General features: G+C 56.0%; 55 protein-coding genes and 5 tRNA genes (1 of these 60 cut by a window edge). 44 read left to right on the top strand and 16 right to left on the bottom strand.

What is annotated here, in order from left to right; all coding sequences use genetic code 11:
* The 8 genes from lptM to corA all read left to right on the top strand — a co-directional run.
* On the top strand, position 1 holds a 1-nt sliver of the coding sequence (gene lptM / locus ACOTZP_RS16640) for an LPS translocon maturation chaperone LptM (protein ID WP_006812373.1). It extends 203 nt beyond the left edge of the window; only 1 of the gene's 204 nt is visible here; the start codon falls outside the window, past its left edge; only part of the stop codon is in view: it crosses the left edge, with 1 base visible at position 1.
* A gap of 35 nt (positions 2 to 36) precedes the next feature.
* The gene (dapF, locus tag ACOTZP_RS16635) at positions 37 to 861 is read left to right on the top strand and encodes a diaminopimelate epimerase (protein WP_023299045.1); all 825 of its coding nucleotides are present in this window, start codon (positions 37 to 39) and stop codon (positions 859 to 861) included.
* Positions 858 to 1,565, top strand: coding sequence for a DUF484 domain-containing protein (locus tag ACOTZP_RS16630; RefSeq protein ID WP_023295731.1), 708 nt, complete (start codon positions 858 to 860; stop codon positions 1,563 to 1,565). The genes dapF and ACOTZP_RS16630 overlap by 4 nt, the downstream gene beginning before the upstream one ends.
* Positions 1,562 to 2,464, top strand: a complete 903-nt coding sequence (gene xerC, locus ACOTZP_RS16625) for a tyrosine recombinase XerC (protein ID WP_022646663.1) — start codon at positions 1,562 to 1,564, stop codon at positions 2,462 to 2,464. The genes ACOTZP_RS16630 and xerC overlap by 4 nt, the downstream gene beginning before the upstream one ends.
* Positions 2,464 to 3,180, top strand: a complete 717-nt coding sequence (yigB, locus tag ACOTZP_RS16620) for a 5-amino-6-(5-phospho-D-ribitylamino)uracil phosphatase YigB (RefSeq protein ID WP_022646664.1) — start codon at positions 2,464 to 2,466, stop codon at positions 3,178 to 3,180. The genes xerC and yigB overlap by 1 nt, the downstream gene beginning before the upstream one ends.
* Positions 3,181 to 3,259: 79 nt before the next feature.
* Positions 3,260 to 5,422, top strand: a complete 2,163-nt coding sequence (uvrD, locus tag ACOTZP_RS16615) for a DNA helicase II (RefSeq protein ID WP_017383586.1) — start codon at positions 3,260 to 3,262, stop codon at positions 5,420 to 5,422.
* 149 nt (positions 5,423 to 5,571) lie between these two features.
* Positions 5,572 to 5,628: a YsgD/CorL family protein gene (gene ysgD, locus ACOTZP_RS16610; RefSeq protein ID WP_212743980.1), complete on the top strand. Its 57-nt coding sequence runs from the start codon at positions 5,572 to 5,574 to the stop codon at positions 5,626 to 5,628.
* A 150-nt stretch (positions 5,629 to 5,778) separates the two neighbouring features.
* Positions 5,779 to 6,729, top strand: a complete 951-nt coding sequence (gene corA, locus ACOTZP_RS16605; RefSeq protein ID WP_003860807.1) for a magnesium/cobalt transporter CorA — start codon at positions 5,779 to 5,781, stop codon at positions 6,727 to 6,729.
* A gap of 43 nt (positions 6,730 to 6,772) precedes the next feature.
* Here corA and rarD read toward each other — a convergent pair whose 3' ends face one another.
* Positions 6,773 to 7,669: an EamA family transporter RarD gene (gene rarD / locus ACOTZP_RS16600; protein WP_023299047.1), complete on the bottom strand. Its 897-nt coding sequence runs from the start codon at positions 7,667 to 7,669 to the stop codon at positions 6,773 to 6,775.
* 51 nt (positions 7,670 to 7,720) lie between these two features.
* On the bottom strand, positions 7,721 to 8,188 hold the full coding sequence (gene yigI, locus ACOTZP_RS16595; RefSeq protein ID WP_006812366.1) for an acyl-CoA thioesterase YigI: 468 nt from the start codon (positions 8,186 to 8,188) through the stop codon (positions 7,721 to 7,723).
* Between the two features lie 160 nt (positions 8,189 to 8,348).
* Between yigI and pldA the strand changes: the two genes are divergently transcribed.
* From pldA to rhtC, 3 genes are all read left to right on the top strand, one after another.
* Positions 8,349 to 9,218: a phospholipase A gene (gene pldA / locus ACOTZP_RS16590; RefSeq protein WP_022646666.1), complete on the top strand. Its 870-nt coding sequence runs from the start codon at positions 8,349 to 8,351 to the stop codon at positions 9,216 to 9,218.
* Between the two features lie 90 nt (positions 9,219 to 9,308).
* Positions 9,309 to 11,138 carry an ATP-dependent DNA helicase RecQ gene (recQ, locus tag ACOTZP_RS16585; RefSeq protein WP_032626543.1) on the top strand — a complete coding sequence of 610 codons (1,830 nt, stop codon included), beginning with the start codon at positions 9,309 to 9,311 and terminating at the stop codon, positions 11,136 to 11,138.
* 61 nt (positions 11,139 to 11,199) lie between these two features.
* Entirely contained in the window at positions 11,200 to 11,820 is a 621-nt protein-coding gene (gene rhtC / locus ACOTZP_RS16580) for a threonine export protein RhtC (RefSeq protein ID WP_006179256.1), read from the top strand.
* Here rhtC and rhtB read toward each other — a convergent pair.
* Complete coding sequence (rhtB, locus tag ACOTZP_RS16575; RefSeq protein ID WP_006812363.1) at positions 11,817 to 12,437, bottom strand: homoserine/homoserine lactone efflux protein; 621 nt, start codon at positions 12,435 to 12,437, stop codon at positions 11,817 to 11,819. The two genes, rhtC and rhtB, sit on opposite strands and share 4 nt — an antisense overlap.
* 111 nt (positions 12,438 to 12,548) lie before the next feature.
* Between rhtB and pldB the strand changes: the two genes are divergently transcribed.
* From pldB to ACOTZP_RS16560, 3 genes are all read left to right on the top strand, one after another.
* Positions 12,549 to 13,541, top strand: coding sequence for a lysophospholipase L2 (gene pldB, locus ACOTZP_RS16570; protein WP_022646668.1), 993 nt, complete (start codon positions 12,549 to 12,551; stop codon positions 13,539 to 13,541).
* Between the two features lie 31 nt (positions 13,542 to 13,572).
* A complete protein-coding gene (gene yigL / locus ACOTZP_RS16565; RefSeq protein WP_023299050.1) occupies positions 13,573 to 14,373 on the top strand; it encodes a sugar/pyridoxal phosphate phosphatase YigL in 801 nt (266 codons plus the stop codon).
* 82 nt (positions 14,374 to 14,455) lie between these two features.
* Positions 14,456 to 15,355, top strand: coding sequence for a carboxylate/amino acid/amine transporter (locus ACOTZP_RS16560; protein ID WP_045309031.1), 900 nt, complete (start codon positions 14,456 to 14,458; stop codon positions 15,353 to 15,355).
* Here ACOTZP_RS16560 and metR read toward each other — a convergent pair.
* Complete coding sequence (gene metR, locus ACOTZP_RS16555; RefSeq protein ID WP_015570000.1) at positions 15,243 to 16,196, bottom strand: HTH-type transcriptional regulator MetR; 954 nt, start codon at positions 16,194 to 16,196, stop codon at positions 15,243 to 15,245. The genes ACOTZP_RS16560 and metR overlap by 113 nt on opposite strands.
* A 115-nt stretch (positions 16,197 to 16,311) precedes the next feature.
* Between metR and metE the strand changes: the two genes are divergently transcribed.
* A complete protein-coding gene (gene metE, locus ACOTZP_RS16550) occupies positions 16,312 to 18,573 on the top strand; it encodes a 5-methyltetrahydropteroyltriglutamate--homocysteine S-methyltransferase (protein WP_271075119.1) in 2,262 nt (753 codons plus the stop codon).
* Positions 18,574 to 18,620: 47 nt separating this feature from the next.
* On the opposite strand, the gene ACOTZP_RS16545 is transcribed toward metE, so the two are convergent.
* Entirely contained in the window at positions 18,621 to 19,427 is an 807-nt protein-coding gene (locus tag ACOTZP_RS16545; protein WP_045621342.1) for a dienelactone hydrolase family protein, read from the bottom strand.
* 259 nt (positions 19,428 to 19,686) lie between these two features.
* On the opposite strand from ACOTZP_RS16545, the gene udp reads away from it, so the two are divergent.
* From udp to tatD, 9 genes are all read left to right on the top strand, one after another.
* A complete protein-coding gene (udp, locus tag ACOTZP_RS16540) occupies positions 19,687 to 20,448 on the top strand; it encodes a uridine phosphorylase (RefSeq protein WP_003860792.1) in 762 nt (253 codons plus the stop codon).
* A 139-nt stretch (positions 20,449 to 20,587) separates the two neighbouring features.
* Positions 20,588 to 22,045 carry a DNA recombination protein RmuC gene (gene rmuC / locus ACOTZP_RS16535; protein ID WP_046621691.1) on the top strand — a complete coding sequence of 486 codons (1,458 nt, stop codon included), beginning with the start codon at positions 20,588 to 20,590 and terminating at the stop codon, positions 22,043 to 22,045.
* A 66-nt stretch (positions 22,046 to 22,111) separates the two neighbouring features.
* The gene (gene ubiE / locus ACOTZP_RS16530; protein WP_022646673.1) at positions 22,112 to 22,867 is read left to right on the top strand and encodes a bifunctional demethylmenaquinone methyltransferase/2-methoxy-6-polyprenyl-1,4-benzoquinol methylase UbiE; all 756 of its coding nucleotides are present in this window, start codon (positions 22,112 to 22,114) and stop codon (positions 22,865 to 22,867) included.
* A 13-nt stretch (positions 22,868 to 22,880) separates the two neighbouring features.
* Positions 22,881 to 23,486 (top strand): ubiquinone biosynthesis protein UbiJ, encoded by a 606-nt coding sequence (ubiJ, locus tag ACOTZP_RS16525; RefSeq protein ID WP_022646674.1) that lies wholly within the window; start codon positions 22,881 to 22,883, stop codon positions 23,484 to 23,486.
* Positions 23,483 to 25,123, top strand: coding sequence for a ubiquinone biosynthesis regulatory protein kinase UbiB (gene ubiB / locus ACOTZP_RS16520; RefSeq protein WP_022646675.1), 1,641 nt, complete (start codon positions 23,483 to 23,485; stop codon positions 25,121 to 25,123). Before ubiJ ends, ubiB begins: the two co-directional genes overlap by 4 nt.
* A gap of 76 nt (positions 25,124 to 25,199) precedes the next feature.
* On the top strand, positions 25,200 to 25,454 hold the full coding sequence (gene tatA, locus ACOTZP_RS16515; protein WP_022646676.1) for a Sec-independent protein translocase subunit TatA: 255 nt from the start codon (positions 25,200 to 25,202) through the stop codon (positions 25,452 to 25,454).
* Positions 25,455 to 25,457: 3 nt separating this feature from the next.
* Positions 25,458 to 26,000: a Sec-independent protein translocase protein TatB gene (gene tatB, locus ACOTZP_RS16510; protein ID WP_022646677.1), complete on the top strand. Its 543-nt coding sequence runs from the start codon at positions 25,458 to 25,460 to the stop codon at positions 25,998 to 26,000.
* Positions 26,001 to 26,002: 2 nt separating this feature from the next.
* Positions 26,003 to 26,773 (top strand): Sec-independent protein translocase subunit TatC, encoded by a 771-nt coding sequence (tatC, locus tag ACOTZP_RS16505; protein WP_022646678.1) that lies wholly within the window; start codon positions 26,003 to 26,005, stop codon positions 26,771 to 26,773.
* 41 nt (positions 26,774 to 26,814) lie between these two features.
* On the top strand, positions 26,815 to 27,597 hold the full coding sequence (tatD, locus tag ACOTZP_RS16500; RefSeq protein ID WP_199126570.1) for a 3'-5' ssDNA/RNA exonuclease TatD: 783 nt from the start codon (positions 26,815 to 26,817) through the stop codon (positions 27,595 to 27,597).
* Here the strand turns inward: tatD and rfaH are convergent.
* Positions 27,594 to 28,085, bottom strand: a complete 492-nt coding sequence (gene rfaH / locus ACOTZP_RS16495) for a transcription/translation regulatory transformer protein RfaH (protein WP_032626529.1) — start codon at positions 28,083 to 28,085, stop codon at positions 27,594 to 27,596. The two genes, tatD and rfaH, sit on opposite strands and share 4 nt — an antisense overlap.
* Before the next feature lie 172 nt (positions 28,086 to 28,257).
* On the opposite strand from rfaH, the gene ubiD reads away from it, so the two are divergent.
* The 3 genes from ubiD (at position 28,258) to ACOTZP_RS16480 (ending at position 32,328) form a co-directional block, all read left to right on the top strand.
* Positions 28,258 to 29,751: a 4-hydroxy-3-polyprenylbenzoate decarboxylase gene (gene ubiD, locus ACOTZP_RS16490; protein WP_088581798.1), complete on the top strand. Its 1,494-nt coding sequence runs from the start codon at positions 28,258 to 28,260 to the stop codon at positions 29,749 to 29,751.
* Positions 29,752 to 29,790: 39 nt separating this feature from the next.
* On the top strand, positions 29,791 to 30,492 hold the full coding sequence (fre, locus tag ACOTZP_RS16485) for an NAD(P)H-flavin reductase (RefSeq protein ID WP_003860778.1): 702 nt from the start codon (positions 29,791 to 29,793) through the stop codon (positions 30,490 to 30,492).
* Positions 30,493 to 30,708: 216 nt separating this feature from the next.
* Positions 30,709 to 32,328: an ABC-F family ATP-binding cassette domain-containing protein gene (locus tag ACOTZP_RS16480; protein ID WP_063150574.1), complete on the top strand. Its 1,620-nt coding sequence runs from the start codon at positions 30,709 to 30,711 to the stop codon at positions 32,326 to 32,328.
* 38 nt (positions 32,329 to 32,366) lie between these two features.
* Here ACOTZP_RS16480 and ACOTZP_RS16475 read toward each other — a convergent pair whose 3' ends face one another.
* Positions 32,367 to 32,654: an HTH-type transcriptional regulator gene (locus tag ACOTZP_RS16475; RefSeq protein WP_003860776.1), complete on the bottom strand. Its 288-nt coding sequence runs from the start codon at positions 32,652 to 32,654 to the stop codon at positions 32,367 to 32,369.
* Between the two features lie 330 nt (positions 32,655 to 32,984).
* Between ACOTZP_RS16475 and ACOTZP_RS16470 the strand changes: the two genes are divergently transcribed.
* Complete coding sequence (locus tag ACOTZP_RS16470; protein ID WP_023299059.1) at positions 32,985 to 33,695, top strand: DUF3053 domain-containing protein; 711 nt, start codon at positions 32,985 to 32,987, stop codon at positions 33,693 to 33,695.
* A 243-nt stretch (positions 33,696 to 33,938) separates the two neighbouring features.
* Positions 33,939 to 34,151, top strand: coding sequence for a transcription antiterminator/RNA stability regulator CspE (gene cspE / locus ACOTZP_RS16465; protein ID WP_003860775.1), 213 nt, complete (start codon positions 33,939 to 33,941; stop codon positions 34,149 to 34,151).
* Between the two features lie 58 nt (positions 34,152 to 34,209).
* Here the strand turns inward: cspE and ghrB are convergent, their stop codons facing one another.
* From ghrB to ACOTZP_RS16435, 6 genes are all read right to left on the bottom strand, one after another.
* A complete protein-coding gene (gene ghrB / locus ACOTZP_RS16460) occupies positions 34,210 to 35,184 on the bottom strand; it encodes a glyoxylate/hydroxypyruvate reductase GhrB (RefSeq protein ID WP_022646684.1) in 975 nt (324 codons plus the stop codon).
* 26 nt (positions 35,185 to 35,210) lie between these two features.
* A complete protein-coding gene (locus ACOTZP_RS16455; protein WP_001089079.1) occupies positions 35,211 to 36,491 on the bottom strand; it encodes an MFS transporter in 1,281 nt (426 codons plus the stop codon).
* Between the two features lie 117 nt (positions 36,492 to 36,608).
* A complete protein-coding gene (locus ACOTZP_RS16450) occupies positions 36,609 to 37,547 on the bottom strand; it encodes a sugar kinase (RefSeq protein WP_023305239.1) in 939 nt (312 codons plus the stop codon).
* A 3-nt stretch (positions 37,548 to 37,550) separates the two neighbouring features.
* On the bottom strand, positions 37,551 to 38,300 hold the full coding sequence (locus ACOTZP_RS16445; RefSeq protein ID WP_023305240.1) for a sugar phosphate isomerase/epimerase family protein: 750 nt from the start codon (positions 38,298 to 38,300) through the stop codon (positions 37,551 to 37,553).
* 102 nt (positions 38,301 to 38,402) lie between these two features.
* The gene (locus ACOTZP_RS16440) at positions 38,403 to 39,419 is read right to left on the bottom strand and encodes a LacI family DNA-binding transcriptional regulator (RefSeq protein WP_157506477.1); all 1,017 of its coding nucleotides are present in this window, start codon (positions 39,417 to 39,419) and stop codon (positions 38,403 to 38,405) included.
* Positions 39,420 to 39,576: 157 nt separating this feature from the next.
* Entirely contained in the window at positions 39,577 to 40,239 is a 663-nt protein-coding gene (locus ACOTZP_RS16435; RefSeq protein ID WP_022646688.1) for an OmpA family lipoprotein, read from the bottom strand.
* Positions 40,240 to 40,361: 122 nt separating this feature from the next.
* On the opposite strand from ACOTZP_RS16435, the gene ACOTZP_RS16430 reads away from it, so the two are divergent.
* A complete protein-coding gene (locus tag ACOTZP_RS16430; RefSeq protein WP_271075120.1) occupies positions 40,362 to 42,731 on the top strand; it encodes a molybdopterin guanine dinucleotide-containing S/N-oxide reductase in 2,370 nt (789 codons plus the stop codon).
* Here the strand turns inward: ACOTZP_RS16430 and ACOTZP_RS16425 are convergent.
* Positions 42,700 to 43,140, bottom strand: coding sequence for an N-acetyltransferase (locus ACOTZP_RS16425; protein ID WP_022646690.1), 441 nt, complete (start codon positions 43,138 to 43,140; stop codon positions 42,700 to 42,702). The genes ACOTZP_RS16430 and ACOTZP_RS16425 overlap by 32 nt on opposite strands.
* On the bottom strand, positions 43,118 to 43,699 hold the full coding sequence (tag, locus tag ACOTZP_RS16420; protein WP_022646691.1) for a DNA-3-methyladenine glycosylase I: 582 nt from the start codon (positions 43,697 to 43,699) through the stop codon (positions 43,118 to 43,120). The genes ACOTZP_RS16425 and tag overlap by 23 nt, the downstream gene beginning before the upstream one ends.
* A 160-nt stretch (positions 43,700 to 43,859) precedes the next feature.
* Between tag and ACOTZP_RS16415 the strand changes: the two genes are divergently transcribed.
* The 9 genes from ACOTZP_RS16415 (at position 43,860) to dppF (ending at position 54,254) form a co-directional block, all read left to right on the top strand.
* A complete protein-coding gene (locus tag ACOTZP_RS16415) occupies positions 43,860 to 44,402 on the top strand; it encodes a lipase (RefSeq protein WP_038415055.1) in 543 nt (180 codons plus the stop codon).
* Positions 44,403 to 44,638: 236 nt separating this feature from the next.
* Positions 44,639 to 45,841: an L-lactate MFS transporter gene (locus ACOTZP_RS16410; protein WP_023299065.1), complete on the top strand. Its 1,203-nt coding sequence runs from the start codon at positions 44,639 to 44,641 to the stop codon at positions 45,839 to 45,841.
* Between the two features lie 239 nt (positions 45,842 to 46,080).
* Entirely contained in the window at positions 46,081 to 47,775 is a 1,695-nt protein-coding gene (gene eptB, locus ACOTZP_RS16405) for a kdo(2)-lipid A phosphoethanolamine 7''-transferase (RefSeq protein WP_022646694.1), read from the top strand.
* A gap of 91 nt (positions 47,776 to 47,866) precedes the next feature.
* A tRNA-Pro gene (locus tag ACOTZP_RS16400) sits at positions 47,867 to 47,943 on the top strand.
* A gap of 621 nt (positions 47,944 to 48,564) precedes the next feature.
* Positions 48,565 to 50,172 (top strand): dipeptide ABC transporter periplasmic-binding protein DppA, encoded by a 1,608-nt coding sequence (gene dppA, locus ACOTZP_RS16395; RefSeq protein ID WP_271075121.1) that lies wholly within the window; start codon positions 48,565 to 48,567, stop codon positions 50,170 to 50,172.
* 161 nt (positions 50,173 to 50,333) lie between these two features.
* On the top strand, positions 50,334 to 51,353 hold the full coding sequence (gene dppB, locus ACOTZP_RS16390) for a dipeptide ABC transporter permease DppB (protein ID WP_022646696.1): 1,020 nt from the start codon (positions 50,334 to 50,336) through the stop codon (positions 51,351 to 51,353).
* Between the two features lie 9 nt (positions 51,354 to 51,362).
* On the top strand, positions 51,363 to 52,265 hold the full coding sequence (dppC, locus tag ACOTZP_RS16385; protein WP_022646697.1) for a dipeptide ABC transporter permease DppC: 903 nt from the start codon (positions 51,363 to 51,365) through the stop codon (positions 52,263 to 52,265).
* A gap of 10 nt (positions 52,266 to 52,275) precedes the next feature.
* Entirely contained in the window at positions 52,276 to 53,259 is a 984-nt protein-coding gene (gene dppD, locus ACOTZP_RS16380) for a dipeptide ABC transporter ATP-binding protein (protein WP_010426220.1), read from the top strand.
* Entirely contained in the window at positions 53,256 to 54,254 is a 999-nt protein-coding gene (gene dppF, locus ACOTZP_RS16375) for a dipeptide ABC transporter ATP-binding subunit DppF (RefSeq protein WP_022646698.1), read from the top strand. The genes dppD and dppF overlap by 4 nt, the downstream gene beginning before the upstream one ends.
* Positions 54,255 to 54,296: 42 nt before the next feature.
* Here dppF and coaA read toward each other — a convergent pair whose 3' ends face one another.
* Complete coding sequence (coaA, locus tag ACOTZP_RS16370; RefSeq protein ID WP_032622068.1) at positions 54,297 to 55,247, bottom strand: type I pantothenate kinase; 951 nt, start codon at positions 55,245 to 55,247, stop codon at positions 54,297 to 54,299.
* Between the two features lie 317 nt (positions 55,248 to 55,564).
* On the opposite strand from coaA, the gene ACOTZP_RS16365 reads away from it, so the two are divergent.
* The 5 genes from ACOTZP_RS16365 to ACOTZP_RS16345 all read left to right on the top strand — a co-directional run.
* Positions 55,565 to 55,640, top strand: a tRNA-Thr gene (locus ACOTZP_RS16365).
* Between the two features lie 8 nt (positions 55,641 to 55,648).
* A tRNA-Tyr gene (locus ACOTZP_RS16360) sits at positions 55,649 to 55,733 on the top strand.
* A 116-nt stretch (positions 55,734 to 55,849) separates the two neighbouring features.
* Positions 55,850 to 55,924, top strand: a tRNA-Gly gene (locus ACOTZP_RS16355).
* Positions 55,925 to 55,930: 6 nt separating this feature from the next.
* Positions 55,931 to 56,006 (top strand) — tRNA-Thr (locus tag ACOTZP_RS16350).
* A gap of 118 nt (positions 56,007 to 56,124) precedes the next feature.
* Positions 56,125 to 56,815: GTP-binding protein (locus ACOTZP_RS16345; RefSeq protein ID WP_232926123.1), on the top strand; the 691-nt coding region annotated here is incomplete at its 3' end.

The following is a 56,815-nucleotide window of genomic DNA, read 5'->3' as shown; positions in this document are numbered from 1 at the left end:
ACGATTACGTTCTGTACCCGCGCAATGGAGCAAATGATGCAGTTCTCTAAAATGCATGGCCTTGGCAACGACTTTATGGTCGTCGACGCGGTAACGCAGAATGTCTTTTTCTCCCCGGAACTGATCCGTCGTCTGGCGGATCGGCACGTGGGCGTGGGGTTTGACCAGCTGCTGGTGGTGGAACCGCCTTACGATCCTGACCTGGACTTTCACTATCGCATTTTTAACGCCGACGGCAGCGAAGTTTCCCAGTGCGGCAACGGCGCGCGCTGTTTTGCCCGCTTTGTTCGGCTGAAAGGGCTGACCAACAAGCGCGATATCCGCGTCAGCACCGCCAATGGCCGGATGGTGCTCAGCGTCACCGACGACGAACTGGTGCGCGTGAACATGGGCGAGCCGAACTTCGAACCCGCTGCCGTGCCGTTTCGCGCCAACAAAGCGGAAAAGACCTATATTATGCGTGCCGCCGAGCAGACAGTATTGTGCGGCGTCGTCTCGATGGGTAACCCGCACTGCGTGATTCAGGTAGATGATGTGCAAACCGCGGCGGTTGAAACGCTCGGCCCGGTGCTGGAAAGCCACGAGCGCTTCCCGGAGCGGGCGAACATCGGTTTCATGCAGGTGGTGAAGCGTGAACACATTCGCCTGCGGGTTTACGAGCGCGGCGCGGGCGAAACCCAGGCCTGCGGAAGCGGTGCCTGTGCGGCGGTGGCCGTCGGAATCTCGCAGGGGTTACTGGCGGAAGAGGTTCGCGTGGAATTACCGGGCGGGCGTCTTGATATCGCCTGGAAAGGAGCGGGTCATCCACTGTACATGACTGGCCCGGCGACACATGTTTATGACGGGTTTATCCATCTATGAAGCAACCAGGGGAAGAACTGCGGGAACCTGTAACGGAGCTGGATGACAGCGCTGTTGTGGATTACCTGCTGCACAATCCTGAGTTTTTTATCCGCAATGCACGCGTCGTCGAAAGGATGCGCGTGCCGCATCCGGTTCGCGAGACCGTGTCGCTGGTTGAATGGCACATGGCGCGCTCGCGCAACCACATCAATCAGCTCGAAGAGAACATGACGCTGCTGATGGAGCAGGCCAGCAATAACGAAAGCCTGTTCTATCGTCTTCTGCACCTTCAGGCGCGTCTGGCTTCCGCGCACAGTCTCGAAGAGTTCCTCAACCGCTTCCACCGCTGGGCGCGCGAGCTGGGGCTGGCAGGCGCGACGATCCGTCTCTTTCCCGACCGCTGGCGCATTGGCGCGCCGTCCGGGTTTACCCATCTGGCGCTGAGCCGTCAGGCGTTTGAACCGCTGCGCATTCAGCGTCTGGGCCATGAGCACCACTATCTGGGGCCGCTTAACGGGCCAGAACTGCTGGTGGTGCTGCCGGAAGCCAAAGCTATCGGCTCGGTGGCGATGTCGCTGATGGGGCGCGATGGTGACCTGGGCGTGATGTTATTTACCAGCCGCGACGCGCATCACTATGAACAGGGGCAGGGCACGCAACTGTTGCAGGAGATCGCCCTGATGCTGCCTGAGCTGCTGGAGCGCTGGATTGAGCGCGTATGACGGACGGACTGCTCGCCACTGACGTCACCCGTTTTCTGCGCTATCTGGGCGTTGAGCGCCAGCTTAGCCCTATTACGCTGCTCAACTATCAGCGTCAGCTTGATGCCATCATGCAGATTGCCGATGAAATCGGCCTGAAAAGCTGGCAACAATGTGACGCCGCCACGGTTCGCGGCTTCGTTGTGCGTAGCCGTAAAAAAAACTTAAGCCCGGCGAGCCTGGCGCTCCGGCTCTCTGCCCTGCGCAGTTTCTTCGACTGGCTGGTCAGCCAGGGCGGTCTGAAAGCCAACCCGGCAAAAGGGATCGCCACGCCAAAGGCCCCGCGTCATCTGCCGAAAAATATCGACGTCGACGACGTAAACCGCCTGCTGGATATCGATCTCAACGATCCGCTGGCCGTGCGCGACCGCGCGATGCTGGAGGTGATGTACGGCGCGGGCCTGCGTCTCTCTGAGCTGGTGAACCTCGACTTAAAGCACCTCGATCTGGAATCTGGCGAAGTGTGGGTGATGGGCAAAGGCAGCAAAGAGCGCCGCCTGCCGATCGGCCGCAATGCGGTTTCCTGGATTGAGCACTGGCTGGATCTGCGCGGTCTGTTTGGCGCGGAAGAGGATGCGCTGTTCCTGTCGAAGCTCGGCAAGCGGATCTCGGCGCGTAACGTGCAGAAGCGCTTTGCGGAGTGGGGCATTAAGCAGGGGCTGAACAGCCACGTTCACCCGCATAAGCTGCGCCACTCTTTTGCGACGCACATGCTGGAATCAAGCGGCGACCTGCGCGGCGTACAGGAGCTGCTTGGTCACGCGAATCTGTCGACCACCCAAATCTATACCCACTTAGACTTCCAACACCTTGCCTCGGTGTATGACGCGGCGCATCCACGCGCCAAACGGGGGAAATAATGCGTTTTTACCGCCCACTCGGTCAGATCTCAGCCCTGACGTTTGATCTTGATGACACCCTTTACGACAACCGCCCAGTGATCCTGCGTACCGAGCAGGAGTCGCTGGCGTTTGTGCAAAACTACCATCCTGCGCTGAAAGCGATCCAGAACAAAGAGTTCCAGAAGCTGCGTCAGTCCCTGCGGGAAACCGAGCCGGAAATTTACCATGACGTGACCGAATGGCGCCGCCGTGCGGTTGAGCAGGCGATGCTCAATGCCGGCCTGAGCGCGCAGGACGCGGCCATGGGTGCCGAAGCGGCCATGGAAAATTTCGCCAAATGGCGCAGCCGCATCGATGTGCCGCAGGAGACCCACGACACGCTGGCGAAGCTCGCTGAAAAGTGGCCGCTGGTGGCCATCACCAACGGCAACGCTCAGCCTGAACTGTTTGGTCTGGGGAACTATTTTCAGTTCGTGCTGCGCGCGGGCCCGCACGGACGCTCGAAGCCGTTCAACGATATGTATCATCTGGCAGCGGAAAAACTGGATTTGCCGCTCGGTGAGATCCTGCACGTGGGCGACGACCTGACCACGGACGTCGCCGGGGCGATCCGCTGCGGCATGCAGGCCTGCTGGATCAAGCCGGAAAATGCCGATCTGATGACTACCCCGGATAGCCGTCTTCTGCCGCACGTGGAAATTTCACGGTTGGCATCCCTCACGACGCTGATATAATCATCAATTGTTCTGTATAAATTAACAGGGTTTTGGCGAATGGAAACATTTGCCCGCCCGACATGACGTGACGGTGCCAATGGACGTTTCTTACCTGCTCGACAGCCTTAATGACAAACAGCGTGACGCGGTTGCCGCCTCGCGTACAAACCTGCTGGTACTGGCTGGAGCGGGCAGTGGTAAGACGCGCGTGCTGGTTCACCGTATCGCCTGGCTACAGAGCGTGGAGAACTGCTCGCCGTACTCGATTATGGCCGTGACGTTCACCAACAAGGCGGCGGCGGAGATGCGCCACCGTATCGCACAGCTAATGGGTACCAGCCAGGGCGGCATGTGGGTTGGCACCTTCCACGGCCTGGCGCACCGTCTGCTGCGCGCGCACCATATGGACGCTAACCTGCCGCAGGATTTCCAGATCCTCGACAGCGAAGATCAGCTGCGCTTGCTGAAACGTCTGATCAAGGCGATGAACCTCGACGAGAAGCAGTGGCCGCCGCGTCAGGCGATGTGGTACATCAACGGTCAGAAAGACGAAGGGCTGCGTCCGCACCACATTCAAAGCTTCGGTAACCCGGTTGAGCAGACCTGGCAGAACGTCTACAAGGCCTATCAGGAAGCGTGCGATCGCGCCGGTCTGGTGGATTTCGCCGAACTGCTGCTGCGCGCCCACGAGCTGTGGCTCAACAAACCACATATCCTGCAACACTACCGTGAACGCTTCACCAACATTTTGGTGGACGAATTCCAGGATACCAACAACATTCAGTACGCGTGGATCCGCCTGCTGGCCGGGGATACCGGCAAGGTGATGATCGTGGGCGATGACGACCAATCTATCTACGGCTGGCGCGGCGCGCAGGTGGAGAACATCCAGCGCTTTCTCAACGATTTCCCCGGCGCGCAAACCATCCGTCTGGAGCAGAACTACCGTTCTACCAGCAACATACTGAGCGCGGCCAACGCCCTGATTGAGAACAACAACGGGCGACTGGGTAAAAAGCTGTGGACCGATGGCGTCGACGGCGAACCGATTTCGATTTACTGCGCCTTCAACGAGCTCGACGAAGCCCGCTTCGTGGTGAACCGCATTAAAACCTGGCAGGAGAACGGCGGTGCGCTGGAGCAGTGTGCCATTCTCTATCGCAGCAACGCCCAGTCGCGCGTGCTGGAAGAGGCGCTGTTGCAGGTGAGCATGCCGTACCGAATTTATGGCGGTATGCGCTTCTTCGAACGTCAGGAGATCAAAGATGCGCTCTCGTATTTGCGTCTGATTGCCAACCGTAACGACGATGCGGCGTTTGAGCGCGTGGTGAACACGCCGACGCGCGGCATCGGCGATCGTACGCTGGACGTGGTGCGTCAGGCCTCGCGCGATCGTCAGCTCACGCTATGGCAGGCATGCCGCGAGCTGTTACAGGAAAAAGCCCTCGCCGGGCGCGCCGCCAGCGCATTGCAGCGCTTCCTGGAGTTAATCGACGCGCTGGCGCAGGAAACGGCCGACATGCCGCTGCACGTCCAGACTGACCGGGTAATCAAAGATTCCGGCCTGCGCACCATGTACGAGCAGGAAAAAGGCGAGAAGGGCCAGACCCGTATTGAGAACTTAGAGGAGCTGGTGACGGCAACGCGCCAGTTCAGCTACAACGAAGAAGACGAAGACCTGATGCCGTTGCAGGCATTCCTCTCTCACGCCGCGCTGGAGGCGGGTGAAGGGCAGGCCGATACCTGGCAGGATGCGGTTCAGCTGATGACCCTGCACTCCGCGAAAGGTCTGGAGTTCCCGCAGGTGTTCATCGTCGGGATGGAAGAGGGGATGTTCCCGAGCCAGATGTCGCTGGATGAAGGCGGGCGTCTGGAAGAGGAGCGTCGTCTGGCCTACGTGGGTGTGACCCGTGCGATGCAGAAACTGACCCTGACCTACGCGGAAACCCGCCGCCTGTACGGGAAAGAGGTGTATCACCGTCCGTCGCGCTTTATCGGCGAACTGCCGGAAGAGTGTGTGGAAGAGGTGCGCCTGCGCGCCAGCATCAGCCGTCCGGTCAGTCATCAGCGTATGGGCTCGCCAATCTCGGAAACCGATACCGGTTACAAGCTGGGCCAGCGCGTGCGCCACTCGAAGTTTGGCGAAGGCACCATCGTCAATCTGGAAGGCAGCGGCGAGCACAGCCGTTTGCAGGTAGCGTTCCAGGGGCAGGGGATCAAATGGCTGGTGGCAGCCTATGCCAAGCTGGAAAGTGTGTAACTTTCAGAAAAATATCACTATTTTGTAATAATCTGCTAGCCTTATACGTTGAAGGTCAATTAATGCCCTTCAGCGTTCCGTTGCGTGTTGACGCCACAGTTATTGCTGGCGTAACATGCGCGCACGATTACGCTAAGAGGACATTCGCCTTGGACACACCCAGTAGATACTGGCTCAATTCCCTGTCATCCAGGAACAACTCCTAAGGCTATCTCCTCTTGCTGATGGCCTTAGTGGTTGTCAGCGACTGCATCATTCCCGTCGCGCTGAGTCAGGCTGTTTAATGGTCTGAAACCCAATTTGTTTCTGTGTGCCCACCGAACTGTCCGATATTTTTTGCATTGGGAGTCCCGGTCATGTTGAGCGCATTTCAACTCGAAAATAACCGACTGACTCGGCTTGAAGCCGAAGAGTCACAGCCCCTCATTGATGCCGTATGGGTGGATCTGGTCGAGCCGGACGACGATGAGCGCCTTCGCGTACAATCTGAACTGGGGCAAAGCCTGGCGACACGCCCGGAACTGGAAGACATCGAAGCATCCGCCCGTTTTTTTGAAGACGAAGACGGCCTGCACATTCACTCCTTCTTCTTCTTCGAAGATGCCGAAGACCACGCGGGGAACTCCACCGTGGCGTTTACCATCCGCGATGGCCGCCTGTTCACCCTGCGCGAGCGCGAACTGCCTGCGTTTCGTCTCTACCGCATGCGCGCCCGCAGCCAGGCGATGATGGACGGTAACGCCTATGAGCTGCTGCTGGATCTGTTCGAAACCAAAATCGAACAGCTGGCGGATGAAATCGAAAACATCTACAGCGACCTGGAAAAGCTGAGCCGCGTGATCATGGAAGGCCATCAGGGCGATGAGTACGACGAAGCGTTGTCCACGCTTGCAGAGCTGGAAGATATCGGCTGGAAGGTGCGTTTGTGTCTGATGGATACCCAGCGCGCGCTGAACTTCCTGGTTCGCAAGGCGCGTCTGCCGGGCGGTCAGCTGGAGCAGGCGCGTGAGATCTTACGCGATATCGAATCCCTGCTACCGCACAACGAATCCCTGTTCCAGAAGGTCAACTTCCTGATGCAGGCGGCAATGGGCTTTATCAACATCGAGCAGAACCGCATCATCAAGATCTTCTCGGTGGTTTCCGTGGTGTTCCTGCCGCCGACGCTGGTGGCATCCAGCTACGGGATGAACTTTGAGTTTATGCCGGAGCTGAAGTGGAGCTTTGGCTACCCGGGGGCGATTATCTTTATGATCCTCGCCGGGCTGGCGCCGTACCTGTACTTCAAGCGGAAGAACTGGTTGTAAAAATCAGGCGGGTGGCGCTGCGCTTACCCGCCCTACAAAGCACCTAAATGCCTCTGCGAGTCCTGCGCTGGGTATAAATTGCATCCGCAACGAAAATCGCCAGCGCCACCCAGATAAAGGCAAACGTCACCATCTTATCCGCACCCGGCACCTCGCCGTAAAACACCACCGCCAGCAGGAACATCAGCGTCGGGCCGATGTACTGGAAGAAGCCAAGCGTCGAGAGACGCAGACGCGTTGCCGCGCCGGTGAAGCACAGCAGGGGAATCGTCGTGACCACGCCTGCCGCCATCAGCATCAGGTTCAGCGACCATGGGTTGCTGCCCATGTGGCTGGTGGCGCTGTCGGCAATACCGAACAGGTAGATCGCGGCGACAGGCAGCAGCCACAGGGTTTCAAACAGCATTCCCGTCTGCGCTTCCACGGCGATTTTTTTACGCACCAGGCCGTAGAAGGCAAAGCTGAACGCCAGCCCCAGGGCGATAACCGGCAGTGAACCGAAGGTCCACAGCTGCACCAGCACGCCGCAGAGGGCCAGAATCACCGCCACCCACTGCATCCGGCGGAAACGTTCGCCGAGGAAAATCATCCCCAGCACGATGTTCACCAGCGGGTTAATGAAGTAGCCCAGGCTGGCTTCGAGCATGTGATGGTTATTCACCGCCCAGATAAACAGCAGCCAGTTTCCGCCAATCAGCACCGCAGAGAGGGCAAGCAGGAAGACCTTCTTCGGGGTTTTTAGCAGCGTTTTGACGCCTGACCACTGACGGCTGATGCTCATCAGCGCGATCATAAAGAAAAACGACCAGATGACGCGGTGAGTGAGGATCTCGTCCGCCGGGACATAGGCGATAAGCTTGAAGTACGCCGGTGCGATACCCCAAATAAAATAAGCGGCAAGGGCGAGTAAAACGCCCTGCCGCGTCTGTTTAGCATCCATCGGGAAAATCCGTTACAAAAAAGTGAAGTAATTTTACCCGAATTTGCCGTCTCAACCCACCATATAAGTGGCGGTTGCGCTGGCGATATAAACCTGCTCCTCGTTATGCAGCTCAACGCGGGCGACGGCAACTTTATTCCCGGCGCGCAGCAGGCTGCTGGTGCAGGTGAAGCGGTTTCCGCGTCCCGGTCGCAGATAGTCGACGCGTAAATCGATGGTGCCCATGCGCGACAGGCGCTGGCGTAATTCATCTTCGTTGATGGTGTCATGGCGCGTCAGCGTGCTGCCCACGCACACCAGACCGGCCGCCACGTCCAGCGCAGAGGCAATCACCCCGCCGTGCAAAATGCTTTGCGCCCAGTTACCGACCATCATTGGCTGATTATTGAAACTCAGCTGAGCGAAGTCTTTTTCGTATCGCTCCAGCTCAAGACCCAGTGCACGGTTGAATGGCATGTGGTACACAAAAATCTCGCCCACGAGCTTTAAGGTTTCTTCGGCGGTGAGTGTGGCTGACATCTGACGTGGCATCCTTGTTGTTAACAAAATGTTGATTTTATGCTTCAGGATAAAGGAATGCCACTTTAAGAAACGAGGAAGCGGAAGTTATCGCAGAAGTCTGTAGAATGCCCGGACAAAACTATTCATTAAATGTCACAATTTCAGGAGAACACCACCGATGCGGACGTATCTGGGTTGGTTACTGGCGGCGGTTGCGCTGCCCCTCACAGCATATGCGCAGGAAGCGACGATCAAAGAAGTGCATGATAAACCTGCCGTTCAGGGCAGCATCATCGCCAATATGCTTCAGGAGCATGACAATCCGTTCACGCTCTACCCCTATGACACAAACTACGTGATCTATACCCAGACCAGCGATCTCAACAAAGAGGCGATAAGCTCCTATAACTGGTCTGACAATGCGCGTAAAGATGAGGTGAAGTTCCAGCTCAGCCTGGCCTTCCCGTTATGGCGCGGCATCCTGGGGCCGAACTCGGTGCTTGGTGCATCTTACACGCAGAAGTCATGGTGGCAGCTCTCCAACAGCGGGGAATCTTCACCGTTCCGCGAAACCAACTATGAACCGCAGCTGTTCCTCGGTTTCGCCACTGATTATGAGTTTGCAGGCTGGACGCTGCGAGACGTGGAGGTGGGCTATAACCACGATTCCAACGGTCGTTCCGACCCAACCTCACGCAGCTGGAATCGCGTTTATACGCGTCTGATGGCGCAGAACGGCAATTTCATGGTGGAAGTGAAGCCGTGGTACGTGGTGGGCAGCACCGATGACAACCCTGATATCACCAAATACATGGGCTATTATCAGCTTAAAGTGGGCTATCAGCTGGGTGACGCGGTGCTGAGCGCCAAAGGGCAGTATAACTGGAATACCGGCTACGGCGGCGCAGAGCTGGGCCTGAGCTATCCGGTGACGAAGCACGTTCGTCTCTATACCCAGGTGTATAGCGGTTATGGCGAATCGCTGATCGACTATAACTTCAACCAGACCCGCGTTGGTGTGGGCGTCATGCTGAACGATATTTTCTAAGCTGCTCGAATGTTTTTGCGTTAAACGTTGAAGTTTCTCTCTCAGGCGCTGAAAATAGCGCCTGTTTCATTTCTGGCATATGGGGTTAACGTGGCGCAGGCGGAAGTATTGAATCAGGAATCGCTGGCTAAACAGGTTTTGCATGAAACCTTTGGCTACCAGCAGTTCCGTCCTGGCCAGGAAACCATCATTGAAACCGTGCTGGAAGGCCGCGATTGCCTGGTGGTCATGCCGACCGGCGGCGGAAAATCGCTCTGCTATCAGGTGCCCGCGCTGGTACTTAATGGCCTGACGGTTGTGGTCTCCCCCCTTATTTCCCTGATGAAAGACCAGGTCGACCAGCTGCTTGCCAACGGCGTGGCGGCGGCCTGTCTTAACTCGACGCAAACCCGCGAGCAGCAGCAAGAGGTGATGGCCGGGTGCCGCACCGGGCAGATCCGCCTGCTGTATATCGCGCCAGAGCGCCTGATGCTGGACAACTTCCTCGACCACCTGGCGCACTGGAACCCGGTGCTGCTGGCGGTGGATGAAGCGCACTGTATCTCCCAGTGGGGGCACGATTTCCGCCCGGAATATGCCGCCCTCGGCCAGCTGCGTCAGCGCTTCCCTGAGCTGCCGTTTATGGCGCTTACCGCCACGGCGGATGACACCACGCGTCAGGATATCGTTCGCCTGCTGGGGCTGAAAGACCCCTATATTCAGGTCAGCAGCTTCGACCGGCCGAACATCCGCTATATGCTGATGGAAAAATTCAAGCCGCTGGATCAGCTCCTGCGCTACGTGCAGGAGCAGCGCGGCAAGTCCGGCATCATCTACTGCAACAGCCGCGCGAAGGTGGAAGACACCGCTGCGCGTCTGCAAAATCGCGGCTTTAGCGCGGCGGCATACCATGCCGGGTTAGAAAACCACATCCGCGCCGACGTTCAGGAAAAATTCCAGCGCGACGACCTGCAAATCGTGGTCGCAACGGTGGCGTTCGGGATGGGGATCAACAAGCCTAACGTGCGCTTTGTGGTGCACTTTGATATCCCGCGCAATATCGAATCCTACTATCAGGAAACCGGCCGCGCCGGGCGTGATGGCCTGCCTGCGGAAGCGATGCTGTTTTACGATCCGGCGGATATGGCGTGGCTGCGCCGCTGTCTCGAGGAGAAACCGCAGGGGCAGTTGCAGGATATCGAACGCCACAAGCTTAACGCGATGGGTGCCTTCGCCGAAGCGCAAACCTGCCGCCGTCTGGTGCTGCTCAACTACTTTGGTGAAGGGCGTCAGGCGCCGTGCGGCAACTGCGATATCTGCCTCGACCCGCCGAAGCAGTACGACGGTCTGATGGACGCGCGCAAAGCGCTCTCGACTATCGGACGCGTGAACCAGCGCTTTGGGATGGGCTACGTCGTCGAAGTGCTGCGCGGGGCTAACAACCAGCGTATCCGCGACATGGGGCACGACAAGCTCCCGGTTTACGGCATCGGGAAAGACCAGAGCCACGAGCACTGGGTAAGCATCATCCGCCAGCTGATCCATCTCGGCTTTGCCACGCAAAATATTGCTCAGCACTCTGCGCTTCAGCTTACCGAAGCGGCGCGACCGGTCCTGCGTGGTGAGGTTGAACTGAAGCTCGCCGTTCCGCGCGTCGTCGCCCTGAAGCCGCGCGTGATGCAGAAATCCTACGGCGGCAACTACGATCGCAAGCTGTTCGCCAAGCTGCGCAAGCTGCGTAAAGCCATTGCCGATGAAGAGAACATCCCGCCATACGTGGTGTTCAATGACGCGACGCTGATCGAGATGGCCGAGCAAATGCCACTCAGCGCCAGCGAGATGCTCAGCGTCAACGGCGTCGGCACGCGCAAACTGGAGCGCTTTGGTAAAGAGTTTATGGCGCTTATCCGTTCCCACGCTGATGGTGATGATGAGGAGTAGTCAGCCGGGCGAAAAAGTGCCAGGATGATGACTCACTACATTATTTCCCCGCGAGCTAATTATGTTAATGCTATTTCTCACCGTGGCGTTAGTGCACATCGTTGCGCTGATGAGCCCTGGCCCTGACTTCTTCTTCGTGTCACAAACGGCCGTCAGCCGCTCCCGCAAAGAGGCGATGATGGGTGTGCTCGGTATCACCATGGGCGTTATGGTCTGGGCGGCGGTTGCGCTGCTTGGTCTGAACCTGATCCTGGCGAAAATGGCGTGGCTGCATAACATCATCATGGTTGGCGGCGGTCTGTACCTGTGCTGGATGGGCTACCAGATGCTGCGCGGGGCGCTGAAGAAAGAAGAGAAAAAGCCGGAAGAGCCAAAGGTTGAGCTGGCAACGGGTGGCCGTAGCTTTGTGAAAGGGCTGCTGACTAACCTGGCGAACCCGAAAGCGATTATTTACTTCGGCTCTGTGTTCTCGCTGTTTGTGGGGGATAACGTCGGTGCGGGCGCGCGCTGGGGGATCTTCCTGCTAATCGTTGTTGAGACGTTCGCCTGGTTTACCGTTGTGGCAAGCCTGTTTGCTTTACCGGCGATGCGTCGCGGCTACCAGCGCATCGCGAAGTGGATCGACGGCTTTGCCGGCGCACTGTTCGCCGGCTTCGGCATTCATCTCATCATTTCTCGCTAAGCATGACGCGCTGACGCAAGCAGCGCGCCAACCAGCATAAACAGCGAACCAAAGACTTTGTTCAGGGCCTTCATCTGCTTAGGCCCTTTGATCCACGCCGCAATTCGCTGCGCCAGCGTCGCGTAACCAATCATCACAATGATATCGACAATAATGGTGGTCGCGCCCAGCACCACGTACTGCATCACCTGGGGCTGATGCGGCACGATAAACTGCGGGAACAGGGCGGCGAGGAACACAATGCTTTTCGGGTTGGTCAGGTTAACGAATACCGCGCGCTTAAACAGGTGGCCGCGTGTTTGCGTCCGGGAGAGCGTATGCAGATCAATCGAGCCTGCGGCGCGCCACTGTTGAATACCCAGCCAGATAAGATACGCTGCGCCAGCCCATTTCAGCACCTCGAAGGCCAGCACCGAACGGGAGAACAGCGTGCCCAGACCAATCCCCACCAGCACAATGTGAATGCCAAGCCCTGTCTGTAAACCGGCAATTGACGCCGCCGCGCCGCGATAGCCGTGATTAATGGAGGTGGTCATGGTGTTGATTGCGCCCGAGCCAGGTGAAAGGCTGAGGATGATGGATGTCAGCAGGTAAGCGAACCACCACTCGAAGGTCATTTGAAACTCCCGGATCGTCTGTTTTTATGCCACAATACGCTATTGTTGAGTCATTTTGTGACCGGTGACGAAAAAAACGATATTCCCTGAATTACGGGGGGTGGAAACCCAATGTTTCAGCAGAAAAAGGACTGGGAAACACGAGAAAACGCATTTGCTGCTTTCTCCATGGGGCCGCTGACCGATTTCTGGCGCCAGCGTGAGGAAGATGAGTTTATGGGCGTCGGGGATATCCCGGTACGCTTCGTTCGTTTCCATGATGAAAAAAATGACCGGGTGATTGTGGTTTGCCCCGGGCGCATCGAAAGCTATATCAAATATGCCGAGCTGGCGTATGACCTGTTCCATCTGGGCTTTGATGTGTTAATTATCGACCATCGCGGGCAGGGGCTTTCCGGCCGGATGCTGCCGGATACCCATCGCGGCCACGTGGATAACTTCAGCGATTACGTCGACGATCTGGCCGCGTTCTGGCAGCAGGAAGTGCAGCCCGGACCGTGGCGCAAGCGTTATATTCTTGCCCACTCCATGGGGGGCGCGATCTCGACGTTGTTTTTGCAGCGCCATAAGCACCAGTGCGACGCCATTGCGCTGACCGCGCCGATGTACGGCATTGTGATACGTTTTCCTGACTGGATGGTGCGCCATCTTCTCGACTGGGCTGAGGGCCATCAGCGCATTCGTGAAGGCTATGCCATAGGAACAGGACGCTGGCGGGCGTTGCCGTTTGCCATCAACGTGTTAACCCACAGTCGGCAGCGTTATCGCCGCAACCTGCGTTTTTATGCCGATGAACCGCGTCTGCGGGTCGGCGGCCCCACCTGGCACTGGGTGCGGGAAGGTATTCATGCCGGTGAGCAGGTGCTGGCGGGCGTAGGCGATGATGACACGCCGACGCTCCTGATCCAGGCGGAAGAAGAGCGTGTGGTGGATAACCGCATGCATGACCGCTATTGTGAACTTCGCGCCGCGGCGGGCCATCCCTGTGAAGGGGGTAAACCGCTGGTCATCAACGGTGCGTACCATGAGATCCTTTTTGAAAAGGACGCTATGCGCTCAGTCGCGCTCAACGCCATTGTTGAATTTTTCAACAGGCATAACTGATTATTGTTTTCCACCAGAGGTTGAAATCCCTATGTACCAGGTTGTTGCATCTGATTTAGATGGCACGCTGCTTTCCCCCGACCACACACTGTCGCCTTATGCGAAAGAGACCTTAAAACTCCTGACTGCCCGTGGCGTGAACTTTGTGTTCGCCACCGGCCGCCACCACGTGGACGTGGGGCAGATCCGCGATAACCTGGAGATCAAGTCGTACATGATCACCTCCAACGGTGCGCGCGTACACGACACGGACGGCAACCTGATTTTTACCCACAATCTCGATCGCGACATCGCCACTGATTTGTTCGGCATTGTGCATAACAACCCGGATATCGTCACTAACGTTTACCGCGACGACGAGTGGTTTATGAACCGTCATCGCCCGGACGAAATGCGTTTCTTCAAGGAAGCCGTCTTCAACTACTCCCTGTATGAACCGGGTTTGCTGGATCCTGAAGGGATCAGCAAGGTGTTCTTTACCTGCGAAAGTCACGAAGCGCTGCTTCCGCTGGAGCAGGCGATCAACGCCCGCTGGGGAGACCGCGTGAACGTGAGCTTCTCCACGCTGACTTGTCTGGAAGTGATGGCGGGCGGGGTGTCCAAAGGTCACGCGCTGGAAGCGGTCGCGAAGCGTCTGGGCTTTGATCTGAAAGACTGCATCGCGTTCGGCGATGGCATGAACGATGCCGAGATGCTCTCCATGGCGGGCAAAGGCTGCATCATGCAGAACGCGCACCAGCGCCTGAAAGATCTGCACCCGGAGCTGGAAGTGATTGGCACCAACGCAGACAACGCGGTACCTAAGTATTTGCGCAAACTGTTCCTTGAATAATCTTCATTTGATTATTTATTGTTCAGATGTCAACTAAAGAGTTCGCTACAATGCCTCTCCTTCTTTCTGAGAGACAAGCATTGTGGCGCTACTCATTATCACCACTATCCTGTGGGCCTTCTCCTTTAGCCTGATTGGCGAATACCTTGCCGGATCGGTCGACAGCTACTTTTCGGTGCTGATGCGTGTGGGGCTGGCGGCGCTGGTGTTCCTGCCGTTCCTGCGTACCCGCGGGCAATCGCTGAAAACCATTCTGCTGTATATGCTGGTGGGCGCGATGCAGCTCGGCATCATGTACCTGTTCAGCTTCCGGGCTTACGTCTACCTCTCCGTCTCGGAATTTCTGCTCTTTACCGTGCTCACGCCGCTCTATATCACGCTGATTTACGACCTGCTCAGCAGGCGCCGCCTGCGCTGGGGATATCTGCTGAGCGCGGCGCTGGCAGTCATTGGCGCGGCGATAATTCGCTATGACAAGGTGAGCGATCACTTCTGGACCGGGCTGATGTTCGTCCAGCTCGCCAATATCAGCTTCGCCATCGGGATGGTGGGCTACAAACGCCTGATGGAGACCCGCCCGATGCCGCAGCATAACGCGTTTGCGTGGTTCTATATGGGCGCGGCGATTGTCGCGATTGCGGCATGGTTTATGCTCGGCAACCCGCAAAAGCTGCCGACCACCACCGTGCAGTGGAGCGTTCTGGTCTGGCTGGGCGTGGTGGCCTCGGGGCTGGGCTACTTTATGTGGAACTACGGCGCGACGCAGGTAGACGCCGGAACGCTGGGGATCATGAACAACGTGCACGTGCCGGCGGGGCTACTGGTGAACCTCGCCATCTGGCAGGAACAGCCGCACTGGCCGAGTTTCCTTATTGGGGGAACGGTGATCCTGGCTTCGCTGTGGGTACATCGCCGCTGGGTCGCTCCGCGCTCCGCACAAACGGAAGATGGTCGCACGCGTGGTTCCGCGCTGAGCGAATAAACGCTTCCGTAATCGGCTGACGCTGCTCGCCGTCGCGCACGGCGGCGTACAGCCGGCTCCACAGTCCTTCACCCAGGGTTTTGGTAACCACCAGACCCTGGCGTTCAACCGTCTCGACCACCCAGTGCGGCAGCGCCGCAATTCCCATTCTGGCCGCGACCATCTGAATTAACAGCAGCGTGTTATCCACGCTTTTCAGCTGTGGGCTGATGCCCGCGGGTTGCAGGAAATGGCGCCAGATATCCAGACGACTGCGCTGTACCGGGTAAATCAGCAGCGTCTCCGTTGCCAGATCTTCCGGCGTGATACGCGTCTTGGCGGCCAGCGGATGGTCCGGGGCCAGCACCAGACGCACCTCAAAATCAAACATTGGCGAATAGTGCAGACCGCTGCGCGGCAGAATATCTGAGGTCATCACCAGATCCAGCTCACCCTGCTGAAGCGACGGCTGCGGATCAAACGTGACGCCGGACTTGAAGTCCATCTCCACCTGCGGCCACTTCTGGCGGAAATTCTCAAGCGCTGGGGTCAGCCACTGAATACAGCTGTGACACTCAATGGCGATGCGCAGGGTGGTCTGCTGCGGCTCGTTACAGGACTGCAACGCGCTGGCAATCTGCGGCAGCACCTGGTTCGCCAGCTGAAGCAAAATTTCGCCCTGCGGCGTAAAGCGCAAAGGCTGGCTCTTACGCACAAAAAGACGAAAGCCGAGGCGTTGTTCCAGATCGCTGAACTGGTGAGAAAGGGCAGACTGAGTCTGGTGCAGCGTGGCCGCTGCCGCCGCAAGAGAACCGCAGTTCCGCAACGCTTGTAGCGTTTTCAGGTGTTTTATCTCGATCATGAAAGTCCTTCACTTCGCCATGAACATTTTGCGCTTGAGGAATATACAGTACCTGCCAATTATAGATGTGTAAACATCTGGACGTCTAAATAACGAATTTCACAAGGGGCATACCATGACAATCCGCACTCACACTCTCGGTTTCCCTCGCGTTGGCCTGCGTCGCGAGCTAAAAAAAGCGCAAGAAAGCTACTGGGCAGGTAACGCCACCCGTGAAGAACTGCTGGCGGTGGGACGTGAGCTGCGCGCGCGTCACTGGGATCAGCAAAAACAGGCGGGCATTGACCTGCTGCCGGTGGGCGATTTCGCCTGGTACGACCATGTTCTGACCACCAGCCTGCTGCTTGGCAACGTGCCGGCTCGTCATCAGAACAACGATGGATCGGTGGATATCGATACCCTGTTCCGCATCGGCCGTGGCCGCGCGCCAACGGGTGAGCCAGCGGCAGCGGCGGAAATGACCAAGTGGTTCAACACCAACTATCACTATATGGTGCCGGAGTTCGTTAAAGGCCAGCAGTTCAAACTGACCTGGACCCAGCTTCTGGATGAAGTGGACGAAGCGCTGGCGCTGGGTCACAAGGTGAAACCCGTGCTGCTGGGGCCGATAACCTACCTGTGGCTGGGCAAAGTGAAAGGTGAACAGTTCGACCGCCTCAGCCTGCTGAACGACATTCTGCCGGTTTATAAGCAGGTGCTGATTGAGCTGGGCAAACGCGGCATTCAGTGGGTGCAAATCGATGAACCGGCGCTGGTGCTTGAGCTGCCGCAGGCGTGGCTGGACGCCTTCAAACCGGCGTATAACGCACTCACCGGGCAGGTGAAGCTGCTGCTGACCACCTACTTCGAAGGCGTCACGCCCAACCTGAAAACCATTACCGCGCTGCCGATTCAGGGTCTGCACGTTGACCTCGTTCACGGCAAAGACGATGTAGCAGAGTTGCACAAGCGTCTGCCAGTGGACTGGCTGCTCTCTGCCGGTCTGGTGAATGGTCGTAACGTCTGGCGTGCCGATCTCACCGAGAAATATGCACAAATTAAAGACATAGTCGGTAAACGTGAATTGTGGGTGGCCTCTTCCTGTTCCCTGCTGCATAGCCCGATTGACCTGAGCGTGGAGACCCGACTCGACCCTGAGGTGAAAAGCTGGTTTGCCTTCGCCCTGCAAAAGTGTGAGGAGCTGGCTCTGCTGCGCGACGCGTTGAACAGCGGCGACACGGCAGCGATTAGCGACTGGAGCGCTCCGATCCAGGCGCGCCGTCACTCGACGCGCGTGCATAACCCGGCAGTGGAAAAACGTCTGGCGGCCATCACCGCCCGGGACAGCCAGCGCCAGAGCCCGTATGAAGTGCGCGCCGAAGCCCAGCGTGCGCGCTTTAACCTGCCCGCGTGGCCGACCACGACAATCGGCTCCTTCCCGCAGACTACCGAGATCCGCAGCCTGCGCCTGGACTTCAAAAAGGGCAATCTGGATGCGAATCACTACCGCACCGGTATTGCGGAACACATCAAACAGGCGATTATCGAGCAGGAACGTTTAGGTCTGGACGTGCTGGTGCACGGTGAAGCCGAGCGTAACGACATGGTGGAATACTTCGGTGAGCACCTGGACGGGTTTGTCTTTACCCAGAACGGTTGGGTGCAGAGCTACGGCTCCCGCTGCGTGAAGCCGCCGGTGGTAATCGGCGACGTCAGCCGCCCGGAAGCGATTACCGTGGAGTGGGCGAAGTATGCCCAGTCTCTGACCGACAAACCGGTAAAAGGCATGCTGACGGGTCCGGTGACCATTCTCTGCTGGTCGTTCCCGCGTGAAGACGTAACCCGGGAAACCATCGCCAAACAGATCGCCCTGGCGCTGCGCGATGAAGTTGCGGATCTGGAAGCGGCCGGGATTGGCATCATTCAGATCGACGAACCTGCGCTGCGTGAAGGTTTGCCGCTGCGTCGCAGCGACTGGGATGCTTACTTACAGTGGGGCGTGGAGGCGTTCCGCCTCAACGCGGCCGTCGCGAAGGACGATACGCAGATCCACACCCACATGTGTTACTGCGAATTTAACGACATCATGGACTCCATTGCCGCGCTCGACGCCGATGTGATCACCATCGAGACCTCGCGTTCAGACATGGAACTGCTGGAGTCGTTCGAAGAGTTCGACTACCCGAACGAAATCGGGCCGGGCGTGTACGACATTCACTCCCCGAATGTGCCAAGCGTGGAGTGGATTGAATCGCTGCTGCAAAAAGCGGCCCAGCGCATCCCGGCGGAACGTCTGTGGGTAAACCCGGACTGCGGCCTGAAAACCCGTGGCTGGCCTGAAACCCGCGCGGCGCTGGCGAACATGGTGCAGGCGGCGCAGAATTTGCGTCAGGCTTGATGAAATGTAGGCCCGGTCAGGCGTAGCCGCCACCGGGCTTTTTGCTTTTACGCTTTTTTCCCGCCGTACTGGCTAAACCATGTCAGCATCCGCTGCCAGCCATCTTTCGCCGATTCCGCGTGATAGCTCGGACGATAATCGGCATTAAAGGCGTGCCCGGCTTCCGGATACACCACAATTTCCGCCTTCGCGTTTGCTGCGCGCAACGCATGGCGCATGGTCTCGACCGTATCAAGCGGGATCCCGGTATCCTGACCGCCATAGAGCCCCAACACAGGCGCATTTAAATCCGTGGCAATATCAACAGGTTGCTTTGGTGAATTCAGCGTTTTTTCACCCACCAGCTTGCCGTACCAGGCCACGGCCGCTTTTAGCTGCGGGTTATGCGCGGCGTACAACCAGCTAATGCGTCCGCCCCAACAGAAGCCAGTCACCATCAGACGATGCGCATCGCCACCGTTGCGCGCTGCCCAGCTGGCAACGTGGTCGAGATCGGCCAGCACCTGCGCGTCCGGCACTTTGCTGACCAGGTTGCTGAACAGCGTCGGGATGTCGCTGTAATCATTCGGATCGCCCTGACGGAAATAGAGTTCCGGCGCAACGGCCAGGTAACCCTCCAGCGCCAGACGGCGGCAGAGGTCGCGAATATGTTCATGAACGCCAAATATTTCCTGCACCACGATCACGATGGGCAGCGGGCCATCGGCGGATTTTGGCCTCGCGTGGTACGCTGGCATGTTCTCTCCCTGGGAGGGAATGGAGGTCTCGCCTGCGGTAATGGCCTCTTCAGGGGTTGAGACGATGGTTGAAGCATGCGGGGCCGCAGCAGGTGCAAAACCGATTTTTTCAGTCATGGCATTCTCCGTACCAATGAATGGATTAGCGCAAAGATAAATATAGACACCAGGTTAACAACCCACAGTGCCTTATAGCGTCTATCTTTTGTGCAGCACCCGGCGATATAACTTGTTAATGTGATGTGAATCACCATTTTATGGAAATTAACTGCAATCATTTTCATTCATGGTGAGGTGTGTCACGAAATAATGCACATTGCTTCTGTAAAGTACCGTTTTACTTCTTCTGACAAACCGACCCACAGAGGAGTCACCTATGTCTAAGTCTGATGTTTTTCATCTCGGCCTCACTAAAAACGATTTACAAGGGGCTACGCTTGCTATCGTCCCTGGCGATCCTGAGCGTGTGGAAAAGATCGCCGCGCTGATGGATAAGCCGGTTAAGCTGGCAGCGCATCGCGAATTCACCACCTGGCGCGCAGAGCTGGACGGTAAAGCGGTGATCGTGTGCTCTACCGGTATCGGTGGCCCGTCTACCTCTATCGCCGTTGAAGAGCTGGCACAGCTGGGCATTCGTACTTTCCTGCGCATTGGCACCACAGGCGCCATTCAGCCGCACATCAACGTGGGCGACGTGCTGGTTACCACCGCATCCGTGCGTCTGGACGGGGCAAGCCTGCACTTTGCACCGATGGAATTCCCGGCAGTGGCTGATTTCGAATGCACCACCGCGCTGGTTGAAGCCGCGAAGTCCGTGGGCGCCACCACCCACGTGGGCGTCACTGCCTCTTCCGATACCTTCTACCCGGGCCAGGAGCGTTACGACACCTTCTCTGGTCGCGTGGTGAGCCGTTTCAAAGGCTCAATGGAAGAGTGGCAGTCGATGGGCGTCATGAACTACGAAATGGAATCTGCGACGCTGCTGACCATGTGCGCAAGCCAGGGTCTGCGTGCCGGTATGGTGGCGGGCGTTATCGTCAACCGTACCCAGCAGGAGATCCCGAACGCTGAAACCATGAAGCAGACTGAAAGCCATGCGGTGAAAATCGTGGTTGAAGCGGCGCGCCGTCTGATCTAATTCTCTCTTCAGTGCTAAAAGGCCGACATGCTCGGCCTTTCTTTTTTGCGTAACGCCTCGCAGGAAAACCCTTTCAAACTGGACGTTCATACAGCACAATTCTATTTTGTGCGGGTTACACGTGGATGCAGGGGGCATTGTGGATATCTCAATCCTGGTTTATGCGGTAGTTGCGCTGGTGAGCGTGGGGATTGGCTGGCTCATTTGCGGCTACCAACATGCTCAGCAGAAAGCCGATCAGCTGGCAGAGCGCGAAGAGATCGTCGCCGAACTCAGCGCGACGAAACAACAGCTTGCGCTGTGTGACCACTGGCGCGATGAGTGTGAACTGCTCAATAACGAACTGCGCAATCTGCGCGACATTAACACCTCGCTGGAGGCCGATCTCCGGGAAGTGACCACCCGCCTTGAATCCACCCAACTGCACGCCGAAGACAAAATCCGTCAGATGATCAACAGCGAGCAGCGTCTTAGCGAGCAGTTTGAGAACCTTGCGAACCGCATTTTTGAGCACAGCAATCGCCGCGTGGATGAGCAGAACCGCCAGAGCCTGAACAGCCTGCTGACGCCGCTGCGTGAACAGCTGGACGGCTTTCGCCGTCAGGTGCAGGACAGCTTTGGTCAGGAGGCTCGCGAGCGCCACACGCTGGCGCATGAGATCCGTAATCTCCAGCAGCTGAATGCGCAGATGGCTCAGGAGGCGGTTAACCTGACGCGCGCACTGAAAGGTGATAACAAAGCGCAGGGAAACTGGGGCGAAGTGGTCATGACGCGCGTGCTGGAGGCCTCTGGCCTGCGTGAAGGATACGAATACGAAACGCAGGTCAGCATTGAAAACGATGCGCGCTCGCGAATGCAGCCGGATGTCATTGTTCGTCTGCCGCAGGGTAAAGATGTGGTTATCGACGCCAAAATGACGCTGGTGGCCTATGAGCGCTACTTCAACGCGGAAGATGACTATACCCGCGAGACAGCGTTGCAGGAGCATATCGCCTCCGTGCGTAACCATATCCGTCTGCTGGGCAGAAAAGATTATCAACAGTTGCCGGGGCTGCGATCGCTGGATTATGTGCTGATGTTCATTCCGGTTGAGCCAGCCTTCCTGCTGGCGCTCGACAGACAGCCCGAACTGATCACCGAAGCGCTGAAAAATAACATTATGCTGGTCAGCCCCACCACGCTGCTGGTGGCGTTACGTACCATTGCCAACCTGTGGCGTTATGAGCACCAAAGCCGAAACGCGCAGCAGATTGCCGATCGCGCCAGCAAGCTGTACGACAAAATGCGGCTGTTTGTGGACGATATGTCCTCGGTGGGGCAAAGCCTGGATCGCGCGCAGGATAACTACCGCCAGGCGATGAAAAAACTCTCCTCCGGGCGCGGCAATTTGCTGGCGCAGGCGGAGGCGTTTCGCAGCCTGGGGGTGGAAGTTAAACGCGAGATTAATCCGGAACTGGTGGAGCAGGCTACGGCTCAGGACGAAGAGTTTCGTCTGCGTGAAGGCGACGGTGAGCAAAATAGCCGCAATGAAGACAATGGGTTAGCGGCGAGTTTATCCCCCGAAGCGCAGTCGGCGCGTTTCTTTCGCGGTGGTTGAAACGTAGGGCAAATGCGCCCAATCTGTTACACTTCACGAACATTTGACTGATTAGCAGGCTCTGAGATGGTTGACGATTCACAAGACACAACGCACTTTGGCTTTCAGACTGTCGCCAAAGCGCAGAAAGCTGACATGGTGGCCCACGTATTTCATTCCGTGGCGGCGAAGTACGATGTGATGAATGATTTGATGTCGTTTGGCATTCATCGCTTGTGGAAGCGCTTCACTATTGATTGCAGCGGCGTGCGCCGTGGACAAAAGGTGCTGGATTTAGCCGGCGGCACAGGGGATCTGACCGCTAAATTCTCCCGTCTGGTTGGCGAAACTGGTCGCGTGGTGCTGGCAGATATCAACGACTCCATGCTGAAAATGGGACGCGAAAAGCTGCGTAACATCGGCGTGGTAGGCAACGTTGAATATGTTCAGGCCAACGCCGAAGCGCTGCCGTTCCCGGACAATACGTTCGACTGCATCACCATCTCCTTCGGCCTGCGTAACGTGACCGATAAAGATAAAGCGCTGCGCTCTATGTACCGCGTGCTGAAGCCGGGTGGCCGACTGCTGGTACTTGAGTTTTCTAAACCGATTATCGACCCGCTGAGCAAAGCTTACGATGCCTATTCCTTCCACGTTCTGCCGCGCATCGGCGAGCTGGTGGCAAACGATGCAGAAAGTTACCGTTATCTGGCCGAATCCATCCGAATGCACCCGGATCAGGACACGCTGAAAGCGATGATGCAGGATGCGGAGTTTGAAAACGTGGAATACTTCAATATGACGGCGGGTGTCGTCGCGCTGCATCGTGGTTACAAGTTCTGAGTGGAGGTTTCCCGTGCCCATTAAACCCTTAGTCACCGCAGGCATCGAGAATGTACTGAATGCCTTTCTGTATCGCGCCCCGGCGCTGAAAACCGCACGTCAGCGGCTTAACGGAAAGGTGCTGCGTATCGTTTTAAAAGAGTTCTCGACGCCGCTTGTGCTGGTCTTCAGCGAACGCCAGCTTGACGTTCTGGGGGAGTGGGAAGGCGAGGCTGACTGCTCGGTGATTACGCACATGAGCGTATTGCCAAAACTGCGTGACCGTCAGCAGATGACGGCGCTTATTCGCAGCGGTGAGCTGGAGGTCGAGGGCGATATTCAGGTGGTACAGAACTTCGTTGCACTCAGCGATCAGGCTGAATTTGACCCCGCGGAACTGCTGGCGCCCTATATCGGCGACATCGCGGCTGAAGGGATAAGCAAAACGCTGCGCACGGGTTCCACTTTCCTGCGTAAAGGCCTGCTCCGTCAACAGCGCTATGCTGCCGAGGTGCTGACCGAAGAGTGGCGTATGGCGCCTGGGCCTTTAGAAGTCGCCTGGTTTGCAGAAGAGACCGCGGCAGTTGAGCGCGCAGTTGATGCGTTAACCAAACGGCTTGAAAAACTGGAGGGCAAATGACGCCTGGTGAAATTCGGCGCCTCTATTTTATCGTTCGCACCTTTTTGAGCTACGGGCTCGACGAGCTTATCCCCAGAATGCGTATCACCCTGCCGCTTCGGCTTTGGCGTCGCACGCTGTTCTGGATGCCGAATCGCCATAAGGATCAGGAGCTGGGCGCACGCCTGCGTCTTGCGTTGCAGGAGCTGGGACCGGTCTGGATCAAGTTTGGGCAGATGCTCTCAACGCGTCGCGACCTTTTCCCGCCGCAGATTGCCGATCAGCTCGCGCTATTGCAGGACCGCGTCGCTCCGTTTGACGGAGAGAGAGCGAAGAAACAAATCGAAGAAGCGATGGGCAATATCCCCATCGAGACCTGGTTTGATGATTTCGACATTCAGCCTCTGGCCTCTGCCTCTATTGCGCAGGTTCACACCGCGCGCCTGAAGGAGAATGGCAAAGAGGTGGTCATTAAGGTGATTCGCCCTGATATCCTGCCGGTTATCAGAGCGGACATGAAGCTGATCTATCGCCTGGCTCGCTGGGTGCCGCGTCTGTTGCCGGATGGCCGCCGTCTGCGTCCGCTGGAAGTGGTACGGGAATACGAAAAAACGCTCATCGATGAACTTAACCTGCTGCGTGAATCGGCGAACGCCATTCAGCTGCGTCGAAACTTTGAAGACAGTCCGATGCTGTATGTTCCGGAAGTCTATTCTGACTATTGCAGTCAGAACATGATGGTGATGGAACGTATCTACGGCATCCCGGTCTCGGACGTGGTAGCGCTGGAAAAACAGGGCACCAACATGAAGCTGCTGGCCGAGCGCGGCGTGCAGGTCTTCTTTACTCAGGTTTTCCGCGACAGCTTCTTCCATGCTGACATGCATCCGGGCAACATTTTCGTCAGCTATGAGCACCCGGAAGACCCGAAATACATCGGCATCGACTGCGGTATTGTCGGCTCGCTGAATAAAGAGGATAAGCGTTATCTCGCCGAGAACTTTATCGCTTTCTTCAATCGCGACTACCGTAAGGTGGCCGAACTGCATGTGGATTCAGGATGGGTTCCGCCAGATACCAACGTGGAAGAGTTTGAATTTGCGATCCGTACCGTCTGTGAGCCAATTTTTGAAAAGCCGCTCTCAGAGATCTCTTTCGGGCATGTTCTGCTCAACCTGTTCAACACCGCACGCCGTTTTAATATGGAAGTGCAGCCACAATTAGTTTTACTTCAGAAAACATTACTTTACGTTGAGGGCGTAGGCCGCCAGCTCTATCCTCAGTTAGACTTGTGGAAAACCGCGAAACCGTTCCTCGAATCCTGGATTAAGGATCAGGTCGGTATTCCAGCCCTGGTTCGCTCGCTTAAAGAGAAAGGCCCGTTCTGGATTGAAAAAATGCCAGAAATTCCTGAACTGGTTTACGACAGTTTGCGTCAGAGCAAGAACCTTCAGCACAGCATGGATAAAATCGCGCACGAGCTTCAATCCAGTCGCGTGCGTCAGGGGCAGTCCCGCTATCTCTTCGGAATTGGCGCGACGCTGCTGATAAGCGGCACGTTGCTGTTGATCAATCGTCCGGACTGGGAAATGATGCCAGCCTGGATTATGGCTGCCGGTGTGGTTGTCTGGCTTGCTGGCTGGCAAAAAACACGCTGAATTAGCGTCGCTATCGAGAGATTGCATACGTATAATGCGATCTGACTAATTAATCATCTATCACTGGGGAACACGCATGGGTGGTATCAGTATCTGGCAGTTAGTGATCATTGCCGTCATCGTTGTGCTGCTGTTCGGCACGAAAAAACTCGGATCAATTGGTTCCGACCTGGGCGCGTCAATCAAAGGCTTCAAGAAAGCCATGAGCGATGATGAGAATAAGCAGGAAAAAAGCGGTCAGGACGCTGATTTTACCGCTAAATCTATCGCCGATAAGCAGGACGAAGCCAAAAAGGAAGAGGCCAAACGTCACGATAAAGAGCAGGTGTAATTCGTGTTCGACATTGGTTTTGGTGAGTTACTGCTGGTCTTTGTGATTGGTTTGATTGTGCTGGGGCCGCAGCGTTTACCCGTTGCGGTAAAAACTGTCGTGGGCTGGGTGCGTGCGCTCCGTTCGCTGGCAACGACCGTGCAGAACGAGCTGGCGCAGGAGCTGAAGCTTCAGGAATTTCAGGACAGCCTGAAAAAGGTTGAAAAGGCGAGCATGGACAACCTGACGCCGGAGCTGAAAGCATCCATGGATGAGTTGCGCGAAGCGGCTGAATCCATGAAGCGCTCATACAGCGTTAACGATCCTGAGAAGGCGAGTGATGAAGCAAACACCATCCATAATCCGGTGGTGAAGGGCAGCGAAGAGCAGCGCGAGGGTGTAACGCCTTCCAGCGCGGAGCATCAGGCTGCTTCGCCAGAGCAATCGCCGCAGGAGCCCGAAGTGAAAAAGCAGGTGCCGCCGGAAGAGCCCGTGGTCAAAACGGCTGAGGTAAAACCCGCCGCGCCCGTTTCCGAATCATCCCCCTCGTCGAGTGATAAAGCGTAAACATGGCAGTAGATGATACTCAACCGCTGATTACGCACCTCATTGAGCTGCGTAAGCGTCTGTTAAACTGCATTATTGCGGTTTTCCTCATTTTTTTATGTCTGGTCTATTTTGCCAACGATATCTATCAGGTGGTTTCCGCACCGCTGATTAAGCAGATGCCGCTGGGCGCAACGATGATTGCAACGGACGTTGCCTCGCCGTTCTTTACCCCGATCAAGCTGACCTTCTGGGTGTCGTTGATTGCCTCTGCGCCGGTCATTTTGTATCAGGTCTGGGCATTTGTGGCACCCGCGCTGTACAGGCATGAACGCAAGCTGGTTATTCCGCTGCTGGTGTCCAGTTCGCTGCTGTTTTATATCGGTATGGCGTTCGCCTACTTCGTTGTCTTCCCGCTGGCCTTCGGCTTCCTGACGCATACCGCGCCGGAAGGGGTACAGGTGTCGACGGACATCGCCAGCTACCTCAGCTTCGTTATGGCGCTGTTTATGGCCTTTGGTGTCGCCTTCGAGGTGCCCGTCGCGATTGTCCTGCTCTGCTGGGTGGGGGTGACCACGCCTGATGATCTGCGTAAGAAGCGCCCGTACATCCTGGTGGGGGCATTTGTCGTAGGTATGCTGTTAACGCCACCGGACGTCTTCTCGCAAACCTTACTGGCCATACCCATGTACTGCCTGTTTGAAGTCGGCGTATTCTTCGCTCGTTTCTACGTCGGAAAGGGGCGTACCCGGGACGAAGAAGACGAGCCGTCTGAAGAGACCACTAAAGAATAAAACCAACCGCCCGTCAGGGCGGTTGTCATATGGGGATACGTATGTTTGATATCGGGCTTAACCTGACCAGCGCCCAGTTTGCGAAAGACCGCGATGAGGTGGTGGCGCGCGCCTTTGCCGCCGGCGTGAACGGGCTGTTACTGACGGGAACAAATCTGCATGAGAGTGAGCAGGCACGGCAGCTGGCGCAACGCTATCAACACTGCTGGTCCACCGCAGGCGTGCATCCTCATGACAGCAGCCAGTGGACGCATGAAAGCGCTGAGGCGCTTCATCGTCTGGCGGCTACGCCAGAAGTGGTTGCCATTGGCGAATGCGGGCTTGATTTCAACCGTAATTTCTCGACGCCTGAAGAGCAGGAGAAGGCATTTACCGCCCAGCTCGCGCTGGCTGCAGAGCTGGGGATGCCGGTGTTTATGCACTGTCGCGATGCGCATGAACGTTTTCTGGCGCTACTGGACCCCTGGCTGGAGAAACTGCCAGGCGCGGTGTTGCACTGCTTTACGGGCTCCCGTCAGGAAGCGCTGGATTGCCTGAACCGCGGGCTTTACTTGGGTATCACGGGCTGGGTGTGCGATGAGCGTCGTGGGCTGGGGCTGCGCGAGCTGTTATCCGTAATCCCGGCCGATCGTTTGTTGCTGGAAACGGATGCGCCGTATCTGTTGCCCCGGGATATGCAGCCCAAACCGGCATCACGACGTAACGAACCGGCTTATCTGGGACACATTGCTGAGCGAGTGGCGTACTGGCGCGGGGAAGATGCGCAGTGGCTGGCAGCCCAAACCGATGACAACGTGCGTCGTCTGTTCGGCGTGCAGTTCTAAACTTTGCGGAAATCGGTGTTTTTAACGCTCTGCAACACCTCTTTGTTCAGCAGGTTGAGCAGCAGCATAGAACGCGCTTCACCGTCTGGTTCAGCGAAGATGGCCTGTAACCCTTCAAAAGCGCCTTCGGTGATCACCACGCTGTCCCCGGCATAAGGGGTTTCCGGATCGGTAATATCTTCAGGCTGCTGGTAGACAGAGAGCTGATGAATAACCGATGACGGTACTCTTGCCGGATGGGCGCCAAAACGTACAAAATGGCTGACGCCGCGCGTGGCGCTGATCGTCGTGGTGTGGATCACTTCGGGGTCGAACTCAACGAACAGATAGTTCGGGAACAGAGGCTCACTGACGGTCGTGCGTTTTCCACGCTGCATTTTTTCAAGCGTGATCACGGGCGTCAGGCAGTTAACAGACTGACGTTCAAGATGTTCCTGTGCGCGCTGAAGTTGCCCACGTTTGCAATACAGTAAATACCAGGCCTGCATAATCACTCTTCCCATTGTTCGGGGCGCAAGCATACCAAAACCCTGGCGGGATCGCTAAGGTGATTATAATGGCGAAAAAGAGAGTAAGTCGTGGAAGTTCACGCTAATTTAACAAAATTACAGCATCACGCGGTCTTACGCCGTATAATGAAGCGCTTACAGAGAGGCCATGATTAACTGCATGAAATACCACGATCTACGCGACTTCCTGGCGCTGCTGGAAAAGCAGGGCGAACTCAAACGCATTACGCTTCCTGTTGATCCGTATCTGGAAATGACAGAAATCGCTGACCGCACCCTGCGCGCGGGCGGCCCGGCGTTGCTGTTTGAAAACCCAAAAGGCTACGCTATGCCGGTACTGTGCAACCTGTTTGGCACACCTCGCCGCGTGGCGATGGGCATGGGGCAGGAAGATGTCACGGCGCTGCGTGAAGTGGGCAAACTGCTGGCCTTTCTGAAAGAGCCGGAGCCGCCAAAAGGGTTCCGCGACCTGTTCGACAAGCTGCCGCAGTTTAAGCAGGTGTTGAATATGCCCACCAAACGCCTGCGCGGCGCGCCATGCCAGCAAAAAGTGCTGGAAGGCGATGCAGTTGATCTGACCAAAATTCCCATCATGCAGTGCTGGCCTGAAGATGCCGCACCGCTGATTACCTGGGGCCTCACCGTGACGCGTGGGCCGCATAAAGAGCGTCAAAACCTCGGCATTTACCGCCAGCAGCTGATTGGCAAAAACAAGCTCATCATGCGCTGGTTGTCCCACCGCGGTGGCGCGCTGGATTTCCAGGAGTGGTGCGCGGCCCATCCGGGCGAACGCTTCCCGGTTTCCGTCGCGCTGGGTGCCGATCCGGCAACCATTCTGGGCGCGGTGACGCCTGTTCCTGATACGCTGTCTGAATATGCCTTTGCAGGGCTGCTGCGCGGCACCAAAACCGAAGTGGTGAAGTGCATCTCCAATGACCTGGAAGTGCCAGCCAGCGCAGAGATCGTGCTGGAAGGTTACATTGAACAGGGCGAGCTGGCACCCGAAGGACCGTACGGCGACCACACCGGCTATTACAACGAAGTGGATAACTTCCCGGTATTCACCGTCACGCACATTACCCAGCGTGAAGATGCCATCTATCACTCTACCTACACCGGCCGTCCACCGGATGAACCGGCGGTACTTGGCGTGGCGCTGAACGAAGTGTTCGTGCCGATCCTGCAAAAGCAGTTCCCGGAAATTGTTGATTTTTATCTGCCGCCGGAAGGGTGTTCGTATCGCCTGGCGGTGGTGACGATGAAGAAGCAGTATGCCGGTCACGCTAAGCGCGTGATGATGGGCGTATGGTCTTTCCTGCGCCAGTTTATGTATACCAAGTTTGTGATTGTCTGCGATGATGACGTCAATGCCCGCGACTGGAATGACGTCATCTGGGCCATCACCACGCGTATGGATCCGGCGCGTGATACGGTGTTAGTGGAAAACACGCCGATTGATTATCTGGACTTTGCCTCGCCGGTTTCCGGCCTTGGTTCAAAAATGGGACTGGATGCCACGAACAAATGGCCTGGCGAAACCGACCGTGAATGGGGTCGCCCGATCGAAAAAGATCCTGCCGTGACCGCGCGAATTGACGCGATCTGGGACGAGCTGGCCATAATGAATAACGGTAAGGCAGAATAAGACCGTTTAGCCCTATAGACTTCCCGACAGAGAGAGCGAATGACAACCTTAAGCTGTAAAGTGACGTCGGTAGATGCTATTACCGACACCGTATATCGCGTCCGTTTGGTTCCTGAAGCGGCATTCTCATTCCGTGCCGGTCAGTACCTGATGGTCGTGATGGACGAGCGTGATAAGCGTCCTTTCTCTATGGCCTCAACGCCAGCAGAGAAGGAATTTATTGAGCTGCATATTGGTGCGTCTGAGCTTAACCTGTACGCGATGGCCGTGATGGATCGCATCCTGAAAGAGCGTGAAATCGTGGTCGATATTCCTCATGGCGAGGCCTGGCTGCGTGAAGACGAAGACCGTCCGCTGATCCTGATTGCCGGTGGTACAGGCTTCTCCTATGTCCGCTCTATTCTGTTGACGGCGCTGGCGCGTAATCCAAATCGCGATATCACCATCTACTGGGGCGGCCGTGAAGAGAAGCACCTTTACGATCTGTCTGAGCTGGAAGCGCTGAGCGTCAATCATCCAAACCTGCGCATCGAGCCGGTTGTCGAGCAGCCGGAAGAGGGCTGGCGCGGGCGCAGCGGTACGGTGCTGACTGCGGTATTGCAGGATCACGGAACGCTGGCCGGGCACGATATCTACATTGCCGGTCGCTTTGAAATGGCGAAAATTGCCCGCGACCTGTTCTGCAACGAGCGTGACGCGCGGGAAGATCGTCTGTTTGGCGATGCGTTTGCGTTTATCTGATTGTGAGACCCGCTTCGGCGGGTTTTTACGCTCGGGCAATAGCGCTGGTGAAAATTTAACCTTGAAATGGGCGGCGCATTGCCGTTATTCTTGTTCCCGTTAAATTTCGCCCTCAGGAGCGCCCCCCAAAAATGAACAAACACGACTGATGAATTTCGATCCTTGCTCAACGCATCGCGTCGGCAGGGGATGTTTTGATTTCATTCAGGAGTGCTTATGGCTCATTTTGCGCAATCCCCCTCTTTTATTTTGCATCAGGTCACCTGTCAGTTTGCGACGGGCGATATCCTTTTTGGTCCACTGAATCTTTCTCTGGATGCGTCAGTGTGTGCGCTGGTTGGCCGCAACGGCAGCGGTAAAACACGCCTTCTGCGTCTGCTGGCAGGGGTTGATGAACCCGCCAGCGGTCACGTTGAGCGCTTTGGTTCACACGTCTATGTGGCGCAGCAGCAGGATATTTCTGCGGATACGACTCTTGCCGGACTGCTTGGTTACGACGCGATCTTTGCGGCGCGCACGCGCATCGACGGCGGTCATTATGAACCCGACGATCTCGACACGCTCGATGGTTACTGGGATCTGGCTGAACGGCTAAGCCAGGCTTTTATCGCTGCAAAACTTCCCTCTTTTGAGCCGAACAAACGCGCGGCAGAGCTAAGCGGCGGCGAGCGCATTCGTGCCTTGCTGTGCGGCGCATTCACCGCGGATGCTGATTACCTGCTGCTGGACGAACCGACCAACCACCTCGACAGGCAAGGCCGCGTGTGGTTCTACGAGCAGCTTTCCCGGTATCAGGGCGGGGTGCTGGTGGCCTCTCACGACCGTGAGTTGCTGGCCCAGGTACCGCGTATCCTTGAACTGAGCGCGTTGGGCTTGCGCAGCTACGGCGGGAATTATGCTGACTATCGAACCCAGCGTGATGCTGAGCAACTGGCTGCCCGCGCCGCGCTGGAGCATGCTGCCACCGAACGCAAGCGTACCCGCGCCCGTATGCATAAAGAGCATGACGACAGCCAGCGTCGTTCGGCCAAAACGCTTCGCACGGTCGACAGCCTTAACATCGCCTCGTTTGAACGGGTCAAATACAAAGGGGCGGCGAAAGAGCGGATTGGTTCCTGGAAAAAAAAGCATAGCGATCAAAATCATGCCCTGAACGCTGCGGTTAACCAGGCACGCGAGCGGGTTGAAGAGGATAACGCGGTGATGTTTACCCTGCCGGGCAGTGAAATCCCGGAGGGAAAACAGGTGCTGGTGCTGGAAGAACTGGTGCTTCCGCACGTGCCTGTCTCCCCGATAAACTGGCGAATGGATGGCCCGATGCGCGTGGCGCTACGCGGGCCGAACGGCTGTGGGAAATCCACGCTGTTGAAAGTGATGTTGGGCGAAACCGCCCCTGTTACGGGAACCTGTAAGGTCTCCGTCAGATGTGCTTATCTCGATCAGCATCTTTCCCGGCTGGATCTGTCGCAGTCGGTGATGACACACCTTAGCCTGGGCAATACGCCGCTCGAAGAGGGGGCGCTGCGTACCCGTTTAGCGCAGCTTCAGCTGGGCGCGGAGAAAGTGACACTTCCACTGGCCGATCTAAGCGGCGGCGAGCGCCTGAAGGCCGCGCTAGCCTGCGTATTGTGGCGTGAAGCGGCAACGCAGCTGTTGCTTCTGGATGAGCCGACCAACCACCTCGATCTGGCTTCCGTTCAGGCCATTGAAGCGGCCCTGGCCGATTATCCCGGCGCGCTGCTGGTGGTGTCGCACGATGAAGCGTTTTTAGCAGGATTAAAGCTGACGCATGAGCTGGTGTGGGAAGAGTCGGGATGGCGATGTGAAAGCCTCTAAACACAAGCCCCCGCAAGGGCGGGGGCAAACAAACTTTATCAGGCTAACTGCTTGCGAAGGTCAGGGTTTGCCTGTATCAGGCGCATCAGCTTTAGCTCGGCTGGGGTAGGTTTTTCACGCTTTGACTCCCACTCCAGCACCATCGCTACGCTGACACCCATCGCTCTTGCGAATTCATCTGTTTTCAGGCCCGACCCTTTGCGTAAACGCTCAAATTCACTAAAAGGATTGGACTTTTGATTCAGGGTAACTGTCGGCGGTACATCTTTAAAAATAATCTGTTCCAGGCTGCTCAGCAGCTCAAACTCAGGATCTTTTAATTCCATTGAGAACTCCTCATAAATCACACATCGGGATCATGAACATCAGAGAGCATGTTAAGAATAGTCCTTAAACCAAACACAGGATCGTCACGGTTGTGATTAATTGTGCGATAACGATCGCTTTACCCGTTTCAGCTATATGGATAGTTATGCTAATTACCTGATTAATCATATGTAGGGATGCACAGGTATTTTTTTGTAAATAGTCAGTACAAAAACGGCAATACCCGTTTTGCATGAAAACTCTATCTTGCAAGGCTGACCTGGACTATCCTTGTCAGCGTTGGGCACGCGTGTGCCGGTGTGCGCTTTTTGGGTGAAAGGAGTAATAAAATGGCGACAGGAAAGTCCTGCTCTCGCTGGTTTGCGCCTATTGCGGCGTTGTTGATGGTTGTTAGCCTGAGTGGGTGTTTCGATAAAGAAGGCGATCAGCGCAAAGCGTTTATCGATTTTTTACAGAATACAGTGATGCGTAGCGGCGAGCGTTTACCAACGCTGACTGCGGATCAGAAAAAACAGTTTGGTCCATTCGTGTCGGATTACGCCATTCTGTATGGCTATTCACAGCAGGTAAGCCAGGCGATGGATTCGGGCATTCGCCCGGTCGTGGATAGCGTCAATGCCATTCGCGTTCCACAGGATTATATGACCCAGCGCGAACCGCTGCGCCAGTCCAACGGCGCCCTTGGGGTGCTGAGCCAGCAGTTGCAAAATGCCAAAATGCAGGCTGATGCGTCGCGCTCCGCGTTGAAGCAGGACGAGGATCTCAAGCCGGTTTATGACCAGGTGTATGAGAAAGTCGTGACCAAGCCGTCAAACGCCTTGCAACCACTGATCCCGGCGGCGCAAGTCTTTACTCAGCAGCTGGTTCAGGTGGGTGACTTTATTAATGAGCAGGGTACGCAGGTGAGCTTCGTCTCTAACGGTATCCAGTTCCCGACCTCCCAGCAGGCGAGTCAGTACAATACGCTGATAGGGCCGCTGGCGTCCCAGCATCAGGCCTTTAGCCAGGCCTGGAGCGCAGCGGTCGCTGCAACGGAATAAGAAAAACCCCCGCTTCGGCGGGGTTTTTTTATGCATGATGAAAATAACGCTTGTCATTCTTCTACCATATCGGTATAACTATCTTCGTCGGTTTGTTACACAGACCTAAAGCAGTTTAGTAAAGCAGTCCAGATTGTTATCCATAGATACCCTTCGTAGTGACCCTTCCTTCATCGCTTAAAAATCTGTAACGCAATCCATCAAGCCGGAAGGCACAATATATTTGTTAATAAGGTAATTTCTATGTCTGCTAAAATGACTGGTCTGGTAAAATGGTTCAACGCTGATAAAGGTTTCGGCTTCATCACTCCTGACGATGGCTCTAAAGACGTGTTCGTACACTTCTCTGCTATCCAGAACGATGGCTACAAATCTCTGGATGAAGGTCAGAAAGTTTCCTTCACCATCGAAAGCGGCGCTAAAGGCCCAGCAGCTGGTAACGTTGTAAGCCTGTAAGCTTCCAACCCAGTAGCACAAAATTCAAAAACCCGCCTTCTGGCGGGTTTTTTCGTTTCTACTGTTGTATCTGCGGGTTAACGCAGTTCTTATCCACTTTACCGCCGAGCGCGGCAATCAGGTTATCCACGGCGGTCGCCGCCATGTTGTAGCGTGTTTCGTGAGTGGCAGAGCCGATGTGGGGCAGGGCGACGACGTTTGGCATGTTCAGTAGCGGAGAATCCACCGGCAGTGGCTCCTGTTCAAACACGTCCAGACCGGCGGCGTGGATCTCACCGTTTTGCAGTGCCTCAATCAGCGCCTTCTCATCGACCACCGGGCCGCGACCTGCGTTGATGAAAATGGCCGATTTCTTCATCTTTTCAAACGCCGCCCTGCCGATGAGATGACGCGTTTCATCCGTCAGCGGCAGGATCAGGCAGACAAAGTCGGCTTCCTGCAACAACGTATCAAGCTCGCAGTAACGGGCGTTGAAACGTTCTTCAGCTTCAGCGTGATGACGGCGTGCATTATACAGAATGGGCATGTTGAAGCCGAAATGGGCGCGCTGTGCCAGCGCCAGACCGATACGGCCCATCCCAACAATCCCCAGCGTTTTGCCATGTACGTCCACGCCGAACCAGTCCGGGCCAATGCTTTTGGTCCATTCGCCCGCTTTCACGCGCTCAGCAACTTCCACCACGCGACGAGCAGTGCTGAGCACCAGCGCCATCAGCGTGTCGGCGACGGTTTCCGTCAGAGCATGTGGCGTGTGCATCAGCAGGATGTTGCGCGCGTTAAGCGCATCCACGTCGAAATTGTCGTAGCCCACAGAAACGGTTGAGGTTGCACGAAGCTTCGGCATTTTCTCCAGTAGCGCTGCATCCACCTTTTCGCTTGAACCCAGCAGGCCCTCGGCGCAGGCAAACGCGTCGGCGTGCTGTGCCACGGTTTGCGGGCTGAGGTTCTTTACCCGGGTAACGGTAAAGTGTTCCTCCAGGCGTTTTTGCAGATCTTCAGGCAGTGCTTTGTACAAAATGACGGACGGCTTCATGCTAATCTCCGTTGATTTAAAAGGATTCAGGCGTGGCGTGCGCCGACGGGTAGCTGTTGATTATTAGCAGGCTTAACGATCAGAGTAAGCCATACCGAGGCAAAAAGCGCCACCCCCATAAAGATGTAAGAAGCTGAAGGGCTGCCGGTGGCGCCGTTCAGATAGCCCACAAACCACGAGCCAAAGAACGAACCCAGCGCACCCATACTGTTGATCAGCGCCATCGCGCCCCCTGCGACGTTACGCGGCAGCATTTCCGGGATGATGGCAAAGAACGGACCATAGGGGGCATACATGGCCGCACCCGCAATCACCAGCAGCGTATACGAGGCCCAGAAGTGGTTCGCGCCTACGGCCCAGGAACCAATGAAGGCAAAAGCAGCGATCAGCAGGAGTGGCCAGACGAACAGCTTACGGTTTTGCAGCTTGTCCGATGCCCAGGAGACGATAATCATCGCGATGGTTGCAGCCAGGTAAGGCACTGATGACAGCCAGCCCACTTCCACCATGCCAAGGTTTTCACCGCCGCTGCGGATAATCGACGGCAGCCACAGAACAAAGCCGTACACGCCAATACTCCAGGTAAAATACTGTGCGCATAGCAGAATAACGTTCCGGGAGCGGAAGGCTTCGCCGTAGTTACGTACCGCTTTCAGCCCCTGCTGCTCTTTATCCAGCTGCGCCTGGAGTGCGGCTTTTTCGTCTTCAGAAAGCCATTTTGCCTGGGCTGGCTTATCTTTCACCAGCACCCACCAGCAGAAGGCCCAGATAATCGCGGGAACCCCTTCGATGATGAACATCTCGCGCCAGCCGAAGGACTGGATCAGATAGCCGGAAACCACCGACATCCACAGCACGGTGACCGGGTTACCGAGTATCAGGAACGTATTGGCACGTGAACGCTCAGATTTTGTGAACCAGTTGCTGATGTAAATCAGCATTGCTGGCATGACGGCCGCCTCAACCACGCCGAGAATAAAGCGAATAGCCGCCAGAGCAGGAATATTATTCACCACGCCAGTCAGCGATGCACATGCACCCCATAAGATCAGGCAGATGAAAATGAGCTTTCGCACGCTGCGGCGTTCAGCGTAAATCGCGCCGGGGATCTGGAAGAAGAAATAACCCAGGAAGAAGAGGGCGCCCAGCAGGGAGGAAACCCCTTTGGTGATCCCGAGGTCTTCGTTGATCCCGGCGGCGGATGCAAAACTGAAGTTGGCACGATCCAGGTACGCCAGGCTGTACGTGATAAACACGATTGGCATGATGTACCACCAGCGTTTTACTGCATTGGTCGAACTGTTCATAGGCTTGCCTCTGTTGTTGAGGTTGTTGCCGCCGTTGTCTGTAGGGTACACGGTGGCTTAAGTATCTGGTGCGGATTGCTGCCCTCACCCTGGCCCTCTCCCACAGGGAGAGGGAATTCAGACTCCGAGCTCTGCTCGTGTTGGTAATCCTTCGCTGTCGCCCTGCACCTGAATCGCCAGCGAACCAATTTTGTTGCCTCGCGCCACGGCCTGCGACAGCGGTTTGCCCTCCAGCAGGGCGCTGATGATCCCGACGGCAAACCCATCGCCCGCACCCACGGTATCGACCACGTTATCGACTTTTACCGCAGCGACGGCGCCTTGCTCGCCGTCGGCAGTTTTGAACCATGCACCGTCAGCACCGGTTTTCAGCACCACGGCTTTTACTCCTTTGTTGAGGTAAAAATCAGCAATGCCTTCCGGCGTGCTCTCGCCAGTGAGGATCATTCCCTCTTTTACCCCCGGCAGTACCCAGTCCGCCTGAAACGCCAGTCGGTTGAGTTTCTCAACCATCTCCGCTTCGCTTTTCCACAGCACCGGACGCAGGTTTGGATCAAAGGAGATCGTTTTGCCCTGCGCTTTCATTGCCGAAGCGGCATGATCGAGTAAATCGTACGAACTGGCCGAGAGTGCCGCCGCCACGCCGCTCAGGTGCAGGTGACGCGCGGAGGAGAAATACGCGGCGTGATAATCATCCACGGAGAGATGGCTTGCCGCTGAGCCTTTACGGAAATACTCCACGATGGGATCGGTTCCATTTTCAACTTTAGATTTCAGCTGAAAGCCCGTCGGGAAGCGTCCGTCGAGGGTCACGCCTGCGGCATCAATGCCCTCTTTTTTCAGCGAGTCGAGTACGAAATGGCCAAAGCTGTCATTTCCCACGCGGCTTACCCAGCCAACATTCAGCCCCAGCCGCGCAAGGCCGGTAGCAACATTCAGCTCAGCACCTGCAACGCGTTTGATAAAGTGCTCCACTGCGCTCAGCTCGCCTGTTTCGGTGGCGACAAACATCGCCATGGCCTCGCCGATGGTGATGACATCCAGCGTCTTGTGCATGGTCTACTCCTCGCGCAGCAGGTTGACGTAATGGCGGGTGACGGCGGTGAGATCCGTCCCTTCCAGCGGAAATTCGATACCGCGTGGCGCATCGGCAGGGAGTTGATTAAGCAGATCCCGCCAGCGAGAATCGGTCTGATCCGGCGCGACGGCGCGGAATTGCGCCTTATGCGGGACCGCGGCCTTCACATGAATGTAGCTCACGGCGGGAGCCAACTGACGTGCAGCCTCTTCCGGGGAGTCGCCAACCCACAGCCAGTTGCCCATATCGAACGTCAGCGTGACCGGCAGCGCCATTACCCGGCAGGCAGCTTTGAAGCGCTGCATCGGAGCGAGCTGACCGCAGTCGGTCTGGTCGTTTTCCACCACCAGCGTCATGCCGCTTTCATCCAGCAGTACGCGCAGGGCTTCAAGCGGTTGTTTGTCGCTGAAATGGCCCAGCGAGACTTTAAGCCACAGGGCGTTCAGGGTGCTGGCTTCGCTAAGGTAGCGCGGAAGATCCGGGTTGAGGGTTCCATCGGGCATAAACAGGGGGGCCGGGGCGGAGTAGCACGCCAGTAAACCCAGCAGTTCAATGGACTCGCCGAGCGCAGGCAGGGCCATTAACTCGTCGCTGCTGAAGAGCTCGCGGCGGATTTCAACGCCATCAGCCCCTGCGCCGGCAATAACGGGAAGCATCGCCCGTTGACCGCCTGCTTGTCGCACCTGATCCGCGCCATACGCGGCGGTGACCACCATAATTTTCCTGCTCATTTCCTGACTCCAGGGCGTAATCGATAGTATTACGCTAGATGGAACCGGTTCCAAAGAAAAGATCGGGATGCTGAATTTATGATCGCTGTCACGAAGGGGAAATTAACGGGCAGTAGAGCCGCGAACGATCAGCTCGCCAGAAAAAACCTGCTCGCGTACGGCGTCGCGGGTGCCTTCAATGCGGCGAACCACTTGTTCAACCGCGGCATAGCCGATCTGCCAGGTGGGTTGTTTGAGGGTGGTAATGCCTACGCCAGCAAGTTCAGCCCACTCCAGTTCATCAAAGCCGAGTAAGCCGATGTCGCTGCCCCAGTGCAGGCCAATGCGTTTAAGCGAGCGGGCAACCTGAAGCGTCAGCGCCCCGTTCGCGGAGATCACCGCTTTGCGCATACCCCGATGGCGGGTATGGAACTGGCGCAGGGTATTATCCAGCTGATCGGCTTCATGGAGGGAGATTTCGGCATTTTCGGCGATCACACCGGGATAACGCGCCAGCGTGGCACGAAATGCAGCCAGGCGGTCGCGGCGGGTGTTAACCATACCCAGCGGTTCGCTCAGGAACAAAATGGCTTCGAAACCCTGTTCAATCAGATGTTCGGTGGCAGTGGTGGCCGCCTGGGTGTTATCCAGCCCGACCACATCGCAGGCAAATTCCGGGATTTTGCGGTCAATAAGCACCATCGGCAGCGACGATTGTTGCAGGCGATTTAGTCCCTCTTCGCGCATCCCGACGGCATTGACCACGATCCCTTCCACCTGATAGCTGCGCAGCAGATCGAGGTAGTGCAACTCCTGATCAACTTCGTTATTGGTGTTACAGACCAGCGGGGTAAAGCCTTTCTCACGGCACGCCGCCTCAATGCCGCTGAGGACGTTAACGGAGTAAGGGTTGGTGATATCGGCGATGATGAGGCCAATCAGACGGGTACGACCCCGCTTGAGGCCGCGCGCCATCAGGCTGGGACGGTAGTTGAGATCGGCAATGGCCTGTTCAATTCGCGCCAGCAGTGCATCGGAAAGCAGGTGTTTCTCGCCGTTGAGGTAGCGTGAAATGCTGGTTTTACCGGTTTTGGCGGCTTTCGCCACGTCGCTGATGGTGGCCCGGGTTGGTTTGCTCATCGCTGATTTCCCTGAAATTAGTGAGAATACCTTAGCGGGAAAATCTGACGAATCAAGCAATTTGCCGGGTGGCGGTCTGATGCCCTCACCCCAACCCTCTCCCACGGGAGAGGGCGCAAACACTAAAACGGCAACAGGGTTGCCGTTTTGCTTTTACCTACTGCACAGGGCTCAACGTAATCTCAACGCGGCGGTTCTGCGCTTTGCCTTCCGCCGTGCTGTTGCTGGCGATCGGGTTAGCCGGACCCATGCCGCTGGTGCGGATGCGGTTCGCTTCTACGCCCTGGGTGATCAGCGAGCTGGCCACGGAATCGGCACGCTGCTGCGACAGACGCATGTTCAGATCCTGGCTGCCGGTACTGTCGGTGTAGCCAATCACGTTCACGGCAGTTTTGTTGTACTCTTTCAGCACCGCGGCCACGCCGGTCAGGGTGTTCGCGCCTGCGGGTTTCAGCGTCGCGCTGCTGCTGTCAAAGGTCACGTTGTTTGGCATGTTCAGGATGATGTTGTCACCGCTGCGCGTCACGCTCACGCCTGTACCTTTCATTTTGTCACGGAGTTTTGCTTCCTGCACATCCATGTAATAACCCACGCCGCCGCCCAGGGCTGCGCCTGCCGCTGCGCCAATCAGCGCACCTTTACCGCGATCTTTCTTGGAGGAGGAGAGTGCGCCAACGCCAGCGCCCACCAGGGAACCAATACCCGCGCCAATGCCGGATTTACCCGCTTCGCGTTCGCCGGTGTAAGGGTTGGTTGTGCAGCCTGAAACAGCCAGAGCACCGCTCACCAGAGCGGCAATAACGAGTACGCGTTTTTTCATCTTATTTCCTTAATCCTTTTTATTCTTTGCCACGACGGACGTGGCAGTGGATTATGACGTCCGAATACGGAGAAAATTCAGTATATAACTCTGAAATTTGTCACAAACGATAAACTGCCTCAATGAAAGGCCGTCATACCTGCACGCAACCAGGAGCGCACGCTTTGAGCACCTCAACAAAAACCATTCTGACCGCCGCCCACTGGGGGCCGATGCTGGTCGAAACCGATGGCGACACCGTGCTGTCGTCTCGCGGGGCTTTGCCTTCGCGCCATCTCAACTCTTTACAGACCGTCGTTCGCGATCAGGTACATAGCAAAACTCGCGTACGCTGGCCGATGGTGCGTAAAGGCTTTCTGGCGTCACCGGATAAACCGCAAGGTATTCGCGGGCAGGATGAGTTCGTGCGCGTGAGCTGGGACGATGCCCTGGCGCTGATCCATACGCAGCATAAACGCATCCGCGACAGCTATGGCCCGTCGTCCATTTTTGCCGGCTCCTATGGCTGGCGCTCAAACGGCGTGCTGCATAAGGCCGCAACCCTGCTGCAACGCTATATGAGCCTGGCCGGAGGATATACCGGCCATCTGGGTGATTACTCGACCGGCGCGGCGCAGGCGATCATGCCGTATGTCGTGGGCGGGAATGAGGTTTATCAGCAGCAGACCAGCTGGCCGCTGGTGCTGGAGCATACAGAAGTGGTGGTGCTGTGGAGCGCCAACCCGCTCAATACCCTTAAAATTGCCTGGAATGCGTCCGACGAGCAGGGCGTTTCCTACTTCGATGCGCTGCGCAAAAGCGGCAAGCGCATCATCTGTATCGATCCGATGCGTTCTGAAACGCTTGATTTCTTCGGCGACAGCGCCGAGTGGATCGCGCCGCATATGGGCACCGACGTGGCGATGATGCTGGGTATCGCCCACACCCTGGTGGAGAACGGCTGGCACGACACGGAATTTCTGACGCGCTGCACAACGGGGTTCGATAAATTTGCCGACTATCTGACGGGCAAAACCGATGGTATCGCCAAAACCGCAGAGTGGGCTGCGGCGATTTGCGGCGTTGATGCCGCTAAAATCCGCGAACTGGCAGCGTTATTCCATAGCCATGTCACGATGCTCATGTCCGGATGGGGGATGCAGCGCCAGCAGTTTGGCGAGCAGAAGCACTGGATGCTGGTGACGCTCGCCGCGATGCTTGGGCAGATTGGCACACCCGGCGGCGGTTTTGGCCTTTCCTATCACTTTGCCAACGGCGGCAACCCGACGCGTAAAGCGGCGGTGCTGGCGTCCATGCAGGGCTCGGTGCAGGGTGGCGTGGACGCTGTGGATAAAATTCCGGTGGCACGCATTGTTGAAGCTCTGGAGAACCCCGGCGGGTTTTATCAGCACAACGGTCAGGATCGCCATTTCCCGGATATTAAGTTTGTCTGGTGGGCGGGTGGGGCCAACTTCACCCATCACCAGGATACCAACCGCCTGATCCGCGCCTGGCAGAAACCGGAGCTGGTGGTGATCTCGGAGTGCTTCTGGACCGCGTCAGCGAAACATGCCGATATCGTTTTGCCCGCCACGACCTCGTTCGAGCGTAACGATCTCACCATGACGGGGGATTACAGCAACCAGCATATGGTACCGATGAAGCGCGTCGTGGCTCCCCGGGATGAAGCGCGGGATGATTATGACGTCTTTGCTGACCTGAGTGAATTATGGGAAGCGGGCGGACGGGAGCGTTTCACCGAGGGCAAAACGGATCTGCAATGGCTGGAAACGTTTTACCAGATTGCCTGCCAGCGCGGGGCTGCGCAGGGCGTGACGCTGCCGCCATTTGCTGAGTTCTGGGAGGCGAATCAACTCTTCGAAATGCCGGAAAGCGAGCAGAACGCGCGGTTTGTGCGCTTTGCTGACTTCCGTCGCGATCCGGAGAATCACCCGTTAAAAACCGAAAGCGGGAAGATTGTGATCCACAGCGAGCGCATCGCCAGCTTTGGCTACGCGGACTGCCCGCCGCACCCGGCGTGGCTGGAGCCGGACGAATGGCATGGCAATGCGCAGCCGGGGCAGCTTCAGCTGCTGTCTGCCCATCCTGCCCATCGTCTGCACAGCCAGCTCAACTATTCGGCTCTGCGCGAGCAGTATGCGGTGGCGGGTCGTGAGCCGATCGCGCTGAATAGCGACGATGCAAAGGCGCGGGGGATTAACGACGGCGATCTCGTTCGCGTCTGGAACGCACGCGGGCAGGTGCTGGCTGGCGCCGTGGTGAGTGACGGGATCCGCCCAGGCGTGTTCTGCATTCATCAGGGAGCATGGCCGGATCTGGCGCTGGACGAGGGCGGTATTTGTAAGAACGGCGCCGTAAACGTGCTGACCAAAGATCTCCCCAGCTCGAAGCTGGGGAACGGCTGTGCGGGGAATACGGCGCTGGCATGGGTAGAGAAATATGAGGGGCCGGCGCTTTCCCTTACGGCATTTGATCCGCCTGCCAGCTCATGATCCACGTCGGGTGTTGGGTATCATCCTGCCAGGCGCTGTCTTCGATGCGAAAACCCTGAGCATGATAGAAATTCACCGCCCGCACGTTTTTCTGATACACCTCCAGGGTTAAATACGGGTAGTGCTGCTGAACATAGTTCAGCAGCGCACGCCCGATCCCCCTTCCGATGAACGCCGGGGCGACAAACAACGCCCCCACAAACTGGAACTGCATGACACTGATAAAACCGCACAGGGTACCGTTTTCCTCCCAGACCCAGGTCTCGGCGGCGGGAAGGTAATCATCCCGCACTACCGCTTCATTCGCTTGCCAGTAACTTGCGTCGATAAACGGATGCGCCTCGGTGGTGCTCTCCAGCCACAGACTCAAAAGCGGAGCGGTATCCTCACTTTGCCATTTGCGGATCATGGTGGCCCTCCGGGTGGCAGAAGCAGCCCTTAATGTGGTCATTTACGAGCCCGCAGGCCTGCATAAAGGAGTAGCAGATGGTGGTGCCCACAAACTTAAAGCCGCGTTTTTTCAGCGCTTTTGACAGGGCATCTGAGGCGGGGGTCGACGTTGGGATCTCTGCAAGCGTGGCGGCCTGCGTCACCTTCGGCTCGTTATCCACAAACGACCAGACAAAAGCTGAGAAGGGTTCGCCGTTTTGCTCCATCGCCAGATAAGCACGCGCGTTACCAATAATGGCCTGAATTTTACCGCGATGGCGGATGATACCGGTATCCAGAACCAGCCTTTCCACGTCTTCGTCGGTCATGGCGGCCACCGCAACCGGATCGAAATGGTGGAAGGCCTTGCGATAGTTCTCACGCTTTTTCAGAACGGTGATCCACGACAGCCCGGCCTGCTGGCCTTCAAGGCAAATCATTTCAAACAGTTTTTTACCGTCGGTTTCCGGCACGCCCCATTCCTTGTCGTGATAATCGATATAAAGCTGATCCTGGCTTACCCAGCCGCAACGTTGCATAGGTCATCTCCCTTCCTGATACGGTAAACGCAAAAATTTCAATCTGCCCGGCTTGACGTGTTTGCTAAAGAGACAATAGTTAATACAGGGCTATACGCCCTAATACCTCTTCGAACAATGACATATATCGCCGAACTCGGCTCTTTCTGGAGTCGCTTTGATGATGTTAAAAAAAATCAGTGGTCGCCATGCTGCTTCTGGCCTGGTGGGTGTCTCAGCCTGCCTGCTTATATGTAACACCGCTTTTGCGTGGCAACAGGAATATATCGTTTCAGATGCACAAAGTAATACGACGGAACGCTATACATGGGACGCCGATCACCAACCTCGTTATGAAGATATTCTCGCGGAGCGTATCAACCATTCGCAGAATGCTGCGGGCTTTGCCCTGAACGACCCATCCGGTTCAGATGCGGAAACCGTTCTGAGCGTTGGCTGGAATTTTCCCGTGGCGGGACATTTTACCACCGGCCCCGTCATGGCGTGGCGCACTGATGGCGCTCCCCCTGCAACGGTGAATGCATTTGGTGAGGCAACTACCACGCAGCCGCTTACCGATCCCCTCTGGCATGCCAGCGTGAACTCGTTGGGGTGGCGCGTTGATACGCAGTATGGTGATTTACATCCCTGGGCGAAGATCAGCTACAACCAGCAGTCGGAGGAAGAATATTTGTACACCCTGGGCTTAAGCGCCAAATTTTAGGGTTGTCACTTTTTTAAACGCTGCGGTAACATATTTAATACAATAACGGCGCGGGCTGTGGTGATAGTGGTCACTCACCTTTAAGCGTTTTCTTTTCCGGCAAGGTCATTCATTCCCGCTTCCAGGCATTTCATTCCGTATCTCCTGCATTTCATGCCGTTTTACCCCTGGCGTTTTGGGGTTTTGTTTATCGTGTCCTCAGCGAACTTCCTTAATTTCTCTTGCAGGACACTGCCATGAACACATCAACTTATAACCGCACGCGTTGGCTGACGCTTTTCGGCACCATCGTTACCCAGTTCGCACTGGGCTCGGTCTATACCTGGAGCCTGTTTAACAGCGCCCTGTCCGATAAGCTCGGCGCACCGATAAGCCAGGTGGCATTCTCCTTCGGCTTGCTGAGCCTTGGATTAGCGATTTCCTCTTCCGTGGCGGGCAAACTTCAGGAGCGCTTCGGCGTGAAGCGCGTAACCATGGCCTCCGGGATCCTGCTGGGCGTGGGCTTCTTCCTGACGGCACATTCAAACAACCTGATGATGCTGTGGCTAAGCGCCGGGGTGCTGGTGGGTCTGGCGGACGGCGCAGGTTATCTGCTGACGCTGTCTAACTGCGTGAAGTGGTTCCCGGAGCGTAAAGGGCTTATCTCCGCGTTTGCCATTGGTTCATATGGCCTGGGCAGCCTGGGGTTCAAATTCATTGACTCCCATCTGCTGGCCTCGGTTGGGCTTGAGAAAACCTTTATGATCTGGGGCGTGATTGTGCTGGTAATGATCCTCTTCGGCGCCACGCTGATGAAAGATGCGCCGCAGCAGGAAGTGAAAACCGTTAACGGCGTGGTGGAGAACGATTTCACCCTCGCTCAGTCCATGCGTAAGCCGCAGTACTGGATGCTGGCGGTGATGTTCCTGACGGCCTGCATGAGCGGTCTGTATGTCATCGGTGTGGCGAAAGATATCGCGCAGGGGATGGTAAAACTGGACGCGGCGACGGCGGCGAACGCGGTAACGGTCATCTCCATCGCTAACCTCTCGGGTCGTCTGGTACTGGGTATCCTGTCTGACAAAATCGCCCGTATCCGTGTGATTACGCTGGGGCAGGTCATCTCCCTGGTGGGTATGGCAGCTCTGCTGTTCGCTCCGCTGAACGAGGCGACATTCTTTGCAGCAATTGCCTGCGTAGCCTTTAACTTTGGCGGCACTATTACCGTCTTCCCGTCACTGGTGAGCGAGTTCTTCGGCCTGAACAACCTGGCGAAAAACTACGGCGTCATTTATCTCGGCTTCGGTATCGGCAGTATTTGCGGTTCACTGATTGCCTCGCTGTTTGGCGGCTTCTACGTGACCTTCTGCGTGATATTCGCTTTGCTGATTATTTCGCTGGCGCTGTCCACCACGATCCGTCAGCCGCAGCGCGAACTGTATAAAGAAGCGCATGTATGATGCGATGAAAAGAGGCCGCAGGGCCTCTTTTATTTATTTCTAAATCGCTTCCGGACTTGCTATTTTGTAAAAATCTTCATCGATTCACATTCTCTGCTGCCACTTTTCTTCCCTGCTGTGGTCTACTTATCGCGCTTGTAGACGTTTCTGATAACGGTTTCTCTCGCATCTACTTACTCTGTCAGCTTTCTCACTGAGATTCGGCGGGTTTTTATACCCCTTCCCCCAGGGTTGTTTGCATGAAATATATTAGGTCTCTTACCCAGCAAAGATTGTGTCTGATGCTGGCTGTCTATATCGGTTTGTTTCTGAATGGCGCGGTGCTGTTCAGACGAGTGGAAGGTTATTTCGAACACCTCACTGTAAGAAATGGAATTTTTGCCGCGATTGAAGTGTTTGGCTCAATTCTGGCGACCTTCTTCCTGTTACGCCTGCTCTCTCTCTTTGGCCGTCGTACATGGCAAATTCTGGCCTCGCTGGTGGTGATTATCTCCGCCGCCGCAAGCTATTACATGACATTCATGAACGTGGTCATTGGCTACGGTATTGTGGCCTCGGTGATGACCACGGACATCGACCTCTCGAAAGAGGTGGTGGGTCAAGGGTTCATCCTGTGGACGATTCTGACCTGCCTGATCCCGCTCTTCTTTATCTGGAGTAACACCTGTCGCTACACCCTGTTACGCCAGCTGCGTACCCGGGGACAGCGCATCCGCAACGTCGCCGTCGTTCTTCTGGCGGGTCTGCTGGTATGGGCGCCTATTCGCCTGATGGAAAAGCAGCAAAAACGGATCGAAAAAGCGACAGGCGTGGATATGCCAAGCTACGGCGGCGTGGTGGCTAACTCGTACCTGCCGTCTAACTGGCTGTCGGCGTTAGGTCTTTACGCCTGGGCTCAGGCGGACGAATCCAGCGATGTGAAATCGCTGATTAACCCGACCAAAAAGTTCACCTACCAGGCTCCGGCTGACGGGCTGGATGATACTTACGTGGTGTTCGTTATCGGCGAAACGACGCGCTGGGATCATATGGGCATTCTCGGTTATGACCGCGATACCACCCCGAAACTGGCGCAGGAAAAGAATCTGGTGGCATACCGCGGCTACTCCTGCGATACCGCCACGAAGCTCTCGTTGCGCTGTATGTTTGTTCGCGAGGGCGGTGCGAGTGATAACCCTCAGCGCACTCTCAAAGAGCAAAACGTGTTTGCTGTTCTGAAGCAGCTTGGATTTAGCTCCGATCTGTTCGCCATGCAAAGTGAGATGTGGTTCTACACCAACACCATGGCGGATAACATCGCCTACCGCGAGCAGATTGGCGCCGAGCCGCGTAACCGCGGAAAGAACGTTGATGACATGCTGCTGCTCTCTGAGATGGAACAGTCGCTGAAAAACCATCCGCAGGGTAAGCACCTTATTGTTCTGCATACCAAAGGGTCACACTACAGCTACTATCAGCGTTACACGCGCGATTTCGCCAAATGGACGCCTGAGTGCGTCGGCATTAACAAGAACTGTAGCAAGCAGGAGTTGATCAATGCCTATGATAACTCGATTCTGTATGTGGATACCTTCCTCAGCCGGGTGATTGACCAGCTTCGCGATAAGAAAGCGATTGTGATCTACGCGGCCGACCACGGCGAGTCCATCAACGAGAAAGAGCATTTACACGGTACGCCGCGTAAGCTGGCGCCACCAGAGCAGTTCCGCGTGCCGATGATCATGTGGATGTCGGACAAGTATCTGGAAAACCCGGACAAAGCTAAAATGTTTGCCCACCTGAAACAGCAGGCAGAGATTAAGGTACCGCGCCGTCACGTTGAGCTGTACGACACTATTATGGGCTGTCTCGGCTATACCTCACCGAACGGTGGGATTAACGAAAACAACAACTGGTGTAAACTCCCTGATAACACCACAAAAGCCGCGCAGTAGCTGGTCTGGCGAGAATATCGCCAGTTGAATGGCTTTTTGAAAATAAGGGATTGACGAGGGCGCACCTCAGCAGTAAGATGCGCTCCGCATTCGGCGAGTAGCGCAGCTTGGTAGCGCAACTGGTTTGGGACCAGTGGGTCGGAGGTTCGAATCCTCTCTCGCCGACCACATTCTAAAAAGGGCTAACCGCAAGGTTAGCCCTTTTTGCATTAACGCGTTACCCCACCCGAGTCCTCAAAATACCCCTTAGCCCTGCATCCCCCTGCCTGCTTGCGGTTTTGTGACATAATCCATTGTATTTTTTTATATATAGTTTGATCTTTTTTCGCGTTGCTTATGGATAACCTCAGCATTTTTCGCTGTGCGTTTTAACGTTCGCGGTATTTAGTGCTCAGATAATCACCATTCTGTAAGAAAATTTACCCATTCTGAATAAAACTTAATCACTGGGTGTTGCGAAATAGGGAGGGGTTTGTGCTGCAACATGGCGAGTAGCATAAATTTCTCTGCTGAAAACTGGCATTCAGAGTTTTTTTAATCTTTGTTTGCGGTTTCTCACACTCCACGTAAATCCCCGCCACCTGTATTGACGTTTTCACATTCTGTTGACAGATTGTAGGGCACGAGGGGCATTTCAGGGAGGATCTGCGCTGCAACTCAAACGCTCTTCTGAAAGGATTCTCTATCCCTTTTAACGCCCTCGGGCATCACCGACCGGACCGGGTAAAAAATAAATAAAGGTCAGGCGGCGTAACACAACAAAGCAAAACATCACATTGGAGCACAATAATGAGTATTTCCTTGAAGAAGTCAGGGATGCTGAAGCTTGGTCTGAGCCTGATGGCCATGACCGTCGCAGCAAGCGTACAGGCAAAAACCCTGGTTTACTGTTCTGAAGGCTCTCCGGAAGGCTTTAACCCACAGCTCTTTACCTCTGGTACGACTTACGACGCAAGCTCTGTACCGATCTATAACCGTCTGGTTGAATTTAAAACCGGCACCACGGAAGTGATTCCTGGCCTGGCTGAAAAGTGGGATATCAGCGAAGACGGTAAAACCTATACCTTCCACCTGCGTCAGGGCGTGAAGTGGCAGGACAGCAAAGAATTCAAACCTACGCGCGACTTTAACGCCGACGACGTAGTGTTCTCCTTCGACCGTCAAAAAAATGCCCAGAACCCGTACCATAAAGTGTCTGGCGGCAGCTATGAATACTTCGAAGGGATGGGTCTGCCAGACCTGATTGCTGAAGTGAAAAAAGTGGACGATAAAACCGTTCAGTTTGTGCTGACGCGTCCGGAAGCGCCATTCCTCGCTGACCTGGCGATGGACTTCGCCTCTATTCTCTCTAAAGAGTACGCGGACAACATGCTGAAAGCCGGCACCCCGGAAAAAGTGGACCTGAACCCAATCGGTACCGGCCCGTTCCAGCTGCTTCAGTACCAGAAAGATTCCCGTATTCTGTATAAAGCCTTCCCGGGCTACTGGGGCACCAAGCCGCAGATCGACCGTCTGGTCTTCTCCATCACGCCTGACGCATCCGTGCGTTACGCAAAATTGCAGAAAAACGAATGTCAGGTGATGCCGTATCCAAACCCGGCTGACATCGCGCGCATGAAGCAGGATAAAAATATCAACCTGATGGAGCAGGCGGGCCTGAACGTGGGTTATCTCTCCTTCAACACCGAGAAGAAACCGTTCGATGACGTGAAAGTGCGTCAGGCGCTGACCTACGCGGTGAACAAAGAAGCGATCATCAAAGCCGTTTATCAGGGCGCTGGCGTTGCGGCCAAGAACCTGATCCCACCAACCATGTGGGGCTATAACGACGACATTAAGGACTACACCTACGATCCTGAGAAAGCGAAAGCGCTGCTGAAAGAAGCGGGCCAGGATAAAGGTTTCACCGTTGAGCTGTGGGCGATGCCGGTACAGCGTCCTTACAACCCGAACGCACGTCGTATGGCGGAAATGGTTCAGGCTGACTGGGCGAAGATTGGCGTACAGGCCAAAATTGTGACCTACGAGTGGGGCGAGTACCTGAAACGCGCCAAAGCGGGCGAACACCAGGCGGTCATGATGGGCTGGACCGGCGACAACGGGGATCCGGACAACTTCTTCGCGACCCTGTTCAGCTGTGCGGCAGCGAAAGACGGTTCCAACTACTCTCGCTGGTGCTACAAGCCGTTTGAAGACCTGATCCAGCCGGCGCGTGCGACCGATGATCACAACAAACGTATCGAACTGTACAAGCAAGCGCAGGTTGTCATGCACGATCAGGCTCCGGCGCTGATTGTTGCTCACTCCACCGTGTACGAGCCAGTGCGTAAAGAAGTGAAGGGCTACGTGGTCGATCCACTGGGCAAACACCACTTCGAAAACGTGTCTGTTGAATAATAAGTAGGGTGTTCTCCCTCTCCCTGTGGGAGAGGGCAGGGGTGAGGGGCGTGCATGCATCCCCTCACCCTAACCCTCTCCCGAAGGGAGAGGGAATTTACATTTGTGAGCAATACAGACGACACGCTACTGAGCGTGCGTCATCAGAGAGAATCCGGGTTATGTTGCAGTTCATCCTCCGACGTCTGGGACTGGTTATCCCGACGTTTATCGGTATCACCCTTCTCACTTTTGCCTTCGTCCATATGATCCCGGGTGATCCGGTGATGATTATGGCGGGCGAGCGTGGTATCTCCCCTGAACGTCATGCGCAACTGCTGGCTGAACTCGGCCTTGATAAGCCGATGTGGCAGCAGTACCTCCACTACATCTGGGGCGTATTACACGGCGATTTAGGGATTTCACTGAAAAGCCGTCTTCCGGTGTGGGACGAGTTCGTGCCGCGTTTCCAGGCGACGCTGGAACTCGGCATCTGCGCCATGATCTTCGCGACCGCGGTGGGGATTCCCGTCGGCGTGCTGGCTGCCGTTAAGCGTGGCTCTATTTTCGACCACACCGCCGTTGGCCTGGCACTGACCGGCTACTCCATGCCTATCTTCTGGTGGGGCATGATGCTGATCATGCTGGTCTCGGTGCAGTGGAACCTGACGCCGGTCTCCGGACGTGTCAGCGATATGGTTTTCCTTGACGACACCAACCCGTTAACCGGCTTTATGCTGATTGATACGGCGATCTGGGGCGAAGAGGGCAACTTCATTGATGCGGTTGCGCACATGATCCTGCCTGCAATGGTGCTGGGCACCATCCCACTTGCGGTGATCGTGCGTATGACTCGTTCCTCCATGCTGGAAGTGCTGGGCGAAGATTATATTCGTACTGCCCGCGCTAAAGGTCTGACCCGTATGCGCGTCATCATTATTCATGCCCTGCGTAACGCCATGCTGCCGGTGGTGACCGTTATCGGTTTGCAGGTCGGTACGCTGCTGGCCGGGGCGATCCTGACCGAAACCATCTTCTCCTGGCCAGGCCTTGGACGCTGGCTGATTGATGCGCTGCAACGCCGTGACTATCCGGTTGTGCAGGGCGGTGTATTGCTGGTCGCGACGATGATTATCCTCGTCAACCTGCTGGTCGATTTGCTGTACGGCGTGGTGAACCCGCGTATTCGTCATAAGAAGTAAGGGGCCATCATGTCACAAGTTACTCAAAATAAAGCGGTTACCGCACCGGTGCCAATGACGCCGATGCAGGAATTCTGGCACTACTTCAAGCGCAACAAAGGCGCGGTCGTCGGGCTGGTATATGTTTCCATTATGATCCTGATTGCGGTGTTTGCGAACTTCCTTGCGCCGTATAACCCCGCGGACCAGTTCCGTGATGCGCTGCTCGCGCCACCGGCCTGGCAGGAAGGTGGTAGCCTGACGCACCTGCTCGGTACTGATGACGTTGGCCGCGATGTGCTGTCTCGTCTGATGTACGGCGCGCGCCTCTCTCTGCTGGTTGGCTGTCTTGTGGTGGTGTTGTCGCTGATCATGGGCGTTGTGCTTGGTCTGGTGGCGGGCTACTTCGGCGGCATCGTTGATAACGTCATCATGCGTATCGTCGATATCATGCTGGCATTGCCAAGCCTTCTGCTGGCCCTGGTGCTGGTCGCGGTCTTTGGTCCTTCGATAGGCAATGCCGCGCTCGCGCTAACGTTCGTTGCGCTTCCTCACTATGTCCGATTAACCCGTGCGGCCGTGCTGGTCGAGGTGAACCGCGATTATGTGACGGCATCTCGAGTGGCGGGTGCGGGGGCGATGCGCCAGATGTTCGTCAATATTCTTCCTAACTGCCTTGCACCGCTGATTGTTCAGGCGTCGCTCGGTTTTTCTAACGCCATTCTCGATATGGCCGCTCTTGGCTTCCTTGGCATGGGTGCGCAGCCGCCAACACCGGAATGGGGCACCATGCTCTCCGACGTGTTGCAGTTCGCGCAAAGCGCCTGGTGGGTCGTCACCTTCCCGGGTCTGGCGATTCTGCTGACGGTGCTGGCATTTAACCTGATGGGTGATGGTCTGCGTGATGCACTTGATCCCAAACTGAAGCAGTAAGAGGCACGAGATGGCGTTATTAAATGTAGATAAATTATCGGTGCACTTCGGCGATGAAGGCACACCGTTTCGTGCTGTGGACCGCATCAGCTATAGCGTAAATCAGGGCGAAGTGGTTGGTATCGTTGGGGAGTCCGGTTCCGGTAAGTCAGTGAGTTCACTGGCAATCATGGGGCTGATTGATTATCCCGGCCGCGTAATGGCGGAAAGCCTGGAGTTCAATGGTCAGGATCTGCAGCGCATTTCCGAAAAACAGCGCCGCCAGCTGGTGGGAGCGGAAGTGGCGATGATCTTCCAGGACCCGATGACCAGTCTGAACCCGTGTTACACCGTGGGTTTCCAGATTATGGAAGCCATTAAGGTGCACCAGGGCGGTAACAAGCAAACCCGTCGCCAGCGCGCTATTGACCTGCTGACGCAGGTGGGTATACCCGATCCGGCATCGCGTCTGGACGTTTATCCGCACCAGTTGTCCGGTGGGATGAGTCAGCGTGTAATGATCGCGATGGCCATTGCCTGTCGTCCAAAACTGCTGATTGCCGATGAACCGACAACCGCGCTGGACGTGACCATTCAGGCGCAAATTATTGAGCTACTGCTGGAGTTGCAGCAGAAAGAGAATATGGCGCTGGTGCTGATTACGCACGATCTGGCGCTGGTGGCTGAAGCGGCACACAAAATCATTGTGATGTATGCAGGCCAGGTGGTGGAGACCGGGAGTTCACACGATATCTTCCGGGCCCCGCGTCATCCCTATACGCAGGCGCTGCTGCGCGCGCTGCCGGAGTTCGCGCAGGATAAAGCGCGTCTGGCCTCGCTGCCGGGGGTGGTACCGGGTAAATATGACCGTCCTCAGGGCTGTCTGCTTAACCCGCGCTGCCCGTATGCGACGGATAAATGCCGCGTCGACGAGCCGGAGCTGAACCTGTTAGCTGACGGACGTCAGTCGAAATGCCACTACCCACTCGATGATGCCGGGAGGCCAACACTATGAGTACGCAACAAATGCTGTTGCAGGCCATCGACCTGAAAAAACATTACCCGGTGAAGAAGGGCCTCTTTGCTCCTGAGCGCCTGGTAAAAGCGCTGGATGGTGTCTCCTTTACTCTCGAACGCGGAAAAACGCTGGCGGTGGTAGGGGAATCTGGCTGTGGGAAGTCCACGCTGGGCCGTCTGTTAACGATGATTGAAGTTCCGACTGGCGGCGAGCTTTACTATCAGGGCCAGGATCTGCTCAAGCACGATCCGCAGGCGCAGAAACTGCGACGTCAGAAAATCCAGATTGTGTTCCAGAATCCGTATGGTTCGCTGAACCCGCGAAAAAAAGTGGGGCAGATTCTGGAAGAGCCGCTGCTGATCAACAGCAACCTGAGCAAAGAGCAGCGTCGTGAAAAAGCGCTGGCGATGATGGCGAAGGTGGGCCTGAAAACCGAGCATTACGATCGCTATCCGCATATGTTCTCTGGCGGTCAACGTCAGCGTATCGCCATCGCCCGTGGTCTGATGCTCGACCCGGACGTGGTGATTGCCGATGAACCGGTTTCGGCGCTCGACGTATCCGTGCGTGCGCAGGTGCTGAACCTGATGATGGATTTACAGCAGGATCTTGGGCTGTCGTACGTTTTCATCTCCCATGACCTGTCTGTGGTTGAGCACATTGCCGATGAGGTGATGGTGATGTATCTGGGACGCTGCGTAGAGAAGGGGACGAAAGATCAGATCTTTAATAACCCGCGTCATCCATATACTCAGGCACTACTGTCTGCGACGCCGCGACTGAACCCGGATGACCGTCGTGAGCGCATTAAGTTGACCGGCGAGTTACCAAGCCCGCTTAACCCGCCGCCGGGATGTGCGTTCAACGCCCGCTGCCGTCGCCGCTTCGGTCCGTGTACGCAGTTGCAGCCACAACTGAAAGATTATGGCGGACAGCTGGTGGCCTGCTTCGCGGTCGATCAGGATGAAAACGGCGAAAAGCCGCATGCATAAAGGAAAAAACCGGCGATAAGCCGGTTTTTTTACGTCTGAGATCTACTTCCGTAAACGAATCTGGTCAACGGCGTGTTTCTCACTCTTGGTGAGGATCAGGCTTGCACGTTCGCGCGTCGGCAGGATGTTCTCTTTGAGGTTGACGTAGTTGATCTCATTCCACAGCCCGGTCGCCACGTTGATAGCCTCTTCTTCAGAGAGCTGAGCGTAGTTGTGGAAGTAAGAATCCGGGTCGGTGAACGCCCCTTCACGGAACTTCAGGAAGCGGTTGATATACCAGCGTTGCAACAGATCTTCAGGCGCATCCACATAAATTGAGAAATCGACGAAGTCAGAGACAAACACGTGATGCGGATCGTGAGGGTAATCCATCCCGCTTTGCAGTACGTTTAAGCCCTCCAGAATCAGGATGTCGGGCTGCACCACCGTTTTGTCACCATCCGGGATGCGGTCGTAGATCAGATGCGAGTAGACCGGTGCGGTAACGTTCGGCACGCCCGATTTTAAATCAGAGACAAACTTTACCAGGCGGTGCATATCATAAGAGAGCGGGAAGCCCTTCTTCTTCATCAGGCCGCGTTCTTTCAACACCTCATTGGGATGCAGGAAGCCGTCGGTGGTGATCAGCTCCACGCTGCGGTGTTCCGGCCAGCGGCTCAGCAGCGCCTGAAGCACGCGCGCGGTGGTACTTTTACCCACTGCCACGCTGCCCGCAATACTGATGATATAAGGAATACGTTGACCGTTCGTGCCGAGGAACTGTTCCAGTACGGCCTGACGACGCAAGTTGGAGCTGATGTAAAAGTTAAGCAAGCGAGAGAGGGGGAGATAGATTTCTGCCACCTCTTCCAGGGAGAGATCTTCGTTTATCCCTTTTAGCCGTGCGATTTCACCTTCCGTCAGTGTCATAGGGACGGAGTCACGCAGGGCTGCCCACTGGCTACGGTTAAACTGAAGATAGGGCGTCATTAACGTTTGCTCTTTTTTGCTCATAAGCATGCTTCTGTGAACCATCACGAAACGGCGGGTGCGGGCTCATCACATAGTTAATTTTGGACAATGGGCAGGAGGTTAACACCAGATGAGAGGAATAATAAGAAAAAATATGGGAAAGCGATGCTTAACCGGGCAGGCATCACCCGGGGCTATAGCGTGCCGAAATCAGGCGTTCATGTTGGATTTTTAATCACGAGCGGATGAATTTACAGCGGTTAGCCCTGGTTTCGAATAAAATGTGAGCGAAAGAACGTTTTATGCAATTTTTTAGTTGCATGACTGCGCAGGTCTCCATAGAATGCGCGCTACTTGATGCCGACTTAGCTCAGTAGGTAGAGCAACTGACTTGTAATCAGTAGGTCACCAGTTCGATTCCGGTAGTCGGCACCATCAAGTCCGGTGGGGTTCCCGAGCGGCCAAAGGGAGCAGACTGTAAATCTGCCGTCACAGACTTCGAAGGTTCGAATCCTTCCCCCACCACCACTTTCTGGCAGCGTCAACGCCGCCGGAGCTGGTTGGAAAAATTGACCAGCTCGAACAGAAAAGAGAGAAATCTCTTTTTTTGTTACAGAAAGAACTGGGTAGCCGAGTTTCAGGATGCGGGCATCGTATAATGGCTATTACCTCAGCCTTCCAAGCTGATGATGCGGGTTCGATTCCCGCTGCCCGCTCCAATACGTGCTGATATGGCTCAGTTGGTAGAGCGCACCCTTGGTAAGGGTGAGGTCCCCAGTTCGACTCTGGGTATCAGCACCACTTCACTTCTCCCTCCCTTTCTCTCTGTTTCAATGTAAATGTATTCAACAGTTCAGGCATTTTCGCCTGGTTGATGTGGTGATATCACCGATTTATCCGTGTCTTAGAGGGACAATCGATGTCTAAAGAAAAGTTTGAACGTACAAAACCGCACGTTAACGTCGGTACTATCGGCCACGTTGACCATGGTAAAACAACGCTGACCGCTGCAATCACTACCGTACTGGCTAAAACCTACGGCGGTGCTGCTCGTGCTTTCGATCAGATCGATAACGCACCAGAAGAAAAAGCTCGTGGTATCACCATCAACACCTCTCACGTTGAGTATGACACCCCGACTCGCCACTACGCACACGTAGACTGCCCAGGCCACGCCGACTATGTTAAAAACATGATCACCGGTGCTGCGCAGATGGACGGCGCGATCCTGGTTGTTGCTGCGACTGACGGCCCTATGCCTCAGACTCGTGAGCACATCCTGCTGGGTCGTCAGGTAGGCGTTCCTTTCATCATCGTGTTCCTGAACAAATGCGACATGGTTGATGACGAAGAGCTGCTGGAACTGGTAGAGATGGAAGTTCGTGAACTGCTGTCTCAGTACGATTTCCCAGGCGACGATACTCCAATCGTTCGTGGTTCCGCGCTGAAAGCGCTGGAAGGCGACGCAGAGTGGGAAGCGAAAATCATCGAACTGGCTGGCTTCCTGGATTCTTACATCCCAGAACCAGAGCGTGCGATTGACAAGCCATTCCTGCTGCCAATCGAAGACGTATTCTCCATCTCCGGTCGTGGTACCGTTGTTACCGGTC

The sequence above is a fragment of the Enterobacter cloacae complex sp. SYL001 genome (genome assembly GCF_049237025.1).
GTDB classification, from domain to species: Bacteria; Pseudomonadota; Gammaproteobacteria; order Enterobacterales; family Enterobacteriaceae; genus Enterobacter; species Enterobacter intestinihominis.
This window is presented reverse-complemented; position numbering and strand designations above follow the sequence as displayed.

Coding starts and splice junctions, on each gene's coding strand:
- dapF (WP_023299045.1), top strand. CDS start 37: ATGCAGTTCTCTAAAATGCATGGCCTTGGCAACGACTTTATGGTCGTC.
- ACOTZP_RS16630 (WP_023295731.1), top strand. CDS start 858: ATGAAGCAACCAGGGGAAGAACTGCGGGAACCTGTAACGGAGCTGGAT.
- xerC (WP_022646663.1), top strand. CDS start 1,562: ATGACGGACGGACTGCTCGCCACTGACGTCACCCGTTTTCTGCGCTAT.
- yigB (WP_022646664.1), top strand. CDS start 2,464: ATGCGTTTTTACCGCCCACTCGGTCAGATCTCAGCCCTGACGTTTGAT.
- uvrD (WP_017383586.1), top strand. CDS start 3,260: ATGGACGTTTCTTACCTGCTCGACAGCCTTAATGACAAACAGCGTGAC.
- corA (WP_003860807.1), top strand. CDS start 5,779: ATGTTGAGCGCATTTCAACTCGAAAATAACCGACTGACTCGGCTTGAA.
- rarD (WP_023299047.1), bottom strand. CDS start 7,669: ATGGATGCTAAACAGACGCGGCAGGGCGTTTTACTCGCCCTTGCCGCT.
- yigI (WP_006812366.1), bottom strand. CDS start 8,188: ATGTCAGCCACACTCACCGCCGAAGAAACCTTAAAGCTCGTGGGCGAG.
- pldA (WP_022646666.1), top strand. CDS start 8,349: ATGCGGACGTATCTGGGTTGGTTACTGGCGGCGGTTGCGCTGCCCCTC.
- rhtC (WP_006179256.1), top strand. CDS start 11,200: ATGTTAATGCTATTTCTCACCGTGGCGTTAGTGCACATCGTTGCGCTG.
- rhtB (WP_006812363.1), bottom strand. CDS start 12,437: ATGACCTTCGAGTGGTGGTTCGCTTACCTGCTGACATCCATCATCCTC.
- pldB (WP_022646668.1), top strand. CDS start 12,549: ATGTTTCAGCAGAAAAAGGACTGGGAAACACGAGAAAACGCATTTGCT.
- yigL (WP_023299050.1), top strand. CDS start 13,573: ATGTACCAGGTTGTTGCATCTGATTTAGATGGCACGCTGCTTTCCCCC.
- metR (WP_015570000.1), bottom strand. CDS start 16,196: ATGATCGAGATAAAACACCTGAAAACGCTACAAGCGTTGCGGAACTGC.
- metE (WP_271075119.1), top strand. CDS start 16,312: ATGACAATCCGCACTCACACTCTCGGTTTCCCTCGCGTTGGCCTGCGT.
- ACOTZP_RS16545 (WP_045621342.1), bottom strand. CDS start 19,427: ATGACTGAAAAAATCGGTTTTGCACCTGCTGCGGCCCCGCATGCTTCA.
- udp (WP_003860792.1), top strand. CDS start 19,687: ATGTCTAAGTCTGATGTTTTTCATCTCGGCCTCACTAAAAACGATTTA.
- ubiE (WP_022646673.1), top strand. CDS start 22,112: ATGGTTGACGATTCACAAGACACAACGCACTTTGGCTTTCAGACTGTC.
- ubiB (WP_022646675.1), top strand. CDS start 23,483: ATGACGCCTGGTGAAATTCGGCGCCTCTATTTTATCGTTCGCACCTTT.
- tatA (WP_022646676.1), top strand. CDS start 25,200: ATGGGTGGTATCAGTATCTGGCAGTTAGTGATCATTGCCGTCATCGTT.
- tatC (WP_022646678.1), top strand. CDS start 26,003: ATGGCAGTAGATGATACTCAACCGCTGATTACGCACCTCATTGAGCTG.
- tatD (WP_199126570.1), top strand. CDS start 26,815: ATGTTTGATATCGGGCTTAACCTGACCAGCGCCCAGTTTGCGAAAGAC.
- rfaH (WP_032626529.1), bottom strand. CDS start 28,085: ATGCAGGCCTGGTATTTACTGTATTGCAAACGTGGGCAACTTCAGCGC.
- fre (WP_003860778.1), top strand. CDS start 29,791: ATGACAACCTTAAGCTGTAAAGTGACGTCGGTAGATGCTATTACCGAC.
- ACOTZP_RS16480 (WP_063150574.1), top strand. CDS start 30,709: ATGGCTCATTTTGCGCAATCCCCCTCTTTTATTTTGCATCAGGTCACC.
- ACOTZP_RS16475 (WP_003860776.1), bottom strand. CDS start 32,654: ATGGAATTAAAAGATCCTGAGTTTGAGCTGCTGAGCAGCCTGGAACAG.
- ACOTZP_RS16470 (WP_023299059.1), top strand. CDS start 32,985: ATGGCGACAGGAAAGTCCTGCTCTCGCTGGTTTGCGCCTATTGCGGCG.
- cspE (WP_003860775.1), top strand. CDS start 33,939: ATGTCTGCTAAAATGACTGGTCTGGTAAAATGGTTCAACGCTGATAAA.
- ghrB (WP_022646684.1), bottom strand. CDS start 35,184: ATGAAGCCGTCCGTCATTTTGTACAAAGCACTGCCTGAAGATCTGCAA.
- ACOTZP_RS16455 (WP_001089079.1), bottom strand. CDS start 36,491: ATGAACAGTTCGACCAATGCAGTAAAACGCTGGTGGTACATCATGCCA.
- ACOTZP_RS16450 (WP_023305239.1), bottom strand. CDS start 37,547: ATGCACAAGACGCTGGATGTCATCACCATCGGCGAGGCCATGGCGATG.
- ACOTZP_RS16445 (WP_023305240.1), bottom strand. CDS start 38,300: ATGAGCAGGAAAATTATGGTGGTCACCGCCGCGTATGGCGCGGATCAG.
- ACOTZP_RS16440 (WP_157506477.1), bottom strand. CDS start 39,419: ATGAGCAAACCAACCCGGGCCACCATCAGCGACGTGGCGAAAGCCGCC.
- ACOTZP_RS16435 (WP_022646688.1), bottom strand. CDS start 40,239: ATGAAAAAACGCGTACTCGTTATTGCCGCTCTGGTGAGCGGTGCTCTG.
- ACOTZP_RS16430 (WP_271075120.1), top strand. CDS start 40,362: ATGAAAGGCCGTCATACCTGCACGCAACCAGGAGCGCACGCTTTGAGC.
- ACOTZP_RS16425 (WP_022646690.1), bottom strand. CDS start 43,140: ATGATCCGCAAATGGCAAAGTGAGGATACCGCTCCGCTTTTGAGTCTG.
- tag (WP_022646691.1), bottom strand. CDS start 43,699: ATGCAACGTTGCGGCTGGGTAAGCCAGGATCAGCTTTATATCGATTAT.
- ACOTZP_RS16415 (WP_038415055.1), top strand. CDS start 43,860: ATGATGTTAAAAAAAATCAGTGGTCGCCATGCTGCTTCTGGCCTGGTG.
- ACOTZP_RS16410 (WP_023299065.1), top strand. CDS start 44,639: ATGAACACATCAACTTATAACCGCACGCGTTGGCTGACGCTTTTCGGC.
- eptB (WP_022646694.1), top strand. CDS start 46,081: ATGAAATATATTAGGTCTCTTACCCAGCAAAGATTGTGTCTGATGCTG.
- dppA (WP_271075121.1), top strand. CDS start 48,565: ATGAGTATTTCCTTGAAGAAGTCAGGGATGCTGAAGCTTGGTCTGAGC.
- dppB (WP_022646696.1), top strand. CDS start 50,334: ATGTTGCAGTTCATCCTCCGACGTCTGGGACTGGTTATCCCGACGTTT.
- dppC (WP_022646697.1), top strand. CDS start 51,363: ATGTCACAAGTTACTCAAAATAAAGCGGTTACCGCACCGGTGCCAATG.
- dppD (WP_010426220.1), top strand. CDS start 52,276: ATGGCGTTATTAAATGTAGATAAATTATCGGTGCACTTCGGCGATGAA.
- dppF (WP_022646698.1), top strand. CDS start 53,256: ATGAGTACGCAACAAATGCTGTTGCAGGCCATCGACCTGAAAAAACAT.
- coaA (WP_032622068.1), bottom strand. CDS start 55,247: ATGAGCAAAAAAGAGCAAACGTTAATGACGCCCTATCTTCAGTTTAAC.